This window comes from uncultured Sphingomonas sp. (assembly GCF_913774285.1).
Taxonomy (GTDB): domain Bacteria; phylum Pseudomonadota; class Alphaproteobacteria; order Sphingomonadales; family Sphingomonadaceae; genus Sphingomonas.
Genome location: NZ_CAJYHX010000026.1, coordinates 112806 through 168292 on the forward strand (window position 1 = coordinate 112806; position 55487 = coordinate 168292).

The window sequence follows — 55487 nt, forward strand, 5'->3', positions numbered from 1 at the left end:
ACCCTGGAGGCGCTGCGGACCTGCAAAAGGTGTTTGCCGAGGGTGACTTCATCGAGCGGATCGGCGCGCTTATCGCGCCGGCAGGCCTGCATATCGATAACGTCGCGGATGCCTACGCGCTGTGGTGGATTACCGCATGGCAGGCCGCGCACGGCCGCTATGACGAAACCACGCCCGCACTTGCGGCCGCTGTCCGCGGGCAAGCTGTGCGGGCGATCAGCGCGACCGGGGAGATGGCGCGGGCCTCGGATGCACAGAAGCAGGAACTCGCCGAGGCGCTTTGGGTCCAGACCGCGTTGGTCGAAGTTGCCGTGGAGCAGGCCAAGGGCGATCCGTCGCGCCTGCGCCAGATCGGTGACGCGGTGCGGCAGGGCGCCAAGGGCATGGGCCTTGATCTCGGTACCATCGATCTGACCTCGAAGGGCTTCGTGCCCGTTGGCGTCGGCCAGAACGACGCACCTGCCACGACGCCTAAACCGGGAAGTGCCGCCCCCTATGGCGCCTTGGCGCTCGCCGCCGGCGGCATGGGCGTCGGCGGGTTCCTGCTGCTCCGCCAGCGCCGCAGCTGATGGCCCACACCGATAAGGACGGGATTGTGAAACACCTCTGACCATCATCACCTTGACGGCATCCTTGGGGATTTCGAGCGAAGCCAATGCACAGGTGGTAGATGGTTGGGGTTGGTCCACGATCATCCCGTCGCTCACGCACTCCGACCCCTCGGGCATGATGCTCGACGATCGCATGGCGCAGGACGAGGAAAGGGCGCGCCGCGAGGGAAGGCCGCTGCCGCGCGACGACGCGCCCCGGGCAACAGCGCCCGCCGACGCCGGAAATCTGCTCTACCGACCCTCGAAGGCACGCCGCAGCGCCAATCTCGCGGCCTTCGTCCAGAAGACGCGCGCCGTCGATCCGAAGGGTGCGGCCGACCTGCAGAAGGTCTTTGCCGAGGGCGACTTCATCGAGCGGATCGGCGCACTCGTGGCGCCACATGGACTGCAGATCGACGATGTCGCCGATGCCTATACGCTCTGGTGGATCACCGCCTGGCACGCGGCGCGCGGCAACAACGATACGCCGGCGCCTGAAATCATCTCGGCCGTGAAAGCGCAGGCGGCCCGCGCCGTGCTTGCCACGGATGAGATCGCCCGCGCCTCGGACGCACAGAAGCAGGAACTCGCCGAAGCGCTGTGGGTCCAGAGCGCGCTGATCGACGTTGCGATGGAACAGGCCAAGCAGGACCCTGCCCGCCTCCGCCAGATCGGGGATGCGGTGCGGCAGGGCGCGAAGGGCATGGGGCTCGATCTCGATGCGATCGACCTGACCTCGCACGGCTTCGTGCCGGCCCGCGTGGGCCAGAATGACCCGTCCGCCACAGCGCCCGGACATGCCGGCACGCCACCTGCGTATGGCGCCCTTGCACTGGCCGCCGGTGGCATGGGCGTCGGCGGGTTCCTGCTGCTGCGCCAGCGCCGCGGCTGATGCTGGCGGGCCTCCCCATACAGCGACGTCGAGCGGCGATCGTTCTGGCGCTCACGCTGGTCGTGCTGCCGCGCGCAGCCCGAGCGCAGATGGTCAGCCCGATGCTGTAGGAAGGACCACGGATCGCGCTGGAAGATCATGCCAACCGTTCTTCCAGCGACGGAAAGGAGTCGCGGGAGCCCGCACGGCCGGTCCGAGATCCGGCAGCGCTGCGCTACACGCCGTCCAAGACGCGCCGGATCGCCAATCTCGCCGCCTTTGTCGAGAAAACGCGCGCCGTCGATCCGCGTGGCGCTGCCGATCTGCAGAAAGTGTTCGCCGAGGGTGACTTCATCGAACGGATCGGCAAGCAGGTCGCGCCGCACGGCTTGCGGATCGACAATGTCACCGACGCCTATGCGTGTGGTGGATCACCGCATGGCACGCCGCGCGAGGTAACAATGACGAGCCGCCGCCCGCCATCCTGGCCGCCGTCCGCGCACAGGCTGCACGCGCCATCCTGGCAACTGGCGAGATCGCCAGCGCTTCGGACGCACAGAAGCAGGAACTCGCCGAGGCATTGTGGATCCAGTCCACGTTGACGGACATTTCGGTCCAACAGGCCAAAGGCGATGCGGCTCGCCTGCGCGCCATCGGCGACGCGGTGCGCCGGAGCGCCAAGCCCATGGGCCTCGATCTCGATTCGATCGATCTGACGACAAAGGGCTTCGTTCCGGCGCGGGTCGGCAGCAACGATGTGCGCAACCCCGGAGCCGCCCACATCGCTGCGTAGAGCAGCGGGTGCGGCGCCTCGCCGGCGACCGGGTCGGCGCCGCGCACGGCTCCGCCCATCGTTGCCTTTCCCGCTGGCGCGATCGCTAAGGCCGGCAAGACGTCGACCGAGGCAGACGGGCGAACATCCCCTCCATCGGCTGGCCGGAAGGCCGGGCATTTCCCCGCGAAGCGATGACGCGCAAGGATCGCAGCGCCCGGGGCGTCGACGCGGGTATCGCAGGCACCACAGCAATGCTGCCGTCGCCGCAGCGAGGCCCGGCGCTTGATTCCTTCCGCCACATCCGCGATGATGAATGATACATTGTATCATGTGAGTGTTTGTGACCTGTCTTTTTTCCCTTACGCCGCCATGCCGCTCAACGGCGATTCCAAGCCTACCGACGTACAGCGGTCAGGCATGAAGAGCCCGTGCATCAGCGTCTGCCGATTTGATGGCCGCACCGGCTGGTGCGTCGCGTGCGGGCGGACCCTGCCCGAATGCCGCGAATGGAAGAAGGCACCCCGCCCGCGGCTGCTGGCGATCAGCAAGGCACTGCCGGCGCGGCTGGCGAAGCTTGACGCGCGTGGCGTGCGAGTGACCGAGGAAGAGGCATGATCGAGTTTTCGGCGCTTTGGCTGATCTTCGTGCTCGGGCTGCGCCACGGGCTCGACCCCGATCATGTCGCGGTGATCGACAACATCGTGTTCCGTACGGTCGAAGCACGACCGCGGCTGGCGCTTTGGGCAGGCACGTTCTTCGCGATCGGTCACAGCTTGTCGGTCGCCGCCGTTGCCATCAGTGTGTCGCTGGCGGCGGGTGTCTTCGCCCTGCCAACCTGGACGGCGCCGCTCGTCGACGTCGCTGTAATCGGCCTGCTGCTGATCGTCGGCACGCTGAACCTGCACGCGCTGCTGACCCAGGCGCGCTATACGCCCGTAGGTTGGCGCAGCGGGCTGGTACCCAAGCGGCTGCGCAACAGCACCCATCCGCTGGCGGTAGTCGCGATCGGAGCGATCTTCGGGCTGGTGTTCGATACCGCCACCCAGGCGGCGGCCTGGGGCGCGGCGGCGACCACGAGGGGCGGCACCACGGCCGCACTGGTGATCGCCGCCACCTTCGCCTTGGGCATGATGCTGGCCGATACGCTCGACAGCCAGATCGTCGCCCGGCTGCTGCGCACCCGCGGCCGCGCCGCCGCGACCATGCAGCGCTATCGCCGTGCGGTGGGCTGGCTGGTGGTGACGCTCAGCTTCGGCACCGCCGGCTATGCGCTGGCCGAGTTGGCGGGGCTGGACGTCGCGCTGCCGGACGGGGCATTCACCGCGTTCGGCGTCGCCGCCGCTGCGACCATCGTCCTTCTGCTGCTCGCCGGCCGCTGGCGCGGCAACTGCAGGGAAGCGCGCCCGAGCGCCAAGCACAAGATTTCCAGGCGGATTTCGCCATAGCCATCAAGGTGCGGCGCATCGGGTTGGGCCCGCCTTTCAAATCGGCGCTGGGCATCACGCTGTTGCATGAGCACATGCTAGAACCGGAGACATGATGATGCACGACGACGAGACCCCTGCCCCCGAGCCCGCCGCCGCCCCCGAGCACCTCGCCAATCCCGAGCGGCGCGCGTTGCTCGGCGTCGTCGGCATGGCCGGTGTGATGGCAGCCGCGCCGTCCGAGGCCGCGCCGCGCGGCGCGAGAGGATTGGCCGAGATCGAGACCGTCGTCGTGATCTATGCCGAAAATCGCAGCTTCAACAATCTGTTCGCCGGCTTCCCCGGCCTCGCCGATCCGCTCGCTGCGGCGCCCCCTGCGCGCACCGCCCAGCGCGATCGGGACGGCTCCATGCTGAAGGCGCTGCCCAAGGTCTGGGAAGGCATGGTTCCCGACGAGCAGGTGGTCGAGCATCGCCGCTACAAGATCGGGCCGGACGATCTGCCGCCGCTCGCCAACGCGCCCTTCGCGCTGGCGACGCCGGAGGGCGATCCGCTGCCCCACGGCGTGGTGACCCGCGACCTCGTCCACGCCTTTTACCAGAATCAACTGCAGATCAACGGCGGCCGCAACGACGGCTTCGTCGCGTGGGGGGATAGCGGCGCGCTGGTGATGGGCCATTATGGCGAGGCCTCTGCCAAGCTGCGCCTCTGGCAGATCGCGCGCGAGTTCACGCTGTGCGATCGCTTCTTCATGGGTGCGTTCGGCGGGTCCTATCTCAACCACCAGTATCTCGTCGCCGCCCGTCCGCCCTTCTATCCCGATGCGGACAAGAGCCCGGCCCGCGGCCGCATTGCGCAGGTCGAGGGCGAGGACCCCAAGGGCATCCGCCTCAAGCTGAGGGCCGTATCACCCAAGAGCGCGATGGACGGCCCGCCGGACTTCGTGCCGAGTTCGCTCACCCCGGACTTCTGGTCGGTCAACACGATGCTGCCGCCCTATGCACCGACCTACCAGCTGGATCCCGAACGCCCCGGCTATGCCGACTGGAGCGATGCCAAGACGATGGTACCGCAGCGCCATGCGACGATCGGCGACCTGCTTTCCGCCAAGGGCGTTTCCTGGGCCTGGTATGCCGGCGGCTGGGCTGCCGCGCTGGCAGGCCATGCGAATGACGGTAGCTTCCCAAGCCGCCCCAACTTCCAGCCGCACCACCAGCCGCTCAACTATTTCGAGCAGTTCGCGCCCGGCACCGCCGCGCGCGCCAAGCATCTGCGCGACGCGGGCGAAGGCGAGACGCCGCGGACCAACCACTTCCTCGCCGATGTGGCGGCCGGCTCGCTGCCCGCGGTGAGCTTCTACAAGCCGCAGGGCAACCTCAACATGCATGCCGGCTATTCGGACGTCGAGGCGGGCGACCAGCATATCGCGGTGGTGGTCGATGCGCTGCGCCGCAGCCCGCAATGGCACAAGATGCTCGTCGTCATCACCTTCGACGAGAATGGCGGCTGGTGGGATCATGTGCCCCCGCCGAAGGGCGATCGCTGGGGCCCCGGCACCCGCATTCCGGCGGTGATCGTCTCCCCCTTCGCGAAACGCGGCTATGTCGACCACAGCATCTACGACACCGGCTCGATCGCACGCTTCCTAACCCGGCGCTTCAGCCTGCCCCCGTTACCCGGCCTGGTGGAGCGCGAGCGCGCGATGGTCGCCGCGGGCGGTCCGGCGCCGGGAGACCTCACCGGCGCCCTCATCATCGGCTGATATGGTGATGGCGATACGCGACCTCACCGGCAGGTGACGTCTACCGGGCTTTTGCCTTGGCCTTCCTGCGTCTGGCCTGACGCATGGCCCATTGCGTTCGCCAGAATGCGTACACGGCCAGGCTGCCGAGCAGCGCGAGCGCGACGCCGGACGCGCTCATCGCGAGCTTCCATGCCAGGCCACCGGCCTTGGCGGCGTGAATCGGATAGAGTTTCTCCCGGATCGATGCCGCAGCACCTCCCGTCGACGGGTCGGCACGGCCGATGATCTTCAGCGTCACTGGGTCGGCATAGACGAAGGTTCGGCCGTTCGGCGTCCATTCGAAGGGCTGGCGAAGCCGCAGGGCCAAGGGGGTACCGGCTTTTCGCGGCCATTGCAGGCGGCGGAACTCGGCGCCTGGAAATGCCGCTGCGGCAGCCTCGAACAGCGGCGTCAGGTCACGGCTTCCCTGCGCCGCCCCGATCTCGACCCGCGGCGGCCGCGACCGCGCTTCGACGAGCAGGCTGCCGCCCAGAGCGGGGAAAACCATCAGTACCCCGGTCACCAGCGACACGAGCAGCAAGGGCGCAGCCACTACGCCCATGTCGCGGTGATGGTGGACGATCGCGCCGGGCTTCATCGTCGCAGGCCACGGTCGCAGGCGAAAGCGACGCCGCGTCCGCCACCAGAGGACAACCCCGGTGACGACGAAGAACAGCCCGACCAGACCGGCGACGCCGGTGATCGCCTCCCCGGTGTCCCCCAGCAGCAGGCGGTGGTGGAGGTCGAACAGCCAGAGCTCCGGACGTTGCCACGATGCGGACCAGCGGGCGACCGTCTCTCCTGCCTGGCTCAGATAGGCGCCGCTGCCGTCCTTGAAGACGACCTGGTGTACACCGAGACCATGGCCGGCGAAGGTGATGCGATCGGGTGGCGGATGCCCGCTCATAACGATGCTCGTGACCTTCGCCAGCAACGCTGGATCGTCGCGGACGGAATCCTCCGCATGAGGCACGAAGGTCAGGGCGTCCCGCCACACGAGCAGCGCACCCGTCAGGCCCAGCAACGCGAGCAACAGGCCGCCGATGGCGCCGATCCAGCGGTGCAGCAGGACGAGAAGGTGCATCAGAATCCGGCCTGCCAGCTCAGCGTGAAGTTGCGGCCGCGGCCGGTGTAGAAACGCGCATTGTCGGTCGGCCCCTGCGTGTCGCTGTAATAGGTGACATAGTCGGTATTGCCGAGGTTCTGGACGCTCAGCATCACCCGGCCCACCGGCAGTTCATAGGCGATATAGGCGTCGAACAGCCGGTAGCCGACGAAGTCGTTGGCGATCGGCTGCCCCTCGAAGCGGCGCGACAGATAGTAGCGGCCCTGCAGGCGCGCGCTGAACCCGCCGAGGCTATAATCGATATTGAGATTCAGCCGGTCCGGCGAAATGTTGGCGCCGTCGAGATCGGCATCCATCCTGCCATCCCCGTTGGTGTCCGTGCGCCCGTTGACATGGGCGAAGCCGGTGCCGAGCTTCAGCCCCGGCAGCGGCGTGCGGACGCTCAGATTCACTTCCAGGCCTTCGATGTCGATCGGCTGGCGCGAAACGTTGAAGATGCCGTCGCTGCCGCGAACGAGCACCTGGCCCAGATCGCTCGACGACCAGTAATAGGTGGCGCTGGCGTCGAGCGGGCCTCGGGTGACTTCGACGCCGATCTCGCGATTGTTCGACACGACGGGCGTAAGGTCGAGGAAATCGGCAATGCGGACGTTGGGCTGGGTGATCCCGCGGAGAACACGCCCGATATCGGCGATCGTATAGCCTTCCGCATAGCTGCCATAGGCGCGGATGCCCTTGATCGGCTCCACCACCACCCCGCCGTTCCACAACGCGCGCTCGAACGAGGGCTTGCCGCCGGTGACTGCCCGCGCACCGGCACTGGCGAGCGTCGTATAATCCGGAATGTCGAGCTGGACGTTTTCGTAGCGCAGCCCGCCGGCGAGCCGCACGACGCCGTCGAACAGCTTCAGATTGGCCTGCCCGAACGGCGCCAGGCTACGGAAATCGGTCTGCGGCACCCAGGCGCGGCCTGTCTGGACGAGGTCCTGCTTGGTGCGGTCGATCAGCGCGTCGAACCCGGCGGTCAGCGTCAGCGCCTCGAAGCCCGGTACCGCACGTTCGTAGCTGATCTTACCGCCGATCTTGCGGGACACGTTGCGCGATTGATCGAACAGCGTGCCGACCGGCGCGATGCGTGCGTCCTGGAACGTCGCCAGGACACCACCGGCAAAGGTGTCGCTGGTGCGGTTGTAGAAGCCTTGCAGCGTGAACGCCCCGCCGGCCAGATCGCCGTCGGTGAGGGAGGCCGACACCATCTCGGCTAGGCCCGTCGAAGGCTGGCCCGGCGTCGCCCCGCGCCGGCTGGTGGCGGGAATGCCCAAAGCCCGGTTCCCGTCGACGGGGAGGTAATGGTTGTTGCCCTCCAGCCTGAACCGGTTGGCGATCACTTCGATGCGCGCAGTATCGGAGAGATCGAGCCCTGCCCGTCCGAAGAAGGACAGGCTGTCCGTATCCTGGATCTCGCTCTGGTTGCCGTCGAGGCCGATGCGACGCCCGCGCCCGTCAAGGAAGACGCCGCGCCGCTCGAAGGCAACCCCGCCGGTGGCATCGAACCGGCCGCTGCGGACGTTGACCAGGCCGGCGATCTTGCCGCCAAGCGAAGCGCCAGAGAAATCGTCGCCGCTATTGCCCTGGAGCAGGGTCCGCCCGTTCCACCCATTCTCTTTGGGCGCCGCCACGGTCACCTGGTTGACCACCCCGCCGGTCGCGCCGATGCCTTGCAGGGCGTTGGAACCGTAGATCACCTCCACCCGATCGATGAAGAAGGGATCGATGGTGTAGCCGTCGCGTGCGCCGTCGCGGATCGGTGTCGTCTGCGGGATGCCGTTGATCGCGTAAAGCGGCGACCGGCCGCGCAGCGTTTCGCCGAAGCCGGTGATCTTCTCGCGCGTGGGCGAGAAGGACGGCAGCAGTGCGGAGACTGCATCCACCGTAGAGCCTGAGACCGCGACCTGACGCGAAAGCGTCTCGCGATCGATGACGTCAACGGTCAGCGGCAGCGCGCTGGCCGGCAGGCGTGTCCGCGCGGCCGTGACGACGATGTCCTCACGCGCGGAGGTGGAGACGTCGCCGTCGGAATGACTGTCCTGCGCCTTCGCGCTTCCCGTCCAGATGGTGGCTGCGGCGATCACGCCGAGTGCGAACTTCATCCCGATCCCCTTTCCGTGGGGCCGATAGGAAACAACCGTACATTTTGCAACAGCCTCGCATTAGCAATTTTGCAGTCGCGCAGCTGTTTTGATGCTGCGGCCAGGCTCTATGCGATCGGATCTCCTCCCGAGCCGCCCCCCGCGGCGGCTGGACTCTCGCGCAGTTCGACAACCTCGAAGGCAAAGCTGGCCCAGGCGCGCTTCTTCGCCGCCTCTGCCAGCGCCGTCTTTTTGCCGAGTGCCTCCTTCGCCGACTTGCTGTGGCCCCAGAAGACCTCGGTCTTGCCATTGTCGAGCACCGCGACGATCCGCCAGAAATGGGTGAAGGGCGCGGCCGTGGGACCGATGGTCTTCACATAGCCGTCCGCCATCGTCGCGGTAAGGTAGCGCTTCTTTTTCGCCATCCGCTGCTGGTAGCGACCGGAGCGCCGAGGGTCACGATTTTCTGGAAGGCGTATGGAAGGGCAACGGCCGATTGCCCGGGCTGGGCCGCGCGGCATAGCCATCGCGTGATAGCGGCCCCGGTCGCCGCTGTTCGCTGCCGCGCCTCGCGAGTTGAAATCGCGCGGGTCGAAAGGCATAGCGCCGCATGCTTTCGCAGAAGTGCCGCTACGCGCTCCGCGCCCTGCAACATCTCGCCGATCGCCACGGCCAGGGTGTCGTGCCGCTGGCCGAGATCGTGTCGGCGCAGAACATCCCCGCCAAGTTCCTGACGGTCATCCTATCCGAGCTGGGACGCGAGGGGCTGGTGCGCGCGCAGCGCGGGCGCTCGGGCGGCTATGTGCTGGTGCCCTCGCCCGCCGACGTCCGGATCGGCGACATCATCCGGTTGATGCGCGGATCAATCGCGCTGGTTCCCTGCGCCAGTCGCGACGCGCACGAGCATTGCGAGAATTGCGTGCCCGAGGCGGTGTGCCGGCTTCGCAACCTGATGCTGCGCGTCCGCGACGAAACCGCGCATATTCTGGACGGTGTCACCCTCGCCGATGCATTTCCGACGACCAATCTGGAGTTGCCCACGGACAAGCCGTGATATATTGCCCATCTATCAGATAGGAATTACGCTCGCCCCATAACAAGGGGTAGATCCACATGCGGGCAGCAAGCATCCTCGGTACGATCGGCAATACGCCGCACATCCGGATGGCGCGGCTGTTTCCGGACGCCGAGGTTTGGATCAAATCCGAACGCGGCAACCCCGGCGGATCGCTGAAGGACCGGATCGCGCTGGCCATGGTCGAGGCGGCCGAGCGCAGCGGGGCGCTTTCGCCCGGCGGCATCATCGTCGAGCCGACCAGCGGCAACACCGGCGTTGGTCTGGCGATGGTGGCGGCGGTGAAAGGCTACCGCCTGATCCTGGTGATGCCCGAAAGCATGTCGATCGAGCGGCGCCGGCTCATGCAGGCGTACGGCGCCGCATTCGAACTGACCCCGCGCGAGCAGGGCATGGCCGGCGCCATCGCTCGCGCCGAGCAGTTGGTCGCGGCGATACCCGGCGCCTGGATGCCGCGCCAGTTCGACAATCCCGCCAATATCGATGCGCATGCCCGCACCACCGCGATCGAGATCCTTGCTGATTTCCGCAACGAGCCGATCGATGCGATCGTCACCGGCGTCGGGACGGGCGGTCACATCACCGCGCTCGCCGAAACGCTGAAGATGGAATGGCCCGGCCTGCAGGTGTTCGCAGTGGAGCCCGCCGCCTCGCCGGTGCTTTCCGGCGGGCGCGCCGGGCCGCATCCGATCCAGGGAATCGGCGCGGGCTTCGTGCCGACCAATCTTCACGCCGACATGCTCGACGGGGTGGTCCGGGTCGAAGCCGAAGCCGCCCTGTGGTTCGCCCAGGCCGCCGCACGGCGCGAGGGGCTGCTCGTCGGGCCCAGCTCGGGCGCGACACTGGCGGCGATCGCGGCCAAGCTTCCCGAACTTGCCGGGCTGCGCGTGCTGGGCTTCGCCTATGACACCGGCGAACGCTATCTCTCCGTCCCCGGCTTCGTTGCCGAGACGGACGGTAAAGCAGCGCTTTCTTCCGCGGCCAAGCTGGACTTGACCGGCACCAAGCCGAACTAGCTTCTAAATCTCTACTAGCAAGGTAGACATAAGACATCGCCATAAGGGAGGAACCATGATCCGACCGCCGTACCGGGGCCGCTGACCCCCTTTTCCGGCTCCACCGCGCCGACGATCCACCGCTGCCGCTGTCCCCGCCCCTTCGCATTCCCGCGCGAGGGCAAGGGAGGATTGTGCCCGGCGGAGACGATCGGCCAAGACCGTCTTGCAGGGAGACTCCATTGTCGTTTTACTCGTCCGTGCCGGCATGGCTTGCCGGCGCAAGCCTTGCTGCGCTCTGCGCCGGGGCCGCCCAGGCCCAGACCGTCCAGCTGGCCGCCACCGATCCGGTGGGCACACTGCCGGCGGCGATGCCCGGCGACGGCGATGCCGCGCCCGCGGCTGACGGCGACGACATCCTCGTCACCGCCCGCCGCCGCACTGAGCGCGCACAGGACGTGCCGATCGCCCTCACCGCGATCGGCGGCGAGACGCTGGCGGCACGTGGCGATTATCGGCTCGACCAGATCCAGCAGCTGGTACCCGCACTGCAGGTGTTCAGCTTCAACCCGCGCAACACCAACATCAACATTCGCGGCCTCGGCTCTAATGTCGCACTGACCAATGACGGGATCGAGAACGGCGTCGGCCTCTATATCGACGGCGTCTATTATGGCCGGCCGGGGCAGAGCCAGTTCGACCTGGTCGATCTCGAGCGCGTCGAGGTGCTGCGCGGGCCCCAAGGGACGCTGTTCGGCAAGAACACGACGGCAGGCGCGATCAACATCAGCTCGCGCCTGCCGAGCTTCACCACCGAGGCGCAGGGCGAGGCGAGCTTCGGCGACTATGGCTATCGCCAGTTGCGCGGCTCGCTGAGCGGCCCGCTGCTCGCCGACCTCGCCGCCGCGAGGATCAGCCTGGCCGAAACGCACCGCGACGGCTTCATCCACAATGTCACGACGGGCCGTGACGTCCATAACTATGACGACTTCACGGCCCGCGGGCAGCTCCTCGTCACGCCGCTCTCCGGGTTGTCGATCCGGCTGATCGGCGACTATTCGAACCAGCGCCAGCAATGCTGCATCAACCTGCCGGTCTCGGTCTTCACCAGCTACGCCAATGGCGCGAGCATCGCCAACAACTGGCTCCAGCGTGCGGCCCGCGCCAGCTATACGCCCCTCCCCTTCGATCTCTTCGCGCGCAAGACGGACGCCAACTCGCCCTTCTACGCGATCATGGACACCTGGGGCCTCTCGGGCGAGGTCGACTATGACCTGGGCGGGGCGACGATCACCTCGATCACCGCCGGGCGGCACTGGAACTGGTATCCGTCGAACGATTCCGACGTCACCCGGCTGTCGGTGAACCTCCAAAGCAACCAGCAGAATTTCCAGCGCCAGTTCAGTCAGGAAGTCCGCATCGCCTCCAATGGCGAGCACCGCGTCGACTGGCTGATCGGCGGCTATTATTTCTGGCAGGTGGTGCGCGGCGTAGGGTCCGCGATCTATGGGGCGGACGCGCCGAACTGGCTCTATCCGGCCGACGCGCTGGCGGTCTCCGACGCCGCGGTAAACGGCTTCACCTCGCGCTCGCGCTCCGATCCGCACACCCGCAGCATTGCCGCCTTCGCGCAGACCACCTGGCACATCGATCCGCGGCTCAGCCTCACCACCGGGCTGCGCTTCACCCATGAGGACAAATGGGGGAGCTATGTCTCGCTGCAGACCGACGGCAAGTCGCTCGCCGCGCTGACCCCGGCGCAGGCGACGCGCGCCCAGGCAATCCGCAACGGCCTCGCCCCGCCCGCCAACTACGGCGTGAATGCCAAGGACGACAGCTGGTCGTGGCTGGCAACGCTCAGCTGGAAGCCGGTCGACGACGTGCTGCTTTACGCGACCAACTCGCGCGGCACCAAGTCGCAGGGGCTGAACCTGACCACCATTCCCGCCGGGGTCAGCGCCGTGGTCGATCCCGAGCAGACCGACAATTACGAGATCGGCCTCAAGTCCCAGCTGTTCCGCCGCACCCTAACTGCGAACCTTGCCGGCTTTTGGGCGAACGTGACTAATTATCAGACCACGATCGTCCAGCAGGTGATCGGCACCAACAGCTACATCAATTACATCGCCAATATCCCCAAGGTCCGCTCGCGCGGGTTCGAGGCCGACCTGGCCTGGCAGCCTATCGCCGCACTCGGCTTTACGGCGGCACTCGCTTATACCGACGCGACCTATCGGAACTATCCGAACGGGCCGACACCGGTCGAGGCGCTTAACCCTACCACCGCCCAGCCCGGCGGGTCGCCGCTCCAGAACATGAGCGGGCAGCGGCTGGCGGGCGTGCCCAAATGGTCCGCCTCGCTCGGCACCGACGCCAGCCATGCGCTGACCGACCGGATCACCCTCTACGGCCATGCCGACTGGTCATGGCGCTCCAATTACTACACCGTCGCCAGCAACAGCCGCTACGGGCTCGTCCCCGGCTATGACCTGGTCAACGCGCGTATCGGCGTGCGGCTGGACAAGGGTCGGCTCGACCTCTCGGTCTGGGCCCGCAACCTCTTCGACAAGAACTATTTCCAGACGCTCAGCGTCGCGAACACCGGGCTCGTTTCCGCGATCCTCGGCGACCCGCGCACGCTGGGCGCCACCCTCCGGACGAAATGGTGAGCCCATGGCGACGATCCCCGCCCACGACACCCGGTTCCGCATCGCCTCCCCGCCGATCCACGCCGACGAGCCCCCGGCGTGGCGGCTGATCGGCTTCGCCTCGCTGGCGATCCCGATCGCGGGGGCGGGGCTGCCGCTGATCCTGTTCGTGCCCCAGCTCTACGCCAGCCATTACGGGCTCTCGCTGGCGACGATCGGGCTGATCTTCTTCCTCGGCCGCTTCTGGGACGTCGCCGCCGATCCGATCGTCGGCGTGCTGAGCGACCGCACCCGCAGCCGCTTCGGCCGGCGCAGGCCATGGATCGCGGCGGGCGGGCTGCTCTTCGGGCTGGGCTCGGCCCTGCTCTTCTTCCCGCCCGCGGCGGTGGCGCCGCTTTACCTCGCGGCCGCGCTCTTCATCTTCTACGCCGGCTGGACGATGATCGAGGTGCCCTTCTCCGCCTGGACCGGGGAATTGTCGGGCGCCTATCATGGTCGCACCCGATCGGTGACCTTCCAGCAGACTGCGCAAGCATCCGGCCTGCTGCTCGTGCTGATCCTCCCGACGCTGCTCGAACAGCTCCGCCCCGCCGACATCGCGCTCAAGCTGCATGTCGTCGGCGGCTTCATCCTGCTCACCCTCGCGCCCGCGCTGGTGCTGAGCCTAACCGCCTTTCGCGAGCCGCCGCGCCCCGCCTTGGAACCCCGCCCCGAAGGCTTTCTCCGCACCGCCAGCCTGATCCTGCGCGACCGGCTGCTGGTCCGCGTGCTCGCCTCGGACGTGGCGGTCACCGCCGGCCAGTCGATCCGCGCCGGGCTGATCACCTTCTTCGCAGTGAACTATATGGGCGCGCCCGGCTGGGCGAGCGGCCTGTACCTGTTCCAGTTCGTCTTCGGCGTCTTCGCCGCGCCGCTCTGGCTGCAGATCGGCCGGCGCCTCGGCAAGCGCGAGACTGCGATTGCCGGCGAGCTGGTCCAGGTCGCAATCAACCTCGGGCTGCTGTTCGTCGTTCCCGGCGCGATCGGGCTGCTGCTGGCGCTCACCATCGCGCAGGGGCTGGCGCAGGGCTCGGGCAACCTGATGCTCCGCGCGATGATCGCCGACGTCGCCGATCATCACGAGCTGGAGACCGGCCACAACCGCACCGGCCTGCTCTTCTCGGTGTTCAGCCTCGCCACCAAGGCGGGGCCGGCGATCGGCATCGGCATCGCCCTACCCTTCGTCGCCTGGATGGGGTTCAGCCCCAAGGGCGCCAACACGCCCGAGGCGCTGGAGACGCTGAAGCTCGTCTTCGCGCTTGGCCCGGCCCTCGCCCACATCCTCTCTGCCGCAATCATCTGGCGCTTCCCGCTCGATGCGCAGCGCCATGCCACCATCCGTCGCGCGCTCGATGCGCGCGCCGCCGGCCAACTTCCACTCTGACCCTGAAGGAGAATGCACATGACGATCCAGACGCATGACTTCCCCAATGCCGCCGACGCCGACAGCGTGCTCGACGTCCACCCCGTGGCCGGGCGCATCGGCGCCGAGATCCGCGGCGTACGGCTGGGCGGCGACATCGACAACGCCACCGTCGAGGCGATCCGCGCGGCGCTCTACCGGCACAAGGTGATCTTCTTCCGCAACCAGACGCATCTCGACGATGCCGCACAGGAAGCCTTTGCCGAGCGCCTCGGCGACCCGCTGGCACACCCGACCGTGCCGGTGGCGCCGGGCTCGCGCTTCCTGCTCGAGCTGGACAGCAAGGAAGGCGAGGCCGCCTCGGCCTGGCATACCGACATCACCTTCCTGCCCGCCTATCCCGCCGCCTCGATCCTGCGCGCGATCACCATCCCGCCCGCCGGCGGCGACACGCTCTGGGCCAATGCGGTGACCGCCTACGAGACGCTGCCCGAACCGCTCAAGGCGCTGGTCGAGAACCTGCGTGCCGTCCACACCAACGCCTTTGACTATGCCCAGCAGCGCCCCGAGGCGACCAGCGAGCAGGTCCGCCGCCACCGCGAGGTATTCGCCTCCACAGCCTATGAGACGGAACATCCGGTGGTCCGCGTCCACCCGGTGACCGGCGAGAAGCTGCTGCTGCTCGGCAGCTTCGTGAAGAGCTTCGTCGGCTTCAGCCGCGAGGATTTCGCCCGGCTGTTCGGCATCGTGCAGGACCATGCGACCAAGCCCGAGAACACGGTGCGCTGGCGCTGGAGCCCGGGCGACGTGGCGATCTGGGACAATCGCGCCACCCAGCACCGCGCCATCGCCGATTTCGGCCACCAGCGCCGCACGCTGCGCCGCGCGACCATCGCCGGGGACGTGCCGCGCGGGGTCGATGGGGCGCCCAGCCGGGTGCTCAAGCCCGAGCCGGTCGCCGCGGTCGAAGCCGCCGCCTGATTTCCCACCCCACTGCCGCGCTTCCTCCGGGGGCGCGGCATTTTTTCGGAACCGCCACCCGATGCGCCTCCGCCTCGCCGCCCTGCTCCTGCTGCTGCTCCCCTCGCCCGCCGTGGTGGCGCAGGACCAGCCCCGCCCCGCCCCGCCGACCAAGCGGCCCAACATCCTGATCATCGTCGCCGACGATCTCGGCTATTCGGACCTCGGCGCGTTCGGCGGCGAAATCCACACGCCCAATCTCGACGCGCTCGCCGAGCACGGCCTGCGCCTCACCGGTTTCCACGCCGCGCCGACCTGCTCGCCGACGCGGTCGATGCTGCTATCGGGCACCGACAACCATCTGGCGGGCCTCGGCAACATGGCCGAGCTGGTCGCACCCAACCAGATCGGCAAGCCCGGCTATCAGGGCTATCTGCCCGACGATGTGGTGACTCTCGCCGAGCGGCTGCGCGACCTCGGCTACGCGACGGCGATGTCGGGCAAATGGCACCTCGGCACGCGCCCGCAGGACGATCCGACCCGCCACGGTTTCGACCAGGCCTTCACCCTGCTCCAGGGCGGTGCCAATCACTTCGGCATCGACGCGACGGCGACCCCGCTGCCCGGCCAGGCGACCTATCGCGAGAACGGCGTCACGCTGCCCAGCCTGCCCAGGGACTTCTACTCGTCCGATGCCTATGCCGCGAAACTGATCGGATTCCTCGGGCATGCCGATCCGGCCAAGCCCTTCTTCGCCTACCTCACCTTCACCGCGCCGCACTGGCCGCTCCAGGCGCCGGCGGAAGACATTGCCAAATATCACGGCCGCTACGACACCGGGTTCGAGGTACTGCAGGCCGAACGGCTGAAGCGCCAGCAGGCGCTGGGGCTGGTGCCCGCGGGCGTCAAGCCGCACCCGTTCGTACTGCCCGACGGGCGCGATTGGGCGCATCTCCCGCCCACCGAACGGCGCGAGCAGGCGCGGCTGATGGAAGTCTATGCCGCGATGGTCGATCGGCTCGACCAGAATGTCGGCAAGGTGATCGCCCACCTCAAGGCGACCGGACAGTATGACAACACCATCATCCTGTTCCTCGCCGACAATGGCGCGGAAGGCATCGACCTCGCCACCACCAAGCTGCCGACCACGGCGGCGCGGCTCAAGGCGGCGGATAACCGGCTCGACAATCTCGGCGCGGCGACCTCCTACACCGCCTATGGTCCGGGCTGGGCGCAGGCGGCGACCACGCCGTCCTTCCTCTACAAGGGCTTCACCAGCGAAGGGGGCACGCGCGTCGCGGCCTTCCTTTTCTATCCCGGCAGGAAGCGCCAGGGCGGGATCAGCCATGCCTATGGCACGGTGATGGACGTGGTGCCGACGCTGGTCGAGGCGGCCGGCGGCAGCTGGCAGGGCAGCAGCTATGGCGGCCGCACGGTGCAGCCGGTGCGCGGCGCCAGCTGGCTTCCTTATCTGCGTGGAACCGCCAAGGCGGTGCACGGGCCGAAGGAGATCGTGGGCACCGAATTGTTCGGCCGCCGCGCGATCCGGCAGGGCGACTGGAAGATCGTCGATCTCGGCGACGGCTGGAAGCTCTACAACCTCGCCGAGGACCCCGGCGAAACCCGCGATCGCGCCGCCGACCAGCCCCAGCGACTGAAGACGCTGGTGGCAGCGTGGGATGCCTATGCCAAGGGCGCGGGCGTGGTGATGCAGTCCACCCCGGCGACCTTCCCGTGAAGCCGGTCGCGCTCCTTGCGCTGCCGCCGCTGGTCGCCCTGCCGCTGCTCTGGGCGACCCGCCCGGCCGCGGCGCCCACCCCTGCCGGGCCGCCGCGGGTCTGCGCGGGCAGCCATCTCGACCGGCCGGTGCGCATCACTGCCAGCCGCTTCGTGATGGGCAGCAGCCGCTATTATCCCGAGGAAGGCCCGCCCACCGAAACCGAGGTGCCCGCCTTCGACATCGACGCGCACGAGGTCACCAACCGCCAGTTCGCCGCGTTCGTGGCCGCGACCGGCTACCGCACCGAGGCGGAGAAGCCCGGCGGCGGCGCCTTCGTGTTCGTGCCGCCCAAGACTGCGATCGACGAACCCGATCCGCGCCGCTGGTGGCGCTTCGTGCCCGGCACAAACTGGCGGCATCCCGAGGGGCCAAGCAGCAGCATCGCTGGGCATGAGGAGGAGCCGGTGGTGGCTGTCACCTTCGCCGATGCCCAGGCTTATGCCCGCTGGACGGGCCGCGCGCTGCCTAGCGAGGAGCAGTTCGAGGCGGCCGCCCGGGTGGGCATCCCGGACCCGGATGCCGAGCCCAACCCGGACCGTGCGAATTTCTGGCAGGGCAGCTTCCCGAACACCAACACGAATCGCGACGGCTACACGGGTCGCGCGCCCGCCGGATGCTTCAAGCCCAACGGCGCGGGCGCCTATGACCTGATCGGCAATGTCTGGGAGTGGACCGAGAGCTGGTACCTGCCAAGCCACGCGCCGTTCGCGGTCGGCGACGGATCACCCGGCAATCCGAGTTTCGACCCGCGCCAGCCTGACGCCAGGGCGCGGGTGATCAAGGGCGGCTCCTATCTCTGCGCCAGCAACTATTGCGCCCGCTATCGCCCCGCTGCGCGCCACGCCCAGGAAGAGACGCTTGCCGCATCGCATCTCGGCTTTCGCACCGTGAGCCGGTAACCGACTGAACCCGTTAGCCTTTGCCGTGCTGGGAAAGGTTGCCCCGCCGGTTCTCTGCCGGGTGCCGCCAAGCTCGACGCCGTCCCGGGCTGGGCGTCGCGCGAACGGTGCTCAGCCCCGGCGGATCGCCGCCGTGAACCGACGCTTGATCCAAACAACAACAAGTGCAAAATGAGATCTACAATATTTCACCGAAGAAAACATCGGTATAAATCTGCAATAAACTGTCCCCGAAATATCACATTCGCGAACATGATTGAACATTAAACGAGTTTTCATTGGACACGGATGAGTGCGGTTTGGTCTTTCCCGCTCGATGAATTCACGAAAGGTGTTCCGAATGTCCCTAAGCAGCTGCAAATTCCTAACGACCAGCTCGATTCTGGCGCTGGTGCTTGTCGCCGGAACATCGGCCCACGCCCAGGAGCGCCCTGCCGCCCCGTCCGGACAGGAGGGAGGCACGAAGGATAGCAGCAGCGAGATCGTCGTTACCGGCACACGCACGAGCGGCAAGGTCGCCGACCAGCCGGTCGTTGCGATCACCGGCGACAGCATCGTCAACCAGGGCTTCACCCAAATTGGCCAGGCGCTGACCAACCAGCCGCAATTCGGGGTACCGGCGAACAGCACGGTCGGCGGACAGGGCAGCTACGGCGCCGGCCAGTCGTTCAGCAACCTGTACAATCTCGGGGCGCAACGCACGCTGACGCTCGTCAACGGCAGCCGCTTCGTTTCGGCGGCCGCTTCGAGCATCTTCGGGGCATCGGCCGGCACGCCGGTGGATCTGGGCCAGATCGCGCCTGCGCTCGTCGAGCGCATCGACGTGGTTTCGGTCGGCGGCGCGCCGATCTATGGCTCCGACGCGATCGCCGGCACGGTGAACATCATTCTCAAGAAGAATTTCAGCGGGATCGACGTCACTGCCAGCAACGGCATCTCCGAGCGGGGCGATGGCGCGAACAGCAATGTGTCACTGCTGGCGGGCAAGAATTTCGGCGGCGGGCGCGGCAACATCACGCTCAACGTCTTCTATGACCATCAGGACGGCCTGACCACCGCCTCCCGGTACGTGACCAGCGCGGACCGGCCGTTCTTCGGCAAGACGACCAGTGCCTCGGGCCCGACGAACATCGCCTATTTCGGCGGCGACCGGTTCTCGGTGGTCACCAATACCGGTCTTCCGACCGCAATCGACAATCTGCCGTTCAACGGTCTTTCGGCGGGCGGCGCGGCGGACCCGCTGTTCGGCGCGCCCTATCAGGCGATCACCAATGCCGCCGGGCAGGCGCTCGTCTTCAACAAGGCGGGCCAGCTCGTGCCGTTCCAACATGGCACGGTGGTAGGCAGCTTTACCGACGAGGCCGGCGGCGACGGCTTCCGGACGGCCGACTATGGCAATCTGCTGACCGACAGCAAGCGCATCCAGGGCGTGCTGATGGGGCATTACGATTTCAGCGACCATCTCCGGTTCCATGCGGAAGCCTGGGCGAGCCGCAACATCGCGACCAACAAGGCCGACCAGACGCTCTACAACACCGCGCTGTTTTCGGGCCCGGGCGGCGCCGGGCTCGCCTATGGCAACTATGCCGTCTCCTCGACCAATCCGTTCCTGAGCGCGGCGGACCAGGCGACGATCCAGGCGTCCCTGGCAGCGTCCGGACAGCCGACGGATCAATTCTATCTCGCCCGCGCGAACACGGATCTGTTTGCCGGCGCCTTCACCACGCGCTCTTCGCTCGCCCGCGGCGTCGCCGGGCTCGACGGCGACTTCGCGATCGGCTCGCACAAGTTCACCTGGGAAGGCACGATCACCTATGGCCAGGTCAACAGCACCTCGAGCCAGACCGGCCTCGTCTGGCAGAACATCCAGAACGCGCTCAATGCCGTCGTCGGGCCCAACGGTCAGATCACCTGTGCGCCGGGCTACACCAACGCGCCGATCGCGACGCTGAGCAGCACCTGCGCGCCGCTCAACATCTTCGGGACGGGCAATGTCAGCCAGGCAGCGCTGAACTATATCAACGCACCCGCGATCAGCCGCCAGGTCAACAAGCAGTTCGATGCGGTGTTCGACGTCAAGGGCGCGCTGGCCCATCTGCCGGCGGGCGACCTGCAGGCGGTGGTCGGCGGCGAAATCCGGCGTGAAAGCCAGTCCTTCGATCCGGGCGCATTCTTCTCCGGCGCGTACAGCCAATATGCGGTGATCGCGCCGGTGGGTGGTTCCTACTACACGCATGAGGGCTTCACCGAAGTCACCGTGCCGGTGCTCTCGCCCGACATGCATATCCCGCTGCTGCGCGAACTGACGCTGCATGGCGCGGCGCGCTATACCGACAATTCGCTGAACGGCGGCTTCTGGTCCTATACCGGGGGCGGCAACTGGTCGCCGATCAACGGCCTGACGCTACGCGGCAACTATACCCGCTCCTTCCGGGCGCCGTCGGTCACCGAGGCGTTCGCGCCGATCGCGACCTCGTTCGAGACCGGCAACGATCCGTGTGACTCGCGCTTCATCGCGGGCGGTACCAATGCCGCGGTCCGGGCGCGGAACTGCGCCGCGGCAGGCGTGCCCGCCGGCTTCACGTCGCAGATCGTCGATTCGACCGTGAAGGGGCTCGGCGGCGGCAACCCGGCGCTGAACAACGAGATCGCCAATAGCTGGACCGTGGGCGGCAACTACGCCGTACCCTTCCTCCCCGGCCTCGTCCTCACGGCCGACTATATCCATATCGACATCAAGAACGAGATCGTGCAGCCGGGCGTCCAGAGCATCATGCAGGCCTGCTATGACTCTGCCGGCTATCCCAACTCGCCGTTCTGCTCGGCGTTCACGCGCGACCCCAACAGCCACCAGATCACCGGCTTCTCCGACACGTTCCTGAACATCGCGTCGCAGAACTATCGCGCTCTGCAGGCCTCTGCGCGCTATTCGCTGAAGCTGAGCCGCCTCGGCCTCCCCGAGGGCGCCGGCGTGCTCAACATCAGTTCCAACTACCTGCACGAATTCACGAACCAGTCGGTGGTCGGCACGGGCAGCGTGCAATATGCGCATGACGCCATCGGCGAGCCGGCCGATGCGGTGACGACGATGATCGACTGGCAGACCAAGCGCTTCGACTGGTCGTGGACGGTCCTGTATGACGGCCCAACCAAGGTGAATCCCAACAACCCCGCCAGCAACTATGAATATTATGGCGTGTCGCCTTATTGGATGGCCAACACCTCGATGGGCGTGATGGTCAACGACCATTTCCGGCTCCGCGCGATCGTGAACAACGTGTTCAACATGGGCGTGAGCTATGCCGGCCCGGTGCCCGAGTTCAGCACCAACAAGGCATTCGATGCGATCTTCGGGCGCAGCTACCGCCTTACCGCAGAGGTGAAGTTCTAACTTCGCCGCCTGCCCTGCCGTCCGCGGCAGAATAGGCGATGCGACATTATCGGGAGCGTCCGTTTTGCCGTCTCGGCATTGCTGACGCTCCCACGCCTGGTTCCGATCGGCTGCGGTGCGAAACGAGCGAGGGCACCGGTGTCGGTCGGGGAAGGGCGGCGCGAACGGGTGATCGCGGGACCTCAGCAAACGGCTCGCGGCGCCCGCCGCCATCCTCTCCCGCCCCCGCCATCATCCGTTCAGCGCCGGCCCATGGTCAGTTTCCGCGATAGGTCGAATAGCCGTACGGGCTGACTACGATCGGCACATGATAATGCGCCTTCGGATCGTCCACGCGAAAGGTGAGCGTGATTTCCGGGAAGAAGGGAGCCGACGCGCCGTTCGGATAGGCGGTCATGTCGAACTGCAGGCGATAAACGCCCGCATCCAAGCCGGCGGGATCGCCGAAGCTGCGCACCCGTCCATTTTCATCCGTTCGTGCACGGGTGACCTCCACCCAGCGCCCGTCGGCTGCCTTCTTCGACAAGGTTACCGGCACGTCCTTGCCGCCCACGCCCTTGGCGAGATCGAGAACATGGGTCGAGATTTCTGCGGCCGTCGCGGGAACCGCGAGAAACAGCAGCGGCAACGCCATTGCGGCAACGATCTTCATCCTAATTCTCCTTAAAAGCGTTTGCGGTTTGACCGACTCGCGCCCTGTTCGTGGACGCGAACGCAGCTCCTGCAAGAGGTACATCACCTGGCACGGCAGCGGCACCGCATGCGGCCGCTTCATCTTCATCCGCGGCAACCACTCGCAAAACCCTGTCGACAGGGTTGATCTGGTGCCATTTGGCTTGCGCAAGTTCCCCGGAACGAAAGAACAGATGCGGCGCGATCCGCACCGCGCCAGCGCGATGCCTCGGATGGCTGGACGGGAAGATACCGGCTGTCGGCGTCGGAGACCTGCACGGCGATCGCAAGGCTTCCGTGTACGGATTCGATGACGGCTAGCATGGAGGGCAACGACTCCTGCGAGACCCGTTGTCCACCGATTCGTGGCCCACGCACCATGGGCCCTAGCAGTACGAAATGATAATCCGAGGACTACCGACAGCGATTGTGTCGCAGTTTCCCCTGGATTTCCACAATGCCCGCTATGCACTGGTGCCCCTGGCCGGACTCGAACCAGCATGCCTTTCGGCGTTCGATTTTGAGTCGAATGCGTCTACCAATTTCGCCACAGGGGCAGCGAAGGATGCGCACGGCTAGACGAAGCTTCGCCGCGCTGCAACCCGCTTCACGTCTCTTCGCGCACCTGCGCATGCGCCAGCAATGCGAACAGCACCGATCCGCCGAGGATGTTGCCGAGCAGCGCCGGCGCCAGGAAGCCGCCCAGCACCCAGCCGAGGCTCGCCTCGCCCGCCAGCCACAGCATCCACGCCTCCACCGCGCCGGCCACCACATGGGCGAACTCGCCGAGCGAGATGAAATAGGTGCAGAACACCAGCACGAAGAATTCCTGTCGCCGCGCGCCCGGCAGCGACCAGGCGATCCCGGCCATCAGGAAGCCCGCGGGCACCGCCGCGCGCACCGCATCCCAGCCGGACAGCTCGAGCAGGCTGCGCGAGGTGTCGAGCATCGCCTTGGTGCTCGCCTGCGTGCCTACCCAGCCTTCGGTCGCGAGCCAGGCGATCAGCAGCGTGCCGGCGAGATTGGCCGCCAGTACCAGGCCCCAGAGCCGCCCCAGCCGCGCGAAATTGCGTAAGCTAGGGCTCGCCGCGACGGGGATCACCGCGGAGAGCGTGCTTTCGGTGAACAGCTGCAGCCGCCCGAGCACGACAATCACGAAGCCCAGGCAGTAGCCGATGCTCGACACCGGCAGCCGCCACGCCGTATCGGGCAGATGGCTCTCGATCAGTCCTCGCCCGAGCACCGATGCCGCCATCGCCACGCCGGCGACCACGCCGGAGAAGAACAGCGAACTCGCCGGCCGGTCGAGTTCCTCGTCGCCCTGGCGGCGAATGACTTCGTGGATGACGCGCGAGGACGCTGCCTCGCGTTCCTGGACATCCTCTTCCTCATCGGGAGGGAGATCGGGCTCTTCGCCGTCGGGCGCTTCGTTTCGGGGCTGTTGCACCGATGCTGAACGTAGATGTCTCTGGGAGGTTGCCGCAGATCGACACCAAGCGGCGAGGCCCTAGACGCGTGTCAGCAAACATTCATGTCGTCATCGCGAAGCTCTGCGACTTTCACTGGGACATTCGCCGCTCAGCCGCTGCCTCGGGGAGAATTGCACATGCTAACCATCGTTCTGCTGCTCGCAACACAAGTCGCCCCGACGACAACCACGCCAAGCGACCGCCAGCATGAGCTAAAGGTGGACATGCAACTGGATGCTGCGTTCTTCGCCGAGGCCGACCAGAATGGAGACGGTGGACTATCCCTTGAGGAGTTCGTAGCGGGCATGGACAAGCGGATCGACGCGGCGATCGCTGGGAACCCCGCTGCGCAGAAAAAGATCACGCCCGACAATCGGGCGATGATGCGTGAAAAGATGCTCGCGCCGGCTTTCCGAGGCTTCGACAAGAATTCCGATGGCATCCTTACGCTAGCGGAGATCAGGTCTGCAGCGAAGGCGAACGAAGGTACGGGAAATTTGCGTTGACCAGGGACTGACCGCATCGCTTCCGCCATGACGCCAACGAGGTAGCGGCTTGAACGAAGCTTCAGCGTCGGGCGGACGCAGCGGCGTTTTCAACATCTGCAGCAAACCGCAAGCCGCGCCGCTACCTGCAATATGCAAGCAGCGCGCAGGCGATAGCGCCCGCCAGGACAATCCCCAGCCACAGCTTCCATGTCCCGCGATCGGGTCCGCCGATGGCGCCGAGATATTCCAGGATCGCCTCGATCAGCATCGCCCGCTTAACTCCGCGGCGCCTGGCGGCGGTAGCTGAGCGCCTCCGCCACATGGATGCGCCCTACCCCCTCGGCCCCCGCGAGATCGGCGATCGTCCGGGCCACGCGCAGCACCCTTGTATAGCCCCGCGCCGACAGCCGCATCGCTTCGGCCGCCTGGGCGAGCAGCTTGCGTCCGGCATCGTCGGGCGTGGCGACCGCCATCAGCGGCTCGCCATCGGCCTCGGCATTGGTCCGCACCGACGTTCCTGCATAGCGCGCCGTCTGGACCCGCCGCGCCGCCGCTACCCGCGCCGCCACTTCCGCCGATCCTTCGGCGGGGGGCGGTAGGACGAGATCTGCGGCGGTGACCGGCTGGACCTCGACATGCAGGTCGATGCGATCGAGCAAGGGACCTGAAACCTTGGCCTGATAGTCCGCCGCGCAGCGCGGCGCGCGGGCGCAGGCCAGCGCGGGGTCGCCCAGATGCCCGCAGCGGCACGGGTTCATCGCCGCGATCAGCTGTACCCGCGCCGGAAAGGTGACATGCGCATTGGCCCGCGCGACGCTCACCACCCCGGCTTCCAGCGGCTGGCGGAGCGAATCGAGCACCGCGCGCTGGAACTCGGGCAGCTCGTCGAGGAAGAGCACGCCGAGGTGCGCGAGGCTCACCTCGCCCGGCTTCACCTTGAGCCCGCCCCCGGTCAGCGCCGCCATCGAGGCCGAGTGATGCGGCGCGCGGAACGGCCGGGTCCGCGTCAGCCGCCCGCCCTGCAGCGTGCCCGCGACCGAGGCGACCATCGACACTTCCAGCGCCTCGGCGGCCTCCAGCGGCGGCAGGATGCCCGGCAGGCACGCCGCCATCAGCGACTTGCCCGCCCCCGGCGGCCCTACGAACAGCAAATTATGCCCCCCAGCCGCCGCGATCTCCAGCGCGCGCTTGGCGGTCTCCTGCCCCTTCACCTGCGCGAGGTCCGGCCCCTGCCCCGGCGGGTCGACCTCGCCCGGCACCGGCCCCGGGAGCAGCTGGTTGCCCTTGAAGTGGTTGAGCAGGCTGATCAGGTCGGGCGCGGCGAGCACCTCCACCTGCCCCGCCCAGCTCGCCTCGGGGCCCTGCGCGGCGGGGCAGACCAGCCCCTTGCCCGCCTCGGCCGCGTGCATCGCCGCGAGCAGCACGCCCGGCGACGGCGCGATCCGCCCGTCGAGCGCCAGTTCGCCGACCACGACATAGCCCGCGATCGTCTCGGCATCGACCACCCCCATCGCCGCCAGCAGCGCCAGCGCGATGGGGAGATCGAAATGCGATCCTTCCTTGGGCAGGTCGGCAGGCGAGAGGTTGAGCACGATATGCTTGGGCGGCAGCGCCAGCCCGATCGCGGCCATCGTGGCGCGGACGCGCTCGCGGCTTTCCGCCACCGCCTTGTCGGGCAGGCCGACGACGACGAACTTGGGCAGCCCGGCGACGAGGTTGCATTGCACCTCCACCGCGCGCGCTTCCAACCCCAGATAGGCTACCGTCGAGACGCTGGCGACCAAGAGAGCCCCCTCCCCGATATGGGAGCATAGCGGCTTTTGCTCGCTACGGAAGCGGTACAATCAGCGGCGAGCGTATTGCACAGGCACCACACCTCTCCCATCTGTGGGGCGATGTGCTCCGAACCCGGCCAATTTCCGCATCCTGCGTTGACTCTGGCGCCGCTTGCCCGTAATGGCGCTCGACACGCGGCCGCCCCTGTGGCGGCCCTTTTACGTTCTAGATACTCGAGGATGAGCGATGAAGCGGACCTTTCAGCCGAGCAACCTGGTGCGTGCGCGCCGGCACGGCTTCCGTGCACGGATGGCGACCCCGGGCGGTCGCAATGTGATCCGCGCCCGCCGCGCCCGCGGCCGCAAGAAGCTGTCGGCGTAAGCACCGACACGCCCTTGCTGAGCCTCGACCGGCTCACGCAGCGCAAGGACTATCTCGCCGCCAACGGGGGAAAGCGGGCACCGATGCCCGGTTTCGTTCTGCTGGTGCGCGAACGGAACGATGCCGATCCGTCGATGCGGATCGGCATTACCGTATCCAAGAAAGTTGGCAACGCCGTTATCCGGAATCGGATGAAGCGGCGCTTTCGCATGCTCGCGCGCGAAATCCTGCCCGAGGCAGGGATAGCCGGCGCGGACCATGTGCTGATCGGCCGGAATGGCGGAATCGAACGCCCCTATGCCGATCTGAAGGCGGAACTCGCCAAGGCGCTTCGGCGCGTGCGCCCCAAGGGCGACCCCAAGGTCGAATCATGATCGCGCGGGCGCTGATGCTGCTCGCGCGCGCCTGGCAGCTGGGGCCGTCGCTGATCCTGCCGCCCACCTGCCGCTACCAGCCTTCCTGTTCGGCCTATGCAATCGAGGCGCTTCGCCGCTATGGGGCGGTGAAAGGCGGCTGGCTTGCGCTCCGGCGCATCGCGCGCTGCCATCCATGGGGCGGGCACGGCCCAGATCCCGTTCCTTGAGTTTTCCTTCCGGGGATTATCGGTGAAAGAAGAACAGAAGAATTTCATCCTCTTCGCGGCGTTCGCGGCGCTCGTGCTGCTCGGCTGGCCGATGATCAGCCACTGGTTTTTCCCGCAGCAGCCGGCCGCGCCCGCGAAGATGGTCGACGGCAAGCTGCAGCCTGTGCCCAATTCGGGCGTCGATCCGGCAACCAACGCGCCGAAGACGATTCGCAGCCGCGACGCGGTCCTGGCGGACACGCCGCGCGTCGCCATCGATACCCCGGCACTGAAGGGCTCGATCAACCTCAAGGGCCTGCGCATCGACGATCTCGTCCTGCGCCAGTACGACCAGACCGTCGCCAAGAATTCGCCGCCGATCCGCCTGCTCTCGCCGAGCGGTGCCGAGGGCAGCTATTTCGCGCAGTTCGGCTGGCAGGGCGCAGGCGCGCCCGACGGCAACACCGTGTGGAAGGCCGACGGCGCGACGCTGACGCCTGCCACCCCGGTGAAGCTCACCACCACCAACAGCGCCGGCCAGACCTTCACGGTCGAGCTCGGCGTCGACTCGAACTACATGTTCACGGTCCGCCAGACCGTCGCCAACCGCGGCGGGGCACCGGTGGCCGTGACCCCGTACACGCTGATCTCGCGCGGTCAGCGCTCGACCGATACCAGCCAGTGGGCCGCGCATGTCGGCCCGGTCGCCGCGACGCAGGACGGCGCCCATTACGTCAACTGGAAGGACATCGAGAGCGCGCCCCAGCAGTTTGCCTCGAACGGCGGCTGGGTCGGCTTCAGCGACCATTACTGGCTGACGGCGGCGATCCCCGACCAGCGCGGCGGGGTGACCATCCAGCAGCGCGGCACCGCGGCGCAGCAGTACCAGGCGGACGTGGCGCTCGCCCAGCCGATCGCGATCCGCCCGGGCAAGGAAGCGACCTACACCAGCCACTTCTTCGCCGGTGCGAAGGAAGTGAAGCTGCTCGACGCCTATCAGAAGCAGTATAACATCGCCCGCTTCGAGCGCGCGATCGACTGGGGCTGGTTCGAGATCATCGAGCGCCCGATCTTCACCTACCTCAGCTGGCTGTTCAAGCTGGTCGGCAATTTCGGCGTGGCGATCATCCTGCTGACGATCACCATCCGCGGCCTGCTGTTCCCGATCGCGCAGAAGCAGTTCGCCTCGATGGCGAAGATGCGCCAGGTGCAGCCCAAGATGAAGGCGATCCAGGAGCGCTACAAGGACGACAAGCAGCGCCAGCAGCAGGAGATCATGCAGCTGTACAAGGCGGAGAAGGTCAATCCGCTCGCCGGCTGCGCGCCGATGCTGCTGCAGATCCCGATCATGTTCGCGCTGTACAAGGTGCTGCTGCTCACGATCGAAATGCGTCACCAGCCGTTCGTGCTGTGGATCAAGGATCTGTCCGCGCCCGATCCGGCGACGATCCTCAACCTGTTCGGCTATCTCCACTTCACCCTCCCCAGCTTCCTCGCCATCGGCGTGGTACCGGTGCTGCTCGGCGTGTCGATGTTCTTCCAGATGCGGATGAACCCGGCGCCGATGGACGAGATGCAGAAGCAGATGTTCGCGATCATGCCGTGGATGCTGATGTTCCTGATGGCGCCCTTCGCCGTCGGCCTGCAGCTCTACTGGATCACCTCGAACGTGCTGACCGTGCTCCAGCAGCAGTGGCTGTATTCGCGGCATCCGGAGATGAAGGTACCCGTTGAGAAGCCGAAAGCGGCCAAGGCCAAGTGATGATGGTTCCTCCCCTTCCCTCCTCCAAGCATGAGGCCGGCGCTTTCGCTCCCCTCCCGCTTGCGGGAGGGGTCGGGGGAGGGACTGACGTGGAGGCAGCGCTGCGCGGTTGCAGCCCCTCCCCTAGCCCCTCCCGCCTGCGGGAGGGGAACGCGGGCACCGCCGCCTGCGATTTGCTGAAAGGGCCCCGCTCGCCGGGGCAGCTGAGTATCTGATGTCCTTCGACCCCGACCAGATCGAAGCCGCGCGCAAGCTGTTCGCCGGCCCCATCGCCTTCCTCAAGTCCGCGCCCGCGCTGGAGCATCTGCCCGCGCCGACGGTGCCCGAGGTGGCGTTCGCCGGCCGCTCGAACGTCGGCAAGTCGTCGCTGATCAACGCGCTGACCAACCGCAACAGCCTTGCCCGCACCTCGGTCACCCCGGGCCGCACGCAGGAACTGAACTTCTTCGACGTCGGCGAGCCGCTGCGTTTCCGCCTGGTCGACATGCCCGGCTACGGCTTCGCCAAGGCGCCCAAGGACATGGTCCGCAAGTGGCGCTACCTGGTGAACGACTATCTGCGCGGCCGGCAGGAGCTGAAGCGCGCGCTGGTGCTGATCGATTCGCGCCACGGCATCAAGGATGTCGACCGCGAGATCCTCGAGATGCTCGACGACGCCGCCGTCAGCTACCGTCTCGTCCTCACTAAGACCGACAAGATCAAGGCGAGCGAATTGGCCGAGGTCACCGCCCGGACGGTGGACGAGGCCCGCAAGCGCGCCGCCGCCCATCCCGAGATCCTGGCGACGTCCAGCGACAAGGGCATGGGCCTGCCCGAACTACGCGCCGCGGTGCTCGAAGCGATCGGCTGAGCGCGGGCGTGGAGGCACTCTTCTCCTACGGCACGCTCCAGCTCGACCAGGTGCAGCTGAGTCAGTTCGGCCGGCTGCTCGACGGCACCGACGACGTGCTGCACGGCTATGTGGTCACCGAGATCCAGATCCGCGATCCTGCCGTGCTCGACGCCAGCGGTATCGAGACGCACTTGGCACTTGTCCCCGGCGAGGGACCGCCGATCGCGGGCAGGGTCTTCCAGTTGACCGCGGACGAACTGGACGCCGCCGACATCTACGAGAGCGAGAACTATGTCCGGGTGCAGGTGCCCCTCGCCTCGGGCACCAGCGCCTGGGTGTATGTGAAAGCCTGACCCGGTTGCCGGGCCGGTCCGCGCCCGCTATCCCCGATGCCCATGAAGCTCATCATCGGCAACAAGGCCTATTCGTCCTGGTCGCTCCGCGGCTGGCTCGCCTGCAAGCTCTCCGGTCTCCCGTTCGAGGAGACGGTCGTGCCGATGTACGACCAGGATTGGGACAAGCGCCGCCAGGGCGCCGAATTCGCCCCCTCCTCGGGCAAGGTGCCGATCCTGTGGGATGGCGACGCGGTGGTGTGGGACAGCCTGGCGATCGTCGAATATCTCAACGACAAGACGGGTAACACGCTGTTTTGGCCGGAGGACCCGGCCGCCCGCGCGATGGCGCGGTCGATGGCGGCGGAAATGCATTCCAGCTTCACCGCGCTGCGCAGCAAGCACAGCATGAACGTGCGCCAAGTCTATCCGGCCGCGCCGGTAGATGCGGACGTGGCAGCCGATCTCGAGCGGATCATGGAGCTTTGGGCGCAGGCCCGCGCCCGCTATGGCAGCGAGGAGCCCTTCCTGTTCGGCGCGTTCGGCGCGGCCGACATCATGTTCGCACCGGTGGTGACTCGGATCGTCACCTATTCGCTTCCCGTCCCCCGCTTCGCCCAGAGCTACATGCTCGCGGTGCTCCAGCATCCCTTTATGCAGGATTGGATTGCCGGGGCGCAGGAAGAGGAGTGGGTGATCGAGAAGTACGAGCTGCCGGTGGTGTGACATAACCATCTAAGCCCCTCCTCCTTGGAGGAGGGGTTGGGGTGGAGGGATTCCAGAACATCGGTTGGTCTCGGTGAGATACAGCCCCACCCCAATCCCTCCCCTGAAGGGGAGGGGCTTAGATCTGGCCCTACTTCAACCGCTCGGTGTCGTACCGCGTCCCGTCCTTGCGGAAATAGCCCTCCGGCGTGAACACCATGTCGATGTCGGGATATTCTCCGGTCCCTCGGGGCCCCGCGCCGATCGCGAGGAACACGGCATCCGACTCGGACCGGTTCTGCAGATGATGCCCGTCCGCCACCCCGGCCGGAAACGCCGCGCAGTCGCCCGCAACCAGCAGCGTCTCGCCGCCCTCCTCCACCAGCACCGCCACGCCCGCCAGCATCACGACGAACTCGTCCTCCTGGTCGTGCCAGTGGCGCTGCGACGACCAGGCGCCGGGCTTGAGCACGACATGGCTCACCCCCATCGCGGTCAGCCCGCTCGGCGGCGCCAGCCGGCGATACCAGCGCCCCGCCACCGGCGCGTCGAACGGTGGTGGATAGCCGGTGGCGTTGGTCTGCGGGATTGTATCCAGATCCAGCTTGGGCAATGTCGCCTCCCTTGTATGTGGGAGGTAGTGTGCCGGACGTCGTCGAACTCACCAAGGCCCTGATCGGCGCCGAAAGCGTCACGCCCGCGCGCGGTAGCGTGTTCGACGTGCTGGAGCAGGCGCTCTTGCCCCTGGGTTTCCGCGTCGAGCGCTTCGTCGAAGGCGAGGCGCCCGACGGCCCGGTCGAGAACCTGCTCGCGGTGCGTGGGCATGGCGGCCCGCACTTCGCCTTTGCCGGCCATCTCGACGTCGTGCCCCCCGGGGAGGGTTGGACCAGTGGCGCCTTCGCCCCCGAAATCCGCGGCGAGCTGCTTTACGGCCGCGGCGCGGTCGACATGAAGGGCGCGATTGCCGCCTTCGTCGCGGCGGCTGCCCAGGTGCCCGCACGCGGCACCACCAGCCTGATCATCACCGGCGACGAGGAAGGCCCCGCCACCTACGGCACGCCCAAGCTGATCGAACGCATGACCGAGCGCGGGCTCGTCCCCGATTGCTGCGTCGTCGGCGAGCCAACCTCGGCGCACCGGCTGGGCGACACGATCAAGATCGGCCGGCGCGGATCGACGGTGATCGACATCGCCGTGATCGGCCGTCAGGGCCATGTCGCCTACCCGCACCTCGCCGACAATCCGGTCCCTCGCCTCGTCCGCGCGCTGGCCGAGATCGACGCGATCGTGCTGGACAAGGGCAATGCCTGGTTCCAGCCGTCGAACATCGAGGTGATCGACTTGGGCGTCGGCAACAAGGCGACCAACGTCATCCCGGGCCGTGCCGCCGCGCGGATCAGCATCCGCTTCAACGACCAGCAGCGCGGGCCCGATCTGATCGAGCGCATCCGGGAGGTGGTCGCGCGCCACGCCCCGAATGCCGAGGTGCATGGCCGTGTCTATGGCGAGGCGTTCCTCACCGAACCCGGCCCGCTGTCAGAGTTGGTCAGCGGCGCGATCCGCGACGTGCTGGGGGTGGATGCGGAGCTGTCGACCACCGGCGGCACTTCGGACGCCCGCTTCCTGTCGCGCGTCTGCCCGGTGGTGGAATTCGGCCTGCTCAACGCGACGATGCACAAGCTGGACGAGGCCGTAGCGCTCGCCGATCTGCGCGCGCTGACGGACGTATATGCGGAGATCTTGCGCCGGGTGTAGCGCGTCAGGCGCTTACGCGGCGCGGCGCCATGTCCTGTACCCAGGCAAGGAAGTCTGCCTCGCCCATCGGCGCGCCGATCGCATAGCCCTGCAGCACATCGCAGCCGATCACGCGCAGCACCGCGGACTGGGCCTCGCTCTCGATTCCCTCGGCCACGGCCTCGCAACCGATGCCGTGGACGAGGCCGATCACCGCCTGGGCGACGGCGCGTGCCTCCGGGTTGGTCGCGACGTGCTCTATCAGGCTGCGATCGAGCTTCACCCGGTCGATCGGCAGCCGCCGAAGGCGCGCAAGGTTCGAATAGCCGGTGCCGAAATCGTCCACCGCGATCGTGGCGCCCGCCGAACGCAGCGTCGCGATCGCGCGCAGCACGTCCTCCGAGCAGTGCATCGCCAGCGTCTCGCTGATCTCCAGCTCGAGCAGCCGGGCGGGCGCCTGTGCCGCGAGCATCGCCGCGCGGAGGTGGCGGAAGAAGCTGGCATGGTCGATCTGGCGCTGGCTGACGTTTACCGCCAGCCGCTGCTCGATGCCGAGCCGGGCCCAGCGCGCGATGGTGTTCGCCACCGTCGCCACCACCCAATCGCCGATCTCGACGATCAGCCCCGTCTCCTCGGCGCGCTGCAGGAACGAACCCGGCAACTTGGTGCCGTCGGGATGCTGCCAGCGCAGCAGCGCCTCGGCGCCGACGATCGCGCCCGTGCTCGCCGAAACCTGCGGCTGGAAGACCAGCGCGAATTCGTCATGCTCGATCGCGGCGCGAAGCTCGGTCTCCAGCCGCGCACGCGCGATCATCTGCGCGGCGAGGCCGTCGCTGAACGTCTCGACCCGGCCGCGGCCCTGGGTCTTGGCCTGGTACATCGCGGCGTCGGCGGCCCCCATCAGCTCGTGCAGCGTCACGCCGTGATCGGGATAGAGCGCCAGCCCGACCGACGCCCCGATGCAGACCTGCTGGCCGGCGAGATCGAACGGTTCGCACAGCGCCTCGAGCACCTTCTCGCCCACCCGCTGGCGGGCATGCGGATCGGGCAGGTCGGCGAAGAACAGCGTGAACTCGTCGCCGGCGAGGCGGCCGATCAGCGGCGTTTCGCCATGGTTGAACGCGGCGCACTGGTCGCCCACCGCACGCAGCCGGTGGGCGACCATGCCGAGCAGCACATCGCCCACCGCATGGCCGAGCGTGTCGTTGACAGCCTTGAACCGATCGAGATCGATGAAGAACAGCACCGCGCGGGCCTCTTCGTGCGCGTCTTCGAGCATCCGCTCGGCACTGCGGCGGAAATGCGGGCGGTTGGCAAGCCCGGTCACCGTGTCGAACATCGCCAGCCGGTGCACGCTCTCCAGATTGCCGCGAAGCTTGAGAAACAGCTCATCCATCGACTCGGCGAGGCGCGGGGCGCCTTTTGCCAGCGCGGTCGGCAGCGGACTTTCGAGATCACCCAGCGCTGCGCTGTGCAGGCGATCCACCGCGGCAGCGAGCGCGGCGTTGCGGCGCGGTTGGAGCAGGATCAGCACGGCGAGGACGGAGAGCACCGTCAGCGGCACCGCCAGCGCGACGGCGACGCCCAACACGTTCAAGGTCGCGCCCGCCGCCCATGCCGCGCCGACGAGCAGGCAGGCCGCAAGCGCAGCGGCGCTCGCAACTCCCCTTCCGATGCCTCGCTCCCCCCAGCGCATTGTCGATCGACGCTCCAAAGATCCCCAGCGGCGCCGATAGTAGATGGCGCAGCGGTAGACTTCGCATGCATTAGTTAAGAAACTCCGGTGTTCTACGAAGACCGGGGCCGTCGCAACACAATGTACAGCGCCCCGGCACCACCATGCCGAGGATGCGCCTGACGTACTGCGGCAATTTTGTCGGAATGCCGCGAGGCCGCCAACCAGTCGCCGACCGCCGCGCGGATTGCGCCGCGCGCGTGCGGCCGCTCCGACTCGGGCCGCGGCGGCTTGCCGGTGACCAGCAACAACACGCGGTCGCCATGCGCGATTGCCTGGGCGAGCCCGGCGTCGAGTCGATCATAGGCGGCGTGGAGGTTATGCCCGTGGAGGTCTATCGAACTTTCCGGCGCCACAAGACCGCGCGACAGCCTGCGGTCCCAGCTCGCATCCAGCGTGCGGCGCTCGTGCGAGTCGGGCATCGGCGTGGAGAGCGTGATCGCGGGGCGGGCGGGCCGAGTAGGCACCAGCTTGCCGACCGGTACGTCGAGCGCCATGCGGGCCGGCGGAGCAGCCCGCTTGGGCGCGGGCTCAGCCGCCGGCTCCGGCGGCAGCCGCTTGGGCGCAGCGCGGACGTGGAGCGGCGTCACGCTCGCAATCACCTTCTGCCACAGCGCCGCTTCCTCGGGCGCCAGATCGCGGCGCCCGCGCCCGCTCATGGCTGAGGGATCGTGGGCTGAGGAGTCGTCGGCTGGGGCATGGTCGGCTGGATCGCGCTCAGCCGGGCAAGCGTGCCCTTGGGTAGCAGCAGCCAGGCGGTGCCGCGCGCGGCCATGCCGCCGGCGATTGCGCGCGCATCGTCCCCTGCGCCCCAGAAGGTATCGACGCGGTTGGCGCCCTTGATCGCGCCGCCGGTATCCTGCGCCACCCACAGCCCGCTCGCATCGGTGCGGTCCATCGACAGGAACAACGGTGCGCCCAGGGGCACGAACTTCGGGTCCGCCGCCACGCTGGTCCAGCCGGCGACGGGATAGCCCATCGCGCCCAGCGGCCCCGCGCCGTCCAGTTCCTTGAAGAACACGAAGCTCTTGTTCTCGCGCATGATCGCGCGGCCTTCTTCAGGGTGCGCGCGCAAATAGGCGACGATGCCCTGCATCGAGGTCTGGCCGGGGCCGAGCAGCCCGCGATCCTTCATCAGCTTGCCGATGCCGGTATAGTCGCGGCCGTTCTGCCCGGCATAGCCGATGCGCAGCACCTCCCCGCCCGGCCCCTTGAGCCGGCCCGAGCCCTGCACCTGCAGGAAGAACATCTCGATCGGATCGGCCGCCCAGGCGACCACGGGGGCGTGCCCCTCCAGCGCGCCCTGCTCGATCTGGGTGCGATCGTAATAGGGGACGAACTGGCGGCCATCGACCCGGCCGCGGATCTTCTTGCCCTTCAGCGCATCGGAGAAGAGCCCGAGATCGACCTCGATCAGATTGTCGGGCACGCCGTAGACCGGCACGTCATAGCCCGAGCGGCGCGTGCGGACGCCGGCGATCTCGGGCTCGTAATAGCCGGTGGCGAAGGCGGCGCCGTTGCCGACCTGCACCGTCTCGAACCACTGCGCGAAGAAGAGCGCGGCATCGCCCGACCAGCTTGCCGCGGCGGCACAGGCATTGGTCCAGTCGGCGCCGGTGGTGAGGCCGGACGCGTCGGTACGCCGCAGCAGCCCCGGACAGCTGAGCTTGAACGCGGCGAGCGCGCGCTTGGCATTGTCGGACGTGATCGGCAGCGTCTCGATCGCCGGACCGGCGACCAGCCCTGCCATCGCCGCGGTGGTCGCGCCGGTGGCGACGGGTGCGGCCGGCATCGCGGGCAGCGGAGTCGCGGCGGTCGGCTGGCGGGCGGGAAGATTTGCAGGCGTCTCGGGCAGCGCGGCACCCGGGCGCGGACGCTCGGGCGCGGGTTCAGGCCGTGCGGGCGCCGGGCGCGTCGGCGCCGGCCGCGTGCCCGCTTCCGGGGGAACGATGCTGCTCGAACACGCGCCGAGCAGCCCCGCAAGCGCCAATCCCCCGATGATACGCATACCGCCCCTCAGGCTTCGTCGGTCTCGACCAGCTTCCAGTTCGGATCGTCGCTGCGCAGCTTGCGGGCGAAGGTCCAGACGTCGTGCGTGGTCACCGCGTCGCTCAGCGAGCCGGCGATGACATTGCCCTCGGCATCGCGGGTCACCGCGACGATATCGGCATCGAAGCGCACGGTGACGCGCGCCACCTTGTTCTCCACGCCCGCTTCGGAAATCGTCGCGCGCTCGATCGACACGAGGCGGTTGTCGAGCACTTCGCCCGTCGCCTTGCGGTCGGTGATCGCCTGCTCGAACGCGGCGCGCACCTCGTCGTCGACGAGGAAGCGCAGCGTTTCCTCGTCGCCCTTCCAGAAGGCCTCGAGCACCATGCGATAGGCGGACTTGGCGCCTTCGAGGAACTTGGCGACGTCGAAGCTCGGATCGGCCGAGACGACGGCGCGCAGGCCCGTCTCCGCACCCGAGTCGATCGTGCGATTCGCCGAGTCGCGGACCTCGGGCAGCGCCTCGATCGTCCGCGTCACGGGCGGCGCGGCAATGCGCTCCTCGGCAGGCTTGGGCAGCGGCTGCTCATGCCCGGTACGCTTGCCGAGTACCGCATACAGCCGAAGCGCCAGGAAACCGGCCACCATCGCGAACAGAATGACGTAGAACACTGGCCCTCCAAAGCCTCCGTCTCTAGTACATAGGCCTTCGTGCCCCGGGATTCAAACCGTACGATGGGCCGTGCGATTGCACCACCGGCACACGCCTGCTAGTCGCTTGCCCCGTAACGCGCCAAGGGCGCGAAATTCTCCTGCATAAAGAGGAAAGTTGGATGGCCGAGAACGACACCTACGCCGGCATGGGCGTTGAAGGCGGCGCGGACGATGCGCCCCAGGCGGGCGTGCTCTCGCAATATGTGAAGGACCTGTCGTTCGAGAATCCGAACGCACCGGCGATCTACCAGCAGCAGACGCCCCCGGCGATCGACGTGCAGTTCAACATCGGCTCGAACAAGGTCGGCGAGGACGTGTACGAGGTCGCGCTCAAGATTGAAGTCCGCGCCCAGGCCGGCGAGCAGGTCGCGTTCATCGTCGACCTCACCTATGCGGGCCTGTTCGCGCTCCGCAACATCCCGCAGGAAGCGCTCGATCCGTTCCTGCTCGGCGAAGCGCCGCGCATCCTGTTCCCGTTCGCGCGCCGCGTACTGGCCGACCAGGTCCGCGACGGCGGCTTCCCGCCGCTGATGCTGGAGCCGATCGACTTCGCCGGCATCTACATGCAGCAGCGCGCCCAGCAGGAAGGCGCGATCGGCTTCGAAGAAGCCGGCCACGCCTGATCCGGGCTGCAGCCTGAATTCGGGGGCGCGCCGCACGTCGGTGGCGCCCCCTTTTCTTTCTAGGACGGCGAAATCTCGATGAAGCTTGTGCGCAGCCTGGGTTCGGTGGGCGGTCTCACGCTCGCCAGTCGTGTCCTCGCGCTGGTCCGCGATTCGCTCCAGGCGCGCTATGTCGGCGCCAATTTCGCGTCGGACGCCTTTCTCGTCGCCTTCCGCCTGCCCAACATGTTCCGCGCCTTCTTCGCCGAGGGCGCGTTTGCATCGGCCTTCATCCCGATGTTCAACCAGAAGCTGGGCGTGAACGGCGAGCGCGGCGCGGCCTATGACTTCGCCGAGCGCACGCTTTCCGTCCTCTTCGCCGTCCTGCTCGTGCTGACGCTGGTAGCCCTCGCCGCCGCCTGGCCGCTCACCTTTGCCCTTTCCTGGGGGTTCGAGAAGCAGCATCCGACACCAGAACAGTTCGCCTTCGCGGTGCAGCTGTCGCGGATCACCATTCCCTATCTGATGCTGATCTGCCTCGCCTCGCTGCTGGGCGGCATCCTCAATTCGCTCGACAAGTTCTGGGTCAACGCCGCGGCACCGATCCTGCTCAACATCGCGATGGTGACAGGCCTGTTCTTCTTCCACGGCACGCCGGAGGAAACCGCGCGCGTCCAGGCCATCACGGTGCCGGTAGGGGGCCTGCTCCAGCTGGGCTGGCTGGCGCTGGCATGCCGTGCCTCGGGCGTTTCCCTCCGCCCCCGCCTGCCCCGCCTCGACAATGACGTGCGGCGACTGATGAAACTGATCCTGCCTGCCGCGGTAGGCGCGGGCGCGGTGCAGCTGAACCTCGTCATTTCCACCTCGCTTTCGGGCAAGCTGCTCGGCGAGGGTTCGATCTCGTACATCTATTATGCCGATCGGCTGAACCAGCTGCCACTGGGGATGATCGGCATCGGCCTCGGCACCATCCTGCTCCCCACCATCTCGCGCCTGCTAAGCGCCGGCAAGGAGGCCGAGGCGATGGAGACGCAGAACCGGGGCATGGAACTGGCGCTGTTCCTTACCCTGCCCGCGATGGTCGCGCTGATCGTCTCGGCCGAGCCGATCGTGCGCGGGCTGTTCCAGTACGGCCATTTCACCCCCGAAGACACGGTGAAGTGCGCCTGGGCACTAGCGGGCTTCTCGATCGGCCTGCCCTCCTACATCCTCGTCAAGGTGCTGACCCCCGGCTTCTATGCCCGGCAGGACACCCGGACGCCGGTACGCTTTGCGATGATTTCGGTAGCGGTAAACATCGCGGCCAATCTCGCGCTGATCCCACTGATCGCCCATCTCGGCCCGCCGCTCGCCACCGCCCTCTCCTCCACCGTCAACGTGACGATGCTGTACCTCGCGCTGCGCAAGCGCGGCCATTTCACGATCGACGCGCAGCTCGCGCGCCGGGTGCCGCGTCTTGCGCTCGCCGCGATCCTGATGGGCGTGGCGCTGTGGGCGGGCGCCGGACTGCTCGACCCGTGGCTCAACGGCCGAATTTGGGAGCGCTACATCGGCCTCACCCTCCTCGTCGGCGCGGGCTGCGCGATCTATGTCGCCGCCTGCTTCGCCACCCGCGCCTTCCTCCTTTCGGACATCAAGGCGCTGGTCCGCCGCCGCGCCGCGCGGTAGAGCGCCCGCGTCCTGGCAATTCGCGCGGCCGCAAGCACCCCCGCCGCCATGGACCCGCGGCCGGTCCAACGGCCGAACGGTCAACCGGGTGCGGAGTGAATATCAATGCGCGTCGTCTCGGGCATCCAGACCACCGGCAACCTTCACCTCGGCAATTATCTGGGCGCCATCAAGCAGTGGGTCGCGATGCAGGATCAGGGCGAATGCCTGTTCTTCCTCGCCGACCTCCACGCCCTCACCGGCAGCATCACGCCCGCCGAGCTCGCCAACTCGACGATCGAGATGGCAGCCACGCTGTTCGCCGCGGGCATCGACGATCGCTCGATCCTGTTCAACCAGGCGCGCGTTCCTGCCCATGCCGAACTCTGCTGGATCCTCCAGGGCACCGCGCGGATGGGCTGGCTGAACCGCATGACCCAGTGGAAGGACAAGGCCGGCAAGAACCGCGACGGCGCCAGCGTCGGGCTGTTCACGTACCCGGTGCTCCAGGCCGCCGACATCCTCGTCTACCAGGCGTCGCATGTGCCCGTGGGCGAGGACCAGAAGCAGCATCTGGAACTCACCCGCGACATCGCCACCAAGTTCAACCAGGACTTCGGCGTCGAGCTGTTCCCGCTGCCCGAGCCGCTGATCAGCAAGGCCGCGCCGCGGATCATGAGCCTGCGCGACGGCAATGCGAAGATGTCCAAGTCGGACCCGTCGGACCTCAGCCGCATCAACCTGATCGACGACAACGACACGATCGCCGCCAAGTGCCGCAAGGCCAAGACCGATCCCGAGCCGCTGCCGGATTCGTTCGATGCGCTGGCGGAACGGCCGGAAGCACGCAACCTGGTGACCATCTTCGCGGCGCTGGCGGACCGCGATCCGCAATCGGTGGTGGCAGAATATGCCGGCCAGGGCTTCGGCGCGTTCAAGCCGGCGCTGGCGGACCTGACGATCTCGGTACTCGGCCCGATCCGCGAGCGGCTGACCGCGTTGCTGGATGATCGCGCCGAGGTGGGTGCCAAGCTCGCCAAGGGTGCGAGCCGAGCGAGCGCGCTGGCGGCGCCGACGCTCAAGGCGGCGCAGCAGGCGGTCGGGCTGCAGGTGTAACCTCCTTCCCTTCTAAAATCCCCCTCCCGCTTGCGGGAGGGGCTAGGGGAGGGTGCGTGAGGGTAGCGGGCGATCCGTGGAAAGGAAGGGAGGCGGGCTGAGCGCGCTTCTTTGAACGCGTGCTCTGCTTCCCGCACACACCCTCCCCCTACCCCTCCCGCAAGCGGGAGGGGAGAATGTAAGGCCCTCCCCCTCGCGGGAGGGCATATGCTCAGTGCGTGAAGCTCTTCACCAGCGAGCCGGCGACCAGCGCCCAGCCATCGACCAGCACGAAGAAAATGATCTTCATCGGCAGCGCGATCGTCGTCGGCGGCAGCATCATCATGCCCATCGCCATCAGCACCGCGGATACCGCCAGGTCGATCACCAGGAACGGCAGCAGCAGCAAGAAGCCGATCTCGAACGCGCGGCGCAGTTCGGAGATCATGAAGGCCGGCGCCAGCGTGGTCAGCGGCGTCTCGGCACGGGTTGCGATCTTCTTGTTGGCGAGGTCCGCGAACAGCTTCAGATCGCTGTCGCGCACCTGGCCGAGCATGAACTGGCGGAAGGGCTCGGTGGTCTTCTCGAACGCGGCAACCTCGGTCAGCTTGCCCTTGGTATAGGGATCGACGCCCTCGTTCCACGCCTTCTCGAAGGTCGGCGCCATCACGAAGAAGCTGAGGAACAGCGCCAGGCTGATGATCACCGGGTTCGGCGGCACGCCGGGCGTGCCGATGCCGGTGCGCAGCAGCGACAGCGCCACCACCATGCGGGTGAAGCTGGTCACCGTCATCAGCAGGCCCGGGGCCAGGCTGAGCACGGTCAGCATCAGCACCAGCTGGATGGCCTTGGCCGAAAGCGGCCCCTCGCCGCCGATGCTGATGGTCGCGCCCTGCGCCGCCGCCTGGGCGGCGGGCGCAACGGCCTGCGCGTGCGCCGCGACCGGCAGCACGATCAGCAGTGCGGCCGCGGCAAGTAGTTTACGCATTAAGAGCCTCACGCACGGCGCGCTTGTTCCAGCGCGTGGTGTCGCGCGGAATACGCGTGCGCGAGGGCGTCGCCCGAGTCTTGCGGGCTCGCGGTGCCGCCTCGGCGGCGACCTCTTCCGCCTGCTCAGTATCGGCGGCGGGCTCGGCGTCGTTCGCTGCCATGGGCAGGCTCTGCGCAGGCTCGGCGGCGGCGACGACGGGTGCCTCTTCCACCGGCGTTTCCGGCACGACCTCGGCCGCCGGGGACGCGTCCGGGCGCACCCGATCCACCATCGCCTTGAAGTCGAGCTTGCCGGCCAGCTTGGCCACGCCCGCCTTGAGCACCGCCAGATCATCCTCGATCTTGGCAGCACCCTCGGCTGCAGCCGCGGTGGCTTCGGCCACCGGCTGCGGCGGCGCGACGATGCCGGTCTCGATCGTGGCATGGCCCTCGGGGCCGATGAAGATCAGGTGCTCGCAGCCATCGCGGCGGATCAGCGCGACCGAGCGCTTGGCGTCCACCGCCAGCCGCTCGACCAGTTCCACCCGCTTGCGTCCCCCACCGGTCACGCGGCCCGGCAGCTTCAGATCATAGCGGCGAACAAACCACAATGCCGTTGCCAGCATCCCCAGCACCAGGCCCAGCGCGCCCAGCGTACGCAGCATCGACAGCAGATCCATTAGTGGCGCGACTTCTTTACGAGTTCGGAAATTTCGAGCGACATGACTTCGCCGTCGACGAGGATGCGGCCCAGCGCGACCAGCTCGCCATTGACATAGACCATGCTGGGATCGTCCTGCCCGCAATCCAGCGGGATCATCGCCCCGCGGCTCATCTGCAGGATCTGCCGGACCGGCACTTCGGTCGAACCGAGCACCACCGACATTTCGATCATGATTCCATCGAGTACGGACATGCGTCTCCCTTTCCCCCTGACTTATAGGAACCTTTTTTCCGCCCCCGGCGCCCAGCCCGGCAAAATTTGCCTACAATGATGGCGTGGGCCGCTTTCAGGCCTCGTGGAGGATCAACAATGGATTTGGATGCTTCGCTGGGCGTTTCCGCCTCGGGTCTGCGCGCGCAGTCGCTGCGGATGCGCACCATCGCGGAAAATCTCGCGAACCAGGATTCGGTCGCCGATACCCCGGGCGGCAATCCCTATCGCCGCAAGGTCGTGAGCTTCCAGGCCGCGGTAGACCGCGCCAATGGCGGCACCGGCGTGAAGGTGAAGTCGATCCAGAACGACCAGTCGGATTTCGTAAAGGTCTATCAGCCGGGTCACCCGGCGGCGGATGCGCAGGGCTATGTGCTGCGTCCCAACGTCAACGGCCTGATCGAGACCGCCGACATGAAGGCTGCGCAGCGCAGCTACGAAGCCAATCTCAACGCCATCGAAGCGGCCAAGAGCCTGACGATGCGCACCATCGATCTGCTCAAGTAAGGAATTCGGATCATGTCCATCGGAGCATTGGACGCCAGCAAGGCCTATGGCCGCGCCGCGTCGATCGGCAACACCCTCAGCAAGGCGGCCGGCGGCAACGACAACGGCGGTGACCAGCAATCGGGCTTCGGCGCGATGGTCGAGAACCTCGTCGGCGGCACCGCCGACAAGCTGCGCACCGCGGAGACAGCCTCGGCGAAGCAGGTTGCGGGCAAGGGCGACCTGATCGACGTCGTCACCGCGATCGGCGCGGCCGAAACTGCGCTCGACACCATGGTCGCAGTGCGCGACCGCGTGGTCGGCGCGTATTCCGACATCATGCGCATGCAGATCTGACGAAGGCACGCCGCGACATGACGCCCGCGCAACTGATCGGCCTCACCGAATCCGCGCTGATGCTGATTCTCACCGTTGTCGGGCCGCTGCTGCTGACGTCGCTGATCGTCGGCGTGTTCGTCGGCCTGCTCCAGGCCCTCACCCAGATCCAGGAAACCACCCTCACCTTCGTGCCCAAGCTGGTCGCGATGGGGCTGGTGTTCCTGCTCATGCTGCCCACGATCGGGCAGGCGCTTGGCCAGTTCATGGCCAAGATCAGCGACATGATCATCCACGGATGATCGTCCCCCCCGATCTCGCGCTGCAGGTTTCGGCCTTCTTCATCGTCTTCGCGCGGGTCGGGGCGGTGCTGATGCTGCTTCCCGTCTTCGGCGAGGACGCGATCCCCGGCCGCATCCGCCTGTTCATCGCCTTCGCCATGTCGTTCGCGCTCTACGGCCTGATCGGCGAACCGGCCCGCGCCGCGGTGCAGGCCGGCGCCGTGCTCCCCGCGATCCTGGTGACCGAGCTGATCACCGGGCTCGCCATGGGGATGATCGTCAAGATCCTGTTCTTCGCCATCTCGATGGCAGGCTCGCTGATGAGCCTCCAGGTCGGCCTGTCCTCGGCGGTGATCTTCGATCCCTCGCAGTCCGGCCAGGCGCCGATCCTGTCCAAGATGGTTGGCATCGTCGCTGCGCTGGTGTGCATGGGCATGCAGGTGCATCACCTGTGGCTGGGTGCGATCGTCCATAGCTACCAGACCTTCCCGATCGGCGGCATGCCGCCGATGCACGATTTCGCCGAGCTGGCGGTCGAGGCGATAGGGCGATCGATGACGCTGGGCATCAGCCTTGCCGCCCCCTTCCTCGTCTACGGCATCGTCTTCAACGTGGCGCTCGGCCTCGCCGCCCGCGTCGCGCCGGCGATCCAGGTCTTCTTCATCGCCCAGCCGCTCAATCTGCTGCTCGGCATCGCGCTGATGATCACCACCCTCGGCACCATGCTCACCTTCTTCGCCCAGACCATGGGCGACGTGCTGCAAAAGGGCTGGTGATGGCGGGCGGCGGCGACGATTCGGACGACAAGACCCAGGAACCTACCGACAAGAAGCTCGAGGACGCGCGAAAGCGCGGCGACGTGCCGATGGCGCCGGAAATGCGCCACGCTGTCATGTTCGTCGCGGCGCTGGTGGTGATGGGCGGCCTCGGCACCTACACGGTCCAGCAGATGGGCAATCTGTTCGTCCGCCTGTGGGGCGGCGCCGACGATTTCCGGATGGAGCCCGACGGCGCGCAGAGCTTCGCCACCGGCCTGTTCGGCGCGGTGGGTACCACGCTCGCGCCGATCCTCGCCGCGCTGTTCGGCTTCGCGATCCTGGGCGGCGTGCTCCAGGGCCGGCCGATGATCAGCTGGTCGCGCGTCAAGCCCAAGTGGAACAAGCTCAATCCGATGAACGGCGCCAAGCGCCTGTTCGGCAAGCAGGCCATGGTGGAGTTCCTCAAGACCTTCGCCAAGCTCTGCCTCGTCGGCGGCATCGGCGCGGCGATCGCCTGGCCGCATGCCGCGACGATCGACCGGCTGGTCGGCGCCGACCTGGTCGATACCGGCGCGGCAGCGAGCGATATCGTCCATTCGATGCTCCGCCCGATCGCGACGCTGGTCGGCGCGCTCGCGCTGTTCGACTTTGTCTGGCAGCGCCGCTCGTTCATGAAGCGCATGCGCATGAGCCTTCAGGAAGTGAAGGACGAGTACAAGCAGAGCGAGGGCGATCCCAAGATCAAGGCCAAGATCCGCAGCATGCAGATGCAGCGCTCGCGCAGCCGGATGATGTCCAACGTCCCCAAGGCCAGCGTCGTCATCACCAACCCGACCCACTACGCCATCGCGCTCCAGTACGACCATGGCAGCATGGGCGCGCCGGTGGTGGTGGCCAAGGGCGTCGACACGATCGCGCTCAAGATCCGCGAGATCGCGACCGAGCACAACATCCCGCTCGTCGAGAACCGCCCCCTAGCCCGAGCGCTCTATGCCAGCGCCGAACTCGACCAGCCGATCCCGGTGGAGCATTATGCTGCGGTGGCCGAGGTAATCAGCTACGTCCTGCGGATCGCGCGCGGCCTGCGCTGAGGGCGATTCCGACGACAAATTTGATAATGCGATTGACTCGCAATACACGGCATCCCTAAAGGCTCGGCCAGAGAACGAGACCCAAAGGGATTTGCCGGATCATGCACCTGTCGCTTCGCACCGCCTTGCTCACTACCGCGCTGATCGTCCTGCCGGGCGTTGCCATCGCGGGCCCGGACGGCGCGGCCGACAACGACGACCAGCAGAGCCAGATCGTCGTCACCGGCATCGCCACCCAGCCCTCGCGCAGCGCCACCGGCCTGACGCTCACCCCGCGCGAGACGCCGCAGTCAATCACGGTCATCGACCGTACCCGGATCGAGGATTTCCAGCTCACCAACATCAACGACCTGCTCGACCAGACTGTCGGCATCAATGTCGAGCGCGTCGAGAGCGACCGGACCTATTACAACTCGCGCGGCTTCGACATCACCAGCTTCCAGGTCGACGGCATCGGCCTGCCGCTGCCCTATGGCATCCAATATGGCGACCTAGACACCGCGCTGTTCGACCGGGTGGAGGCGATCCGCGGCGCCAATGCGCTGATGACCGGCGTGGGCAACCCGTCCGCCACGATCAACTATGTTCGCAAGCGCCCCACCGACACGCTGCAGGCGACCGCCACCGCACAGGCGGGCTCGTGGAACCGCTGGCGCGGCGAGGCCGACGTATCGGTACCGGTCACCGATACGGTCGGCGTCCGCGCCGTCTATGCGCACGAGCAGCGCGACAGCTATCTCGACTACAACCACGTCAACCGCAACGTGTACGGCCTGATCGCCGAGTGGAAGGTGACGCCGCAGCTCACCGCCACGATTGGCTACAGCCGCCAGGACAATGATGCCGACGGCGTGCTGTGGGGCGCGCTGCCGCTAACCTATACCGATGGCAGCCGCATCCCCTATGCGCGCTCGGCGACCACCTCGGCGCCCTGGACCTATTGGGACACCACGGACCAGCGCGCCTTCGGCGAGCTCGCCTATGATCTGGGCAGGGGCTGGCAGGCCAAGGGCGTGTTCACCTATGCCAACAACAAGCAGCAGGCGCGGCTGCTTTATGCCTTCGGCGCGCCGGACAAGGCGACCGGGCTCGGCATTCAGGGCCAGGTCGGCGCCTATCCGTCCGAGACCGACCAGTATCTCGGCGACCTCACCGCATCGGGCCCGCTGCACCTGTTCGGCCGCGAGCACCAGCTGTCTTTCGGCGTCTCGACCGGCCGGCTCGACAACCGCCAATGGCAAGGCAGCGGCAAGAGCTATGTCGCCTATCCCGCGGTGCCGAACCTCTCCAGCGCGGTGATCGCCGATCCGGGCACCTTGCCCATCACGCTGGAGGCCGACAGCCGCACCGAGGTGACCCGCGCGTACGGCGCCGCGCATCTCAACGTCACCGATCGGCTGAAGGCGGTGGTCGGCGGCAGCGCGACCTGGCTCAAGTCGAGCGGATATTCCTACGGCGCCGACCAGTATCGCAAGAACAGCCGCGTCAGCCCCTATGCCGGGCTTACCTACGACCTGACCAAGAACATCTCGGTCTACGCAAGCTATACCGACATCTTCAATCCGCAGATCGAGGTGGACGCCCGCGGCCGCCGGCTCGCCCCGGTGACCGGCACCAGCATCGAGGGCGGGTTCAAGACCGAATGGTTCGGCGGCCGGCTCTACGCCACCGCCTCGCTGTTCCGCGCCAAGCAGAAGAACCTCGCGACCTTCGCCGGCACCTTCGGACCCGGCGATCCCGGCCAGCCGGGTTCCAGCTATTACAGCGGCCTCGACACCACCTCGCGCGGCTTCGAGATCGAGCTGGCGGGCAAGGTGACCGACAACTGGACGATCAGCGGCGGCTATACGGGCCTCGAGGTCGAGGACGATGCCGGCAAGGCGGCGCGCGTGTTCATCCCGACCAAGAGCCTCAAGCTCGCGACCACCTACACCGTGCCCGAACTGCGCGACCTCAAGATGGGCGCCCAGCTGCGCTGGCAGAACAAGATCCGCAGCCCGGACTTCACCGTCACGCAGAACGACTATGCGGTGCTTGATCTGATGGCGAGCATCCGCCTGGTCGATCATGTCCGCGCCGCGATCAACGTGCGCAACGTGACCGACAGCACGTATCTGGGCAGCGTGATGTGGGGCCAGGCCTTCTACGCCGCGCCGCGCAACGTGCTCGGCAGCATCACCTTCAGTTACTGAGGCAGGGCATGGGGGCGCATCTCCGCAGAGGCTGGGGCTACCGGGCGAACATCGCGACGCGCGCGGTGGCCGGCAGCCTCGGCGCCTATCTGGTCGCGGCGTGCTTCGCCGCGGCGGCGGCGCGCACCCTGCCCCTCCCCCGGCTCGAGGCGATCGTGCCGGCGACGATGCTTGCCTTCCTCGTCGCGCCGGTGGCGACGATCTGGGCCTTTCTCGCCCCCGGGCCCTTGCGCGCGCTGGGCGGCATTCTTGCCGCCGCCGCGCTGCTCGCGGGCATTGCCTGGGCGGCCGGGATGCCCGCGGCATGAGCGTGGTGCGCGACGGCGCGCGCCAGGCGATGGCGTGGCTGCACGGCTGGACCGGGCTGCTGCTCGGCTGGGTGCTGTTCGTGATGTGCCTGGGCGGCACGCTCAGCGTGTTCAAGCCCGAGATCGGCCGCTGGATGCGCCCTGAGACCGTCGCGACGGCCGACCGCGCCACCGCGCTAACCGCCGCCGGCGCATGGCTCGGCAAGAACGCGCCCAAATCGTTCGGCTGGTACCTCACCCTGCCCAACGACCGGATGAACACGACCGAGGCGACCTATGATCCCGGCACCGGCTTCGTCTATCGCGCGCTCGACCCCGTCTCCGGCGCGCCCGCCCCGCGCGAGACGCTGGGCGGCGAATTCTTCTACCGGCTTCATTTCGAGCTGCAGCTGCCCTTCCCCTGGGGCCGGCTGCTCGCCTCGCTCGCCGCGATGGTGCTGCTGCTCGGCCTGATCACCGGGATCATCGCGCATCGGCGGATCTTCAAGGATTTCTTCACCTTCCGCCCCGCCAAGGGCCAGCGCTCCTGGCTGGACGGGCATAATGCGGTGGGCGTGCTGGCGCTGCCCTTTCACCTCATGATCAGCTTCACCGGCCTGCTGACGCTGGCGACCCTCAACATGCCCTGGGTGATCAGCGCCAATTACGGGAAGGACACGGCGGCGATGTTCCAGGCCTTCCAGCCCGGCCATGTCGACCGCCCCGCCGCAGGCAAGCCAGCGCCGCTCGCGCCCCTCGCACCGATGCTGGCGGAGGCCGAGCGGCGGCTGGGCAGGCCGGTCGGTCGGGTGACGGTCGAACATCCCGGCGATGCTGCCGCGACGGTGACCATGTTCCGCGACGATGCACGCCAGATCGCCTATGCCGCAGGCGCGGTGAGCTTCGACGGCACCACCGGCCGCGTTCTCGCCGACTTCACCGAGAACCGCCCGGCATTGCAGACCTACGGCGTAGCCTATGGCCTCCACCTCGCCCGCTTCGCGCCACTGGCGACGCGCTGGCTCTACTTCCTCTGCGGCGCGATGCTGACGCTGGCGGTAGCGAGTGGGATGGTGCTGTGGGTGGTCAAGCGCCGCGAACGCGCGCCGCTGAGCCTCGGCAACCGCATCGTCGAACGGCTCAACGCCGGCGTGCTGGCGGGCGTGCCGATCGGCTGCGTCGCCTTTCTGCTGGCCAACCGGGCGCTGCCGCTGGGCATGGCCGATCGCGCAGGTGCCGAGGTCTCGGTCGCGCTGTGGAGCGTTGCTGCGTCGCTGGCGATCGGTGCCGTGCTCGCACCAAAACGGAGCTGGCCGCTGCTGCTGACACTCCTCGCGCTCGGTTGCGTGGCAGCCGCGCTTCCCGGCGGCGCCTTTGCGAACAGCGTGCAGACGAGCGTTAGCCTCACCCTGCTGGCCACCGCCGTCGGCTTCGGCTGGCTGAGCCTGCGCCAGTGGCGCCCCCGTCCTGCCCCGGCACGCCGCCGAACCCGCGAGCAGCTCGCATGATTGCCGCAGGCCTGACGCTGCTCGGCATGTTTGCGCTCGCCGCAGCCATGCCCCGCCACGCGCCGGCGCTGCTGGGGGCATGGGAACGCCGGGTGCCGGCCGCGCGGTTGCGGATCGCCGGATGGGCGCTGCTGCTGGCAGCGCTCGCCGCCAGCCTCACCACATCCGACTGGCCGCTCGCCCTGGTGACCTGGGGCGGCGTACTGCCTTTCAGCGCCGCGCTCGTCCTGCTGGGCCTGACCTATGACGTCCGCCTCGCGCGCGGTGCGGCCGTACTGGGCGCGCTCGCCATCCTCGCGGGGCTGCTCCGCTAGAGGTTGGCCTGTTCCTCCACCGGCAGCTCGGCATCGGGAGGATAATAGAGCGTCGCGCATTCCGCGGCGAGGCAGCCGCCCTCGATCACGATGTCGTCGCGATAGGCATCGCCGATGAAGCTCAGCGTATCGACATGCTTCGCCTCGAAATACATCGCATGCACGTCCTCGCGCCCGGCGCCGTACACCACCCGCCCCACCTTCGACCAGATCGAGGCCATGGTGCACATCCCGCAGGGCTGCAGCGTCGAGTAGAGCGTCGCCCCGCGCAGCTCGAGTTCGCCGGTGCTCTCGCAGGCGCGGCGGATCGCCATCATCTCGGCATGGGCGGTGGCGTCGGGCAGCTCATGCGTCTGGTTGCGCTCGGCCGCGAGCACCTTGCCGTCGAGCACGATGACGCAGCCGAGCGGTGAGGTGGAGGGATCCGATCCTTTCGACCGCGCCACTTCGATCGCCATCCGCATCCACTGTTCGTCGTTCGCTATCATATCGTCCGGCTCCCTATCGAGAGCGCAACGCGCAAGGACGGCGTTCGCCGCCAGCCCCAAGGGGAAGTGCTCAGTCCTTGCAGACGAGGATCAGCGCATAGCCCATCGAACCGCCGGGATTAGGCACGTTCACATTTTCCAGCTCGAGGCGCTTGCAGGATTGATCGTCCTTCTTGGTCGCTGCGTCCCCACGGGCCTCCTGCTCGGGGACCCGAGCCTTGTCGGCCGTGCGGCAAGCCTCCGTCTTCTCTGCCGCGGCCACATAGGCCGCCCGCTGCTGCTTCGCCCAGGCAGCGGCAGCCACATCCCCGCGCGTCCTCTTGACCTGTATGTAGCCGTAGACGAGGTCGCGCTTCTGCGCTTCGGACATCGCGTCAAACCAGCACTGCCCCGCTTGCTGCATGCCTGTCGGCAACGCAGCAACAGTGGAGAGGCTCGCAACCGTCAATAGAGAGAGCAGCATCGGGGACTCCTATGTCCATCCGATGCTAAGCGGCAACTTGGAAACGAGCACGTGCGCCCTCCACGAACGGGCGCAATTATCGAACGCCCCGTGGTTTTTCTGCTAGCGAAGCCGCCGATGCAGCACGAGTGCATCGACGAATCCACGTGCCGGATCGTCGAACGCATCGGGTACCCGGCCCACCGTTTCGAAGCCCAGCGCCTGCCACAGCCGCACGGCGGGCGCGTTGCTGCTGACCACGAAGTTGAACTGCATCGCGCGAAACCCGCGCGCCCGCGCCTCAGCGAAGCTGTGCTCGGCCATGGCGCGCGCGACGCCGCGGCCGCGCGCGGCCGGGTGGGTCGCATAGCCGCAATTGGCAACATGCGCGCCCCCGCCCGCCTGATTTGCGCGGAGATAATAGGTGCCCAGCACCTGCCCTTCCGCCTCCGCGACGAAGCTCGCGCGATCGGGCCCCAGCCAATACGCCAGCGCCTCGTCGCGCGGCATGTCGCGATCTAGTGCATAGGTCTCGCCGGCGCGAATCACCGGCTCCAGGATTGCCCAGATCGCCGCGCCGTTCTCCGGCGCGGCTGGGCGAATCGCCGGACTCACCCCTCCAGGGTGCGCATCAGCGCGCGGACCGCGCCGTCGATCTCGACATCCTTGCTGCGCAGATCCTCGATCCGCTTGACCGCATGGATCACCGTCGAGTGGTCGCGGTTGCCGAACTTGCGGCCGATCTCGGGCAGTGAGCGCGTGGTCAGCCGCTTGGCGAGGTACATCGCGATCTGGCGCGGGCGTGCGATCGCCACCGCGCGGCGGGCCGAAATCAGGTCGAGCTGCTTCACCTCGAAATGAGTCGAGACCGCGCGCTGGATCTCGTCGATCGTGATGCGGCGCTGGCTGGTGCGGAGCACTTCGCCGAGCACGCTGGTCGCGAAATCGATGGTGATCGATTCGTTCGACAGGCTGGCATAGGCGACCAGACGGTTGAGCGCGCCTTCGAGCTCGCGGACGTTGGTGGTGATTCGCGCCGCCAGCAGGTCGGCGACCTCGGCCGGCATATCGACCGCCGGCATGTCCTTCAGCTTGCGCTCGACGATCGCGCGGCGAAGGTCCAGCTCGGCGGGCTTGATGTCCGCGACCAGCCCGGCGCCAAGGCGGCCGACGAGGCGCGGCTCGAAGCCTTCCAGCGCCTGGGGGGCGCGGTCGGCAGCGATCACCAGCCGCTTGCCGGCGCTCATGAACTCGTTGACCGTGTGGAAGAATTCTTCCTGGGTCGCGTCCTTGCCGCCGATGAACTGGAGATCGTCAATCATCAGCAGGTCGACAGAACGCAGCCGGGTCTTGAACGCCAGCGTATCCTTGTTGCGCAGCGCCTGGACGAACTCGAACATGAAGCGCTCGCCGGTCGAATAGATCGCGGTCGCGCCCGGATTCGCCTCGAGGAAGGCGTGGCCGATCGCGTGCATCAGGTGCGTCTTGCCCTGGCCGGTGCCGGCATGGAGGTAGAGCGGGCTGAACATCGGCACGCCCGGCTGCGCGACGGTACGCGCTGCGTTGAAGGCGACGCGGTTCGTCGTGCTCACCACGAACCGGTCGAAGGTGAAGCGCGGATCGAAGGCCGGGCGCTCGGCCGGCTCAACCAGCGTTTCCTTGCGCGGCGCGGGCGCCGGCTCGGCGCTGAGCACGCGCTGCTCGGCATCCTGCAGCGTCTCCAGCGTGACGGTGCGCACGTTCGGCAGCACCGCGCGGAATTCGAGCAGCAGGCGCTCGGCATAGTGATTCTTCACCCACTGGGTGAGGAACGGGGACGGCAGGCCGAGACGCACGGCGTGCGAATCGCTGCCCTCGATCAGGACCACGGGCTTCAGCCACTGGTCGAACAGCCGCTGGCCGGCCGAGCGGCGCAGGTTGGTGCGCACATGCGCCCAAGCCTTGGCGACGTCGCGGCCTTCCTCACGTTCCAGCGGTTGAACCTGAGTCACTGTGACGCACCCTTCCTTCGCGGGAATGACGATTCCCGCGTTCCAAAACCATTGTCGATCATGAGGCTCATCGCAGCCGGTCATGCCCCCGGAGACGCGCGATGAACTCGTTGTCCCCGACCAGCAGCGTGGCCGGGAGGTTCGTTGTAGGAAGCTCGAACTGAGTCGAGCAAGGGCCTGCCATGTAAACTTTCTGAAATAGTTTTGTTGACAGCCCGAACCCCTAGGAAAACCGTGGGGGTGCCGAAATTCTTGAACTATTACCGACAGTTAACATGGTAAAGCGAGAGTCGCTGGCGACCGAATCAGTACGACTCGTGGATTTGCGCGATTCACCTGCATTGCTCAAATTTTAACCATTTTTCGGGAGCACAGACGCGAAAAACCCCGCCGGACAGAGTCCGGCAGGGCTTTTCGTTACCGAATAGTTACGGTTAGGCGAGCGCTTGAAGACGCTTGTTGAGGCGCGAGAACTTGCGCGCTGCCGTGTTCTTGTGGAGCACGCCCTTGGCGACGCCCCGTGCGATTTCCGGCTGCGCAGCGGCGAGCGCTTCGGTGGCAGCGGCCTTGTCGCCTGCGGTCAGCGCAGCTTCGACCTTCTTGATGAAGGTACGGATGCGGCCAACGCGTGCACCGTTGATTTCGGCGCGGCGGTCGTTGCGACGGATGCGCTTCTTCGCTTGCGGCGTATTCGCCATTCGGTCTTGTTCCTGCTCGAAATGGGTGAGGCGCGGAAGCGAGCCCACGCCGGAAAGACGGGCCCTTTATCGGCTGTAGCGATTCGGGTCAATCCTTTCAGCGCTGGCATTTGCCACAATAGAAGGTGGAGCGCCCCGAATCCACGCGACGCTGCACGAGGCGGCCGCAAGAGCAGGGCTCCCCTTCCCGCCCATAGACCCGCCATTCCTTGGCGAAATAGCCCAGCTCGCCGTCCGGACGGGCATAGTCGCGCAAGGTGGACCCACCGGCGCGAATCGCCGCCTCCAGCACCTCGCGCACCGAATCGACCAGTTTCTCGAGCTTCGCCCTGCTGATCGCCCCCGCGGGCTTCGTCGGCGCGATGCCCGACAGGAACAGCGCCTCGCACACATAGATATTGCCGAGTCCGGCGACGATTCGCTGGTCGAGCAGCAGCGCCTTCACCGGGGCGATTCGGTCGGCGAAGGCCGCCACCAGATGCGCCGCGGTGAAGTCCGGCCCCAAGGGTTCCGGTCCGAGTGCCTTGAAGGCCGGCCATTCCGCCAGTTCGGACGTGGGCACCAGATCCATCGAACCGAATCGCCGGGGATCGTTGAGCGCCAGCCGGTGCCGCGCCGTCTCGATCACGACATGGTCGTGCTTGCCCAGCTCCGAAGGATCGATCCGCCAGCGGCCGGACATGCCGAGGTGGAAGACCAGCGTGTCCGCCCGGTCCGTATATATAAGGCCATATTTCGCGCGGCGGGACAGGCCGGTGACGGTCGCCCCGGTCAGCCGCTGGCCGAGATCGACCGGGAACGGGCGCCGCAGGTCCGCGCGATTCAGCAGCACGCGCTCGATCCGCTGGCCTTCCAGCACGGGGGCGAGGCCGCGAACGGTGGTTTCTACTTCGGGAAGCTCAGGCATCTGGCCGTACAGCTAGGAAGTGGCAGGCAGAATGTCACCCCAAGATCCTTCCCGGCACGGGGAGGGGACCGCGCGGCGCAGCCGCGTGGTGGAGGGGGGGGCCGCCAAACCGGACCAGCTCGTGTAGAACCCCCTGCACCATTCGCTGGCGCGAATGGTCCCCCTCCCCGTGCCGGGGAGGATCTAGAATGGCCCCTCAGCCCTCTTGGTTTGGCCGTCGCCTGCGGCTAAGGCACCCCCATGCCCGATACCGTCTCCTTCGGTTACGAAGACGTCGCCCCTGAGGACAAGACCCGCCGCGTCGGCGAGGTGTTCTCGAATGTCGCCAGCAAATACGACCTGATGAACGACGCGATGTCGGGCGGCATGCACCGGCTGTGGAAAGATCGCTTCGTCCGCCGGGTGAAGCCGCGCGCGGGCGAGCACATCCTCGACATGGCCGGCGGCACCGGCGACATCGCCTTCCGTATGGCGGAGAGCGGCGCCGCGATCACGGTCGCCGACATCAACCCGGAAATGCTGAGCGTCGGCGTCGAGCGCGCCGCCCAGCGCGGCATCGACGGGCTGGTGTGGACCGAGGCCAATGCCGAGACGCTGCAATTCCCCGATCGCTTCTTCGACGCCTATACGATCGCATTCGGCATCCGGAACGTGACCGACATCCCCAAGGCACTCCGCGAGGCGCACCGCGTGCTGAAGCGCGGCGGCCGCTTCTTCGTGCTGGAATTCTCGACCACCCAGTGGCCGGGCTTCGCCGAGATCTACGATGCCTATTCGCACAAGCTGGTGCCCAAGCTGGGCAAGCTGCTCGCGCAGGACGAGGACAGCTATCGCTACCTGATCGAATCGATCCGCCGCTTCCCCGACATGCCGAGCTTCGAGCGGATGATCGCCGAGGCAGGCTTCCGGCAGACCAAGGTGGAGCCGCTGCTCGGCGGGCTCGTCGCGATCCACAGCGGCTGGAAGATTTGATGGCAGACCCCGTTCGATCCTCCCCGGCACGGGGAGGGGGACCGCGCGCGTCAGCGCGTGGTGGAGGGGGATCGCCCCACCGGACTCGCCCGTGGACAGCCCCCTCCACCAAGCCGCGTTGCGGCTTGGTCCCCCTCCCCGTGCCGGGGAGGATCTCGGCATGACCGCCCCCGCCGTCCACCTCTGGCGCCTGCTCAAATGGGGCCGCATCCTCGCGCGCCACGGCGCGCTGCGCGGCATCGAGCGCGACGCGAACACCCCGCATCCGGTGCGCCGCGTTGCCCGCATTGCCCGGCTGGGCGCGCGCGTGCCGGCGGTCCCTGCCTATGCAGATGCCTTCCAGGCAATCGGTCCCGCCGCGATCAAGCTCGGCCAGACGCTCGCCACCCGTCCCGATCTCGTCGGCGAGACCGCCGCGCAAGACCTGCTACGGTTGCAGGACGCGCTTCCGCCCGTCCCCTTCGACATCATCCGCGAGCGGATCGAAACCAGCTTTGGGCGCCCGCTCTCCGCGATGTTTGCGGAAGTGGAGGAAACCCCGATCGGCGCA

General features: G+C 67.3%; 57 protein-coding genes, 1 tRNA gene and 1 pseudogene (2 of these 59 cut by a window edge). 37 read left to right on the top strand and 22 right to left on the bottom strand.

The window, feature by feature from the left end:
- The 6 genes from QZ670_RS13500 to acpA form a co-directional block, all read left to right on the top strand.
- Window positions 1–569, top strand: partial view of a DUF6683 family protein gene (locus tag QZ670_RS13500; protein ID WP_294256303.1) — the 3' portion only. 304 nt of this gene lie to the left of the window's left edge; only the last 569 of its 873 coding nucleotides appear in the window; its start codon lies beyond the left edge, outside the window; its stop codon occupies window positions 567–569.
- A gap of 52 nt (window positions 570–621) precedes the next feature.
- Complete coding sequence (locus QZ670_RS13505; RefSeq protein ID WP_365894654.1) at window positions 622–1482, top strand: DUF6683 family protein; 861 nt, start codon at window positions 622–624, stop codon at window positions 1480–1482.
- Between the two features lie 400 nt (window positions 1483–1882).
- A complete protein-coding gene (locus QZ670_RS13510) occupies window positions 1883–2254 on the top strand; it encodes a DUF6683 family protein (RefSeq protein ID WP_294256307.1) in 372 nt (123 codons plus the stop codon).
- 399 nt (window positions 2255–2653) lie between these two features.
- A complete protein-coding gene (locus QZ670_RS13515) occupies window positions 2654–2851 on the top strand; it encodes a DUF1289 domain-containing protein (protein WP_294256311.1) in 198 nt (65 codons plus the stop codon).
- Entirely contained in the window at window positions 2848–3681 is an 834-nt protein-coding gene (locus tag QZ670_RS13520; RefSeq protein WP_294256312.1) for a nickel permease, read from the top strand. The genes QZ670_RS13515 and QZ670_RS13520 overlap by 4 nt, the downstream gene beginning before the upstream one ends.
- A 91-nt stretch (window positions 3682–3772) precedes the next feature.
- Window positions 3773–5422, top strand: a complete 1650-nt coding sequence (acpA, locus tag QZ670_RS13525; protein WP_294256315.1) for an acid phosphatase — start codon at window positions 3773–3775, stop codon at window positions 5420–5422.
- A gap of 40 nt (window positions 5423–5462) precedes the next feature.
- Here acpA and QZ670_RS13530 read toward each other — a convergent pair whose 3' ends face one another.
- The 3 genes from QZ670_RS13530 to QZ670_RS13540 all read right to left on the bottom strand — a co-directional run bounded on the left by QZ670_RS13530 (window position 5463) and on the right by QZ670_RS13540 (window position 9063).
- The gene (locus QZ670_RS13530; RefSeq protein WP_294256318.1) at window positions 5463–6527 is read right to left on the bottom strand and encodes a PepSY-associated TM helix domain-containing protein; all 1065 of its coding nucleotides are present in this window, start codon (window positions 6525–6527) and stop codon (window positions 5463–5465) included.
- Entirely contained in the window at window positions 6527–8659 is a 2133-nt protein-coding gene (locus QZ670_RS13535; protein ID WP_294256321.1) for a TonB-dependent receptor, read from the bottom strand. The genes QZ670_RS13530 and QZ670_RS13535 overlap by 1 nt, the downstream gene beginning before the upstream one ends.
- Before the next feature lie 107 nt (window positions 8660–8766).
- The gene (locus QZ670_RS13540) at window positions 8767–9063 is read right to left on the bottom strand and encodes a hypothetical protein (protein ID WP_294256323.1); all 297 of its coding nucleotides are present in this window, start codon (window positions 9061–9063) and stop codon (window positions 8767–8769) included.
- A gap of 185 nt (window positions 9064–9248) precedes the next feature.
- On the opposite strand from QZ670_RS13540, the gene QZ670_RS13545 reads away from it, so the two are divergent.
- From QZ670_RS13545 to QZ670_RS13580, 8 genes and pseudogenes are all read left to right on the top strand, one after another.
- The gene (locus QZ670_RS13545; RefSeq protein ID WP_294256324.1) at window positions 9249–9692 is read left to right on the top strand and encodes an Rrf2 family transcriptional regulator; all 444 of its coding nucleotides are present in this window, start codon (window positions 9249–9251) and stop codon (window positions 9690–9692) included.
- Window positions 9693–9751: 59 nt separating this feature from the next.
- Window positions 9752–10663 (top strand): annotated as a pseudogene (cysK, locus tag QZ670_RS13550) (cysteine synthase A); the annotation flags it as partial.
- Window positions 10664–10968: 305 nt separating this feature from the next.
- On the top strand, window positions 10969–13377 hold the full coding sequence (locus tag QZ670_RS13555) for a TonB-dependent receptor (protein WP_365894656.1): 2409 nt from the start codon (window positions 10969–10971) through the stop codon (window positions 13375–13377).
- 4 nt (window positions 13378–13381) lie between these two features.
- A complete protein-coding gene (locus tag QZ670_RS13560) occupies window positions 13382–14779 on the top strand; it encodes an MFS transporter (RefSeq protein ID WP_294256326.1) in 1398 nt (465 codons plus the stop codon).
- A gap of 18 nt (window positions 14780–14797) precedes the next feature.
- Complete coding sequence (locus QZ670_RS13565) at window positions 14798–15739, top strand: TauD/TfdA family dioxygenase (protein ID WP_294256327.1); 942 nt, start codon at window positions 14798–14800, stop codon at window positions 15737–15739.
- Between the two features lie 61 nt (window positions 15740–15800).
- Entirely contained in the window at window positions 15801–17456 is a 1656-nt protein-coding gene (locus QZ670_RS13570; protein ID WP_294256330.1) for an arylsulfatase, read from the top strand.
- Window positions 17453–18397: a formylglycine-generating enzyme family protein gene (locus tag QZ670_RS13575; RefSeq protein ID WP_294256332.1), complete on the top strand. Its 945-nt coding sequence runs from the start codon at window positions 17453–17455 to the stop codon at window positions 18395–18397. Before QZ670_RS13570 ends, QZ670_RS13575 begins: the two co-directional genes overlap by 4 nt.
- A gap of 340 nt (window positions 18398–18737) precedes the next feature.
- Window positions 18738–21788 carry a TonB-dependent receptor gene (locus QZ670_RS13580; protein ID WP_294256336.1) on the top strand — a complete coding sequence of 1017 codons (3051 nt, stop codon included), beginning with the start codon at window positions 18738–18740 and terminating at the stop codon, window positions 21786–21788.
- 256 nt (window positions 21789–22044) lie between these two features.
- On the opposite strand, the gene uraH is transcribed toward QZ670_RS13580, so the two are convergent.
- The 3 genes from uraH to QZ670_RS13595 form a co-directional block, all read right to left on the bottom strand.
- A complete protein-coding gene (uraH, locus tag QZ670_RS13585; protein ID WP_294256339.1) occupies window positions 22045–22563 on the bottom strand; it encodes a hydroxyisourate hydrolase in 519 nt (172 codons plus the stop codon).
- A 369-nt stretch (window positions 22564–22932) separates the two neighbouring features.
- Window positions 22933–23017: transfer RNA gene (locus QZ670_RS13590), tRNA-Leu, on the bottom strand.
- 50 nt (window positions 23018–23067) lie between these two features.
- Window positions 23068–23907 carry a formate/nitrite transporter family protein gene (locus tag QZ670_RS13595; protein ID WP_294256341.1) on the bottom strand — a complete coding sequence of 280 codons (840 nt, stop codon included), beginning with the start codon at window positions 23905–23907 and terminating at the stop codon, window positions 23068–23070.
- Window positions 23908–24066: 159 nt separating this feature from the next.
- Between QZ670_RS13595 and QZ670_RS13600 the strand changes: the two genes are divergently transcribed.
- The gene (locus QZ670_RS13600) at window positions 24067–24435 is read left to right on the top strand and encodes a hypothetical protein (protein WP_294256344.1); all 369 of its coding nucleotides are present in this window, start codon (window positions 24067–24069) and stop codon (window positions 24433–24435) included.
- 121 nt (window positions 24436–24556) lie between these two features.
- On the opposite strand, the gene QZ670_RS13605 is transcribed toward QZ670_RS13600, so the two are convergent.
- Complete coding sequence (locus QZ670_RS13605) at window positions 24557–24685, bottom strand: hypothetical protein (RefSeq protein WP_294256347.1); 129 nt, start codon at window positions 24683–24685, stop codon at window positions 24557–24559.
- A gap of 7 nt (window positions 24686–24692) precedes the next feature.
- Window positions 24693–26201: a YifB family Mg chelatase-like AAA ATPase gene (locus tag QZ670_RS13610; RefSeq protein WP_294256349.1), complete on the bottom strand. Its 1509-nt coding sequence runs from the start codon at window positions 26199–26201 to the stop codon at window positions 24693–24695.
- Between the two features lie 238 nt (window positions 26202–26439).
- Here QZ670_RS13610 and rpmH point away from each other — a divergent pair, with 238 nt between their 5' ends.
- The 7 genes from rpmH (at window position 26440) to QZ670_RS13645 (ending at window position 30788) form a co-directional block, all read left to right on the top strand.
- Window positions 26440–26574: a 50S ribosomal protein L34 gene (rpmH, locus tag QZ670_RS13615; RefSeq protein WP_010545931.1), complete on the top strand. Its 135-nt coding sequence runs from the start codon at window positions 26440–26442 to the stop codon at window positions 26572–26574.
- 14 nt (window positions 26575–26588) lie between these two features.
- Window positions 26589–26948: a ribonuclease P protein component gene (gene rnpA / locus QZ670_RS13620; protein ID WP_294256351.1), complete on the top strand. Its 360-nt coding sequence runs from the start codon at window positions 26589–26591 to the stop codon at window positions 26946–26948.
- On the top strand, window positions 26945–27157 hold the full coding sequence (yidD, locus tag QZ670_RS13625) for a membrane protein insertion efficiency factor YidD (protein WP_066722546.1): 213 nt from the start codon (window positions 26945–26947) through the stop codon (window positions 27155–27157). Before rnpA ends, yidD begins: the two co-directional genes overlap by 4 nt.
- A 22-nt stretch (window positions 27158–27179) precedes the next feature.
- Window positions 27180–28898: a membrane protein insertase YidC gene (gene yidC / locus QZ670_RS13630; protein WP_294256359.1), complete on the top strand. Its 1719-nt coding sequence runs from the start codon at window positions 27180–27182 to the stop codon at window positions 28896–28898.
- Between the two features lie 214 nt (window positions 28899–29112).
- Window positions 29113–29748, top strand: coding sequence for a ribosome biogenesis GTP-binding protein YihA/YsxC (yihA, locus tag QZ670_RS13635; protein ID WP_168844740.1), 636 nt, complete (start codon window positions 29113–29115; stop codon window positions 29746–29748).
- 8 nt (window positions 29749–29756) lie between these two features.
- Window positions 29757–30083, top strand: a complete 327-nt coding sequence (locus QZ670_RS13640) for a gamma-glutamylcyclotransferase family protein (protein WP_294256360.1) — start codon at window positions 29757–29759, stop codon at window positions 30081–30083.
- A gap of 42 nt (window positions 30084–30125) precedes the next feature.
- Window positions 30126–30788: a glutathione S-transferase family protein gene (locus tag QZ670_RS13645; protein ID WP_294256361.1), complete on the top strand. Its 663-nt coding sequence runs from the start codon at window positions 30126–30128 to the stop codon at window positions 30786–30788.
- A 130-nt stretch (window positions 30789–30918) separates the two neighbouring features.
- Here QZ670_RS13645 and QZ670_RS13650 read toward each other — a convergent pair whose 3' ends face one another.
- The gene (locus QZ670_RS13650) at window positions 30919–31380 is read right to left on the bottom strand and encodes a cupin domain-containing protein (protein WP_294256362.1); all 462 of its coding nucleotides are present in this window, start codon (window positions 31378–31380) and stop codon (window positions 30919–30921) included.
- Here QZ670_RS13650 and dapE point away from each other — a divergent pair.
- Window positions 31380–32522, top strand: a complete 1143-nt coding sequence (dapE, locus tag QZ670_RS13655; RefSeq protein ID WP_294256363.1) for a succinyl-diaminopimelate desuccinylase — start codon at window positions 31380–31382, stop codon at window positions 32520–32522. The two genes, QZ670_RS13650 and dapE, sit on opposite strands and share 1 nt — an antisense overlap.
- A gap of 4 nt (window positions 32523–32526) precedes the next feature.
- Here the strand turns inward: dapE and QZ670_RS13660 are convergent, their stop codons facing one another.
- From QZ670_RS13660 to QZ670_RS13675, 4 genes are all read right to left on the bottom strand, one after another.
- On the bottom strand, window positions 32527–34092 hold the full coding sequence (locus QZ670_RS13660; protein ID WP_294256449.1) for an EAL domain-containing protein: 1566 nt from the start codon (window positions 34090–34092) through the stop codon (window positions 32527–32529).
- Between the two features lie 197 nt (window positions 34093–34289).
- Entirely contained in the window at window positions 34290–34895 is a 606-nt protein-coding gene (locus QZ670_RS13665) for a Smr/MutS family protein (protein ID WP_294256364.1), read from the bottom strand.
- Entirely contained in the window at window positions 34892–36244 is a 1353-nt protein-coding gene (locus QZ670_RS13670; protein WP_294256365.1) for a murein transglycosylase A, read from the bottom strand. Before QZ670_RS13670 ends, QZ670_RS13665 begins: the two co-directional genes overlap by 4 nt.
- Window positions 36245–36252: 8 nt before the next feature.
- Window positions 36253–36897, bottom strand: coding sequence for a Tim44/TimA family putative adaptor protein (locus QZ670_RS13675; RefSeq protein WP_294256366.1), 645 nt, complete (start codon window positions 36895–36897; stop codon window positions 36253–36255).
- A gap of 161 nt (window positions 36898–37058) precedes the next feature.
- Between QZ670_RS13675 and secB the strand changes: the two genes are divergently transcribed.
- The 3 genes from secB (at window position 37059) to trpS (ending at window position 40304) form a co-directional block, all read left to right on the top strand.
- Window positions 37059–37562, top strand: a complete 504-nt coding sequence (gene secB / locus QZ670_RS13680; RefSeq protein WP_121075744.1) for a protein-export chaperone SecB — start codon at window positions 37059–37061, stop codon at window positions 37560–37562.
- A gap of 78 nt (window positions 37563–37640) precedes the next feature.
- The gene (gene murJ, locus QZ670_RS13685) at window positions 37641–39209 is read left to right on the top strand and encodes a murein biosynthesis integral membrane protein MurJ (RefSeq protein ID WP_294256367.1); all 1569 of its coding nucleotides are present in this window, start codon (window positions 37641–37643) and stop codon (window positions 39207–39209) included.
- A gap of 105 nt (window positions 39210–39314) precedes the next feature.
- A complete protein-coding gene (trpS, locus tag QZ670_RS13690) occupies window positions 39315–40304 on the top strand; it encodes a tryptophan--tRNA ligase (RefSeq protein ID WP_294256368.1) in 990 nt (329 codons plus the stop codon).
- A 211-nt stretch (window positions 40305–40515) separates the two neighbouring features.
- Here the strand turns inward: trpS and fliP are convergent, their stop codons facing one another.
- From fliP to QZ670_RS13705, 3 genes are read right to left on the bottom strand one after another with little or no spacing between them, the layout of a single operon-like run.
- Window positions 40516–41271, bottom strand: coding sequence for a flagellar type III secretion system pore protein FliP (gene fliP, locus QZ670_RS13695; protein ID WP_294256370.1), 756 nt, complete (start codon window positions 41269–41271; stop codon window positions 40516–40518).
- Window positions 41264–41932, bottom strand: a complete 669-nt coding sequence (locus tag QZ670_RS13700) for a flagellar biosynthetic protein FliO (protein WP_294256372.1) — start codon at window positions 41930–41932, stop codon at window positions 41264–41266. Before QZ670_RS13700 ends, fliP begins: the two co-directional genes overlap by 8 nt.
- Window positions 41932–42168, bottom strand: coding sequence for a FliM/FliN family flagellar motor switch protein (locus tag QZ670_RS13705; protein ID WP_121075729.1), 237 nt, complete (start codon window positions 42166–42168; stop codon window positions 41932–41934). Before QZ670_RS13705 ends, QZ670_RS13700 begins: the two co-directional genes overlap by 1 nt.
- A gap of 117 nt (window positions 42169–42285) precedes the next feature.
- Here QZ670_RS13705 and flgC point away from each other — a divergent pair, with 117 nt between their 5' ends.
- The 9 genes from flgC to QZ670_RS13750 all read left to right on the top strand — a co-directional run bounded on the left by flgC (window position 42286) and on the right by QZ670_RS13750 (window position 49439).
- On the top strand, window positions 42286–42693 hold the full coding sequence (gene flgC / locus QZ670_RS13710; RefSeq protein ID WP_121075727.1) for a flagellar basal body rod protein FlgC: 408 nt from the start codon (window positions 42286–42288) through the stop codon (window positions 42691–42693).
- A gap of 12 nt (window positions 42694–42705) precedes the next feature.
- The gene (locus tag QZ670_RS13715) at window positions 42706–43029 is read left to right on the top strand and encodes a flagellar hook-basal body complex protein FliE (protein ID WP_294256375.1); all 324 of its coding nucleotides are present in this window, start codon (window positions 42706–42708) and stop codon (window positions 43027–43029) included.
- Window positions 43030–43046: 17 nt separating this feature from the next.
- Window positions 43047–43310 carry a flagellar biosynthetic protein FliQ gene (locus QZ670_RS13720; protein WP_294256376.1) on the top strand — a complete coding sequence of 88 codons (264 nt, stop codon included), beginning with the start codon at window positions 43047–43049 and terminating at the stop codon, window positions 43308–43310.
- A complete protein-coding gene (fliR, locus tag QZ670_RS13725; protein WP_294256377.1) occupies window positions 43307–44065 on the top strand; it encodes a flagellar biosynthetic protein FliR in 759 nt (252 codons plus the stop codon). The genes QZ670_RS13720 and fliR overlap by 4 nt, the downstream gene beginning before the upstream one ends.
- Window positions 44065–45138, top strand: coding sequence for a flagellar biosynthesis protein FlhB (gene flhB, locus QZ670_RS13730; RefSeq protein ID WP_294256378.1), 1074 nt, complete (start codon window positions 44065–44067; stop codon window positions 45136–45138). Before fliR ends, flhB begins: the two co-directional genes overlap by 1 nt.
- Before the next feature lie 101 nt (window positions 45139–45239).
- Entirely contained in the window at window positions 45240–47330 is a 2091-nt protein-coding gene (locus tag QZ670_RS13735) for a TonB-dependent siderophore receptor (protein WP_294256379.1), read from the top strand.
- Between the two features lie 8 nt (window positions 47331–47338).
- Window positions 47339–47638 (top strand): ketohydroxyglutarate aldolase, encoded by a 300-nt coding sequence (locus QZ670_RS13740; RefSeq protein ID WP_294256381.1) that lies wholly within the window; start codon window positions 47339–47341, stop codon window positions 47636–47638.
- A complete protein-coding gene (locus QZ670_RS13745; protein ID WP_294256382.1) occupies window positions 47635–49125 on the top strand; it encodes a PepSY-associated TM helix domain-containing protein in 1491 nt (496 codons plus the stop codon). Before QZ670_RS13740 ends, QZ670_RS13745 begins: the two co-directional genes overlap by 4 nt.
- A complete protein-coding gene (locus QZ670_RS13750) occupies window positions 49122–49439 on the top strand; it encodes a DUF3325 domain-containing protein (protein WP_294256384.1) in 318 nt (105 codons plus the stop codon). The genes QZ670_RS13745 and QZ670_RS13750 overlap by 4 nt, the downstream gene beginning before the upstream one ends.
- Here the strand turns inward: QZ670_RS13750 and QZ670_RS13755 are convergent.
- The 6 genes from QZ670_RS13755 to mutM form a co-directional block, all read right to left on the bottom strand.
- Complete coding sequence (locus tag QZ670_RS13755; RefSeq protein ID WP_294256385.1) at window positions 49436–49927, bottom strand: nucleoside deaminase; 492 nt, start codon at window positions 49925–49927, stop codon at window positions 49436–49438. The genes QZ670_RS13750 and QZ670_RS13755 overlap by 4 nt on opposite strands.
- 70 nt (window positions 49928–49997) lie before the next feature.
- Entirely contained in the window at window positions 49998–50390 is a 393-nt protein-coding gene (locus QZ670_RS13760) for a hypothetical protein (RefSeq protein ID WP_294256387.1), read from the bottom strand.
- 102 nt (window positions 50391–50492) lie between these two features.
- Window positions 50493–50984: a GNAT family N-acetyltransferase gene (locus tag QZ670_RS13765; protein ID WP_294256389.1), complete on the bottom strand. Its 492-nt coding sequence runs from the start codon at window positions 50982–50984 to the stop codon at window positions 50493–50495.
- Window positions 50981–52360 (bottom strand): chromosomal replication initiator protein DnaA, encoded by a 1380-nt coding sequence (gene dnaA / locus QZ670_RS13770; RefSeq protein WP_294256390.1) that lies wholly within the window; start codon window positions 52358–52360, stop codon window positions 50981–50983. The genes QZ670_RS13765 and dnaA overlap by 4 nt, the downstream gene beginning before the upstream one ends.
- A gap of 434 nt (window positions 52361–52794) precedes the next feature.
- Window positions 52795–53058 (bottom strand): 30S ribosomal protein S20, encoded by a 264-nt coding sequence (gene rpsT / locus QZ670_RS13775; protein ID WP_125977229.1) that lies wholly within the window; start codon window positions 53056–53058, stop codon window positions 52795–52797.
- 97 nt (window positions 53059–53155) lie between these two features.
- Window positions 53156–53965, bottom strand: coding sequence for a bifunctional DNA-formamidopyrimidine glycosylase/DNA-(apurinic or apyrimidinic site) lyase (gene mutM, locus QZ670_RS13780; RefSeq protein ID WP_294256392.1), 810 nt, complete (start codon window positions 53963–53965; stop codon window positions 53156–53158).
- A 240-nt stretch (window positions 53966–54205) separates the two neighbouring features.
- Here mutM and QZ670_RS13785 point away from each other — a divergent pair, with 240 nt between their 5' ends.
- Both QZ670_RS13785 and ubiB read left to right on the top strand, forming a co-directional pair.
- Window positions 54206–54937 (top strand): class I SAM-dependent methyltransferase, encoded by a 732-nt coding sequence (locus tag QZ670_RS13785; RefSeq protein ID WP_064310145.1) that lies wholly within the window; start codon window positions 54206–54208, stop codon window positions 54935–54937.
- Between the two features lie 160 nt (window positions 54938–55097).
- A protein-coding gene (ubiB, locus tag QZ670_RS13790; protein WP_294256395.1) for a 2-polyprenylphenol 6-hydroxylase crosses the window boundary here: on the top strand, window positions 55098–55487 show its 5' end (the start). It continues 1143 nt past the right edge of the window; only the first 390 of its 1533 coding nucleotides appear in the window; its start codon is at window positions 55098–55100; its stop codon lies off the right edge, out of view.

Bases quoted from the DNA above. Each gene is read 5' to 3' on its own strand.
- yihA (WP_168844740.1), top strand. From the start codon at position 29,113: ATGTCCTTCGACCCCGACCAGATCGAAGCCGCGCGCAAGCTGTTCGCC.
- QZ670_RS13605 (WP_294256347.1), bottom strand. From the start codon at position 24,685: ATGCTGATCGAGGCGATCCTGGAATATCTCGGCGCCATCGGCGGACCC.
- QZ670_RS13565 (WP_294256327.1), top strand. From the start codon at position 14,798: ATGACGATCCAGACGCATGACTTCCCCAATGCCGCCGACGCCGACAGC.
- QZ670_RS13520 (WP_294256312.1), top strand. From the start codon at position 2,848: ATGATCGAGTTTTCGGCGCTTTGGCTGATCTTCGTGCTCGGGCTGCGC.
- uraH (WP_294256339.1), bottom strand. From the start codon at position 22,563: ATGAAGCGGCCGCATGCGGTGCCGCTGCCGTGCCAGGTGATGTACCTC.
- flgC (WP_121075727.1), top strand. From the start codon at position 42,286: ATGGATTTGGATGCTTCGCTGGGCGTTTCCGCCTCGGGTCTGCGCGCG.
- QZ670_RS13750 (WP_294256384.1), top strand. From the start codon at position 49,122: ATGATTGCCGCAGGCCTGACGCTGCTCGGCATGTTTGCGCTCGCCGCA.
- QZ670_RS13540 (WP_294256323.1), bottom strand. From the start codon at position 9,063: ATGGCGAAAAAGAAGCGCTACCTTACCGCGACGATGGCGGACGGCTAT.
- QZ670_RS13760 (WP_294256387.1), bottom strand. From the start codon at position 50,390: ATGCTGCTCTCTCTATTGACGGTTGCGAGCCTCTCCACTGTTGCTGCG.
- flhB (WP_294256378.1), top strand. From the start codon at position 44,065: ATGGCGGGCGGCGGCGACGATTCGGACGACAAGACCCAGGAACCTACC.
- secB (WP_121075744.1), top strand. From the start codon at position 37,059: ATGGCCGAGAACGACACCTACGCCGGCATGGGCGTTGAAGGCGGCGCG.
- QZ670_RS13600 (WP_294256344.1), top strand. From the start codon at position 24,067: ATGCTAACCATCGTTCTGCTGCTCGCAACACAAGTCGCCCCGACGACA.
- QZ670_RS13720 (WP_294256376.1), top strand. From the start codon at position 43,047: ATGACGCCCGCGCAACTGATCGGCCTCACCGAATCCGCGCTGATGCTG.
- QZ670_RS13715 (WP_294256375.1), top strand. From the start codon at position 42,706: ATGTCCATCGGAGCATTGGACGCCAGCAAGGCCTATGGCCGCGCCGCG.
- yidD (WP_066722546.1), top strand. From the start codon at position 26,945: ATGATCGCGCGGGCGCTGATGCTGCTCGCGCGCGCCTGGCAGCTGGGG.
- mutM (WP_294256392.1), bottom strand. From the start codon at position 53,965: ATGCCTGAGCTTCCCGAAGTAGAAACCACCGTTCGCGGCCTCGCCCCC.
- fliP (WP_294256370.1), bottom strand. From the start codon at position 41,271: ATGCGTAAACTACTTGCCGCGGCCGCACTGCTGATCGTGCTGCCGGTC.
- dapE (WP_294256363.1), top strand. From the start codon at position 31,380: ATGTCGCCTCCCTTGTATGTGGGAGGTAGTGTGCCGGACGTCGTCGAA.
- QZ670_RS13530 (WP_294256318.1), bottom strand. From the start codon at position 6,527: ATGCACCTTCTCGTCCTGCTGCACCGCTGGATCGGCGCCATCGGCGGC.
- QZ670_RS13670 (WP_294256365.1), bottom strand. From the start codon at position 36,244: ATGCGTATCATCGGGGGATTGGCGCTTGCGGGGCTGCTCGGCGCGTGT.
- QZ670_RS13740 (WP_294256381.1), top strand. From the start codon at position 47,339: ATGGGGGCGCATCTCCGCAGAGGCTGGGGCTACCGGGCGAACATCGCG.
- QZ670_RS13545 (WP_294256324.1), top strand. From the start codon at position 9,249: ATGCTTTCGCAGAAGTGCCGCTACGCGCTCCGCGCCCTGCAACATCTC.
- fliR (WP_294256377.1), top strand. From the start codon at position 43,307: ATGATCGTCCCCCCCGATCTCGCGCTGCAGGTTTCGGCCTTCTTCATC.
- QZ670_RS13700 (WP_294256372.1), bottom strand. From the start codon at position 41,932: ATGGATCTGCTGTCGATGCTGCGTACGCTGGGCGCGCTGGGCCTGGTG.
- QZ670_RS13745 (WP_294256382.1), top strand. From the start codon at position 47,635: ATGAGCGTGGTGCGCGACGGCGCGCGCCAGGCGATGGCGTGGCTGCAC.
- acpA (WP_294256315.1), top strand. From the start codon at position 3,773: ATGATGATGCACGACGACGAGACCCCTGCCCCCGAGCCCGCCGCCGCC.
- QZ670_RS13645 (WP_294256361.1), top strand. From the start codon at position 30,126: ATGAAGCTCATCATCGGCAACAAGGCCTATTCGTCCTGGTCGCTCCGC.
- QZ670_RS13705 (WP_121075729.1), bottom strand. From the start codon at position 42,168: ATGTCCGTACTCGATGGAATCATGATCGAAATGTCGGTGGTGCTCGGT.
- QZ670_RS13785 (WP_064310145.1), top strand. From the start codon at position 54,206: ATGCCCGATACCGTCTCCTTCGGTTACGAAGACGTCGCCCCTGAGGAC.
- QZ670_RS13515 (WP_294256311.1), top strand. From the start codon at position 2,654: ATGAAGAGCCCGTGCATCAGCGTCTGCCGATTTGATGGCCGCACCGGC.
- QZ670_RS13735 (WP_294256379.1), top strand. From the start codon at position 45,240: ATGCACCTGTCGCTTCGCACCGCCTTGCTCACTACCGCGCTGATCGTC.
- trpS (WP_294256368.1), top strand. From the start codon at position 39,315: ATGCGCGTCGTCTCGGGCATCCAGACCACCGGCAACCTTCACCTCGGC.
- murJ (WP_294256367.1), top strand. From the start codon at position 37,641: ATGAAGCTTGTGCGCAGCCTGGGTTCGGTGGGCGGTCTCACGCTCGCC.
- QZ670_RS13560 (WP_294256326.1), top strand. From the start codon at position 13,382: ATGGCGACGATCCCCGCCCACGACACCCGGTTCCGCATCGCCTCCCCG.
- QZ670_RS13570 (WP_294256330.1), top strand. From the start codon at position 15,801: ATGCGCCTCCGCCTCGCCGCCCTGCTCCTGCTGCTGCTCCCCTCGCCC.
- QZ670_RS13755 (WP_294256385.1), bottom strand. From the start codon at position 49,927: ATGATAGCGAACGACGAACAGTGGATGCGGATGGCGATCGAAGTGGCG.
- QZ670_RS13580 (WP_294256336.1), top strand. From the start codon at position 18,738: ATGTCCCTAAGCAGCTGCAAATTCCTAACGACCAGCTCGATTCTGGCG.
- rpsT (WP_125977229.1), bottom strand. From the start codon at position 53,058: ATGGCGAATACGCCGCAAGCGAAGAAGCGCATCCGTCGCAACGACCGC.
- QZ670_RS13535 (WP_294256321.1), bottom strand. From the start codon at position 8,659: ATGAAGTTCGCACTCGGCGTGATCGCCGCAGCCACCATCTGGACGGGA.
- rpmH (WP_010545931.1), top strand. From the start codon at position 26,440: ATGAAGCGGACCTTTCAGCCGAGCAACCTGGTGCGTGCGCGCCGGCAC.
- QZ670_RS13665 (WP_294256364.1), bottom strand. From the start codon at position 34,895: ATGAGCGGGCGCGGGCGCCGCGATCTGGCGCCCGAGGAAGCGGCGCTG.